Source organism: Micromonospora sp. DT227 (assembly GCF_049841835.1).
GTDB lineage: Bacteria > Actinomycetota > Actinomycetes > Mycobacteriales > Micromonosporaceae > Micromonospora.
Genome location: NZ_JBNCLA010000003.1, coordinates 408902 through 465633 on the forward strand (window position 1 = coordinate 408902; position 56732 = coordinate 465633).

Consider the following 56732-nt stretch of genomic DNA (forward strand, 5'->3'; position numbering starts at 1 on the left):
GCCCTCACCGAGGACGAGGCGCTGGCGCTGTTGCGCGCCGCCGTCGACGGGCGGGCGGACCGGGAGCGCCGCCTGCTGGCCGAGGGCTTCCCGGCGTACACCACGACGCCGGGCTGGCTCGGTTACGACGACGACAAGCTGGCCCGGCTCTGCACGGAGGCGGTCGCGGCCGGGTTCCGGCTGATCAAGCTCAAGGTGGGCGGGGACCTCGCCGACGACGTACGCCGGCTGGGCATCGCCCGGCGGGCCGTCGGTCCGGACGTGCGGATCGCGGTCGACGCGAACCAGGTGTGGGGGGTGCCCGAGGCGATCCGCTGGATGCGCGAACTGGCCCCGTTCGACCCGTACTGGATCGAGGAGCCGACCTCACCCGACGACATCCTCGGGCACGCCGCCGTCCGCTCGGCCGTCGCCCCGACGAAGGTGGCCACCGGCGAGCACGGACACAACGCGGTGATGTTCAAGCAACTGCTCCAGGCCGGCGCCGTCGACGTGGTCCAGATCGACGCCTGCCGGGTCGCCGGGGTCAACGAGAACCTGGCCATCCTGCTGCTCGCGGCGAAGTTCGGCGTGCCGGTCTGCCCGCACGCCGGCGGGGTGGGGCTGTGCGAGCTGGTGCAGCACCTCGCCATGTTCGACTTCGTCGCCCTCACCGGCAGCACCACCGACCGGGCCATCGAGTACGTCGACCACCTGCACGAGCACTTCGCGGATCCGGTCCGGATCCGCGACGGCCGCTACCTCGCGCCCCGCTCCCCCGGCATGAGCGCGGAGATCCTCGCGCCCTCGCTGGCCGACTACCGCTTCCCCGACGGACCCCGGTGGACGGTGGCGACGACCGGAGCCGCACTCACATGATCATCGACGCGCATCACCACCTCTGGCAGCCCGACCGCGGGTACCACTGGCTCGACGACCCGGCGCTGGCGGCGATCCGCCGCCCCTTCACCCCCGCCGACCTGACCGCCGCGCTCACCTCGGCCGGCGTGGACGGCACCGTGCTGGTGGAGGGCGGCCGCTGCCACCCCGACGAAGCCGCCGAGTTCCTCGGTCACGCCGCGGACACGCCGGCGATCCTCGGCGTGGTGGCCTGGGTCGACATCGCCGGGGGCGAGGTCTCCGCCACCGTCCGGCGCTACCGGCACCTGCCCGGCGGGGAGCTGCTGGTCGGGGTGCGGTCGCAGGTCCAGGGCGAGGCGGACCCCGACCACCTCGACCGTCCCGACGTACGGCGCGGGCTCGCCGAGGTGGCCGACGCCGGCCTGGTGTTCGACCTGGTGATCCGCGCCGACCAACTGCCCGCCGCGGCGCGGGCGGCCCGGGCGGTGCCGCAGCTCTCGTTCGTCCTCGACCACCTCGGCAAGCCGCGCATCGACCGGGGCGCCGCCGGGCTGGCCGGTTGGCGCGAGCCGCTCGCCGCGCTGGCCGCCAGTCCCAACGTCACCGGCAAGCTGTCGGGCCTGGTCACGGAGGCGGCACCGGACTGGTCGCCGGCCGACCTGAGCCCGTTCGTCGAGGTCGCCGTCGACGAGTTCGGCCCCGGTCGTCTGATGTTTGGCTCGGATTGGCCGGTGTGCCTGCTCAGGTCGGACTACCCGGGGGTGCGGCGGGCCCTGACGGCCGCGCTGCCGCAGCTGTCGCCCGGGGACCGGCGGGAGATCTTCGCCGGCACCGCCGTGCGCACCTACCGCCTGACACCACCGGTCGAACCGGTCGAACCGACCGCGCCCGGGCCGGTGACATGAGTCGGCCGGTCAGGCGTCCCCCGCCTGGGCCGCGAGCACGGTCCGCAACCACGCCTCGGAGGTGTTGACGTGCATCAGCGCGGTGGCCTGGGCGAGCAACTGGTCGCGCGACCGCAGGGCGAGGTAGATCGCCTGGTGTTCGTCGATCGTCTTGTGTGCCGCGTTGGCCTCGATCAGCCCACGCCAGACCCGGGCCCGCAGCGTACGGCCGGAGAGCCCGTCGAGCAGCGAGGTGAGCGTCTCGTTGCCGGTGGTCGCGACCACGGTGTGGTGGAAGGCGGTGTCGAACTGGATGAGCTTCTCGGCGTCGTCGGCGGCGGCCCGCATGTCCTGCAGGATCCGGTCGAGTTCCGCCAGCTCGGTGTCGGTCATCCGCACCGCGGCGAGACCGGTGGCCACCGGCTCCAGCATCCGCCGGACCTCCATCACCTCCAGCAGCGTGTCGTCGCGCAGCAGCTCCACCGCGACGCCGAGACCCTCCAGCAGCAGCCGCGGGGCGAGGCTGGTCACGTAGGTGCCGTCGCCTCGACGCACGTCGAGCACCCGGGCCGACTCGAGCACCTTGACCGCCTCCCGCACCCCGCTGCGCGACAGGCCCATCTGCGCGGCGAGCTGCTGCTCCGGTGGCAGCCGCGCGCCCGGCGGCAGCTCACCGCTGGAGATCATGCCGCGGATCCGCGCGATCGCGTCGTCGGTCAGTGCCATTGCCGCCCCCTTCGGGCCGGCCCACCGGGTGCCTGGGATGTGGCTCCGTCGCCTGCGGTGGGCAGCGGCCGTTCCCACCACTATAGATTCATCCGACGTCTGCCCGACTCCGGCCGTCGTCGCCAGCCCCGCCGTCCGCGGAAAGGGTCCTGACATGCGATACCGCCCGCTGGGCCGCACCGGCCTGACCGTGTCGATGCTCGGGTACGGCGCCTCCCCGCTCGGCGGCGTCTTCGGCCGGATCGACGAACGGGCCGGCATCGAGGCCGTGCGCGCCACGCTGGAACTCGGCGTGAACATCATCGACGTCTCGCCCTACTACGGCGCCACCACCGCGGAGACGGTGCTCGGACGCGCCCTGCGCGGCGTCGATCGGGCCAGCTACGTCCTGGCCACCAAGGTCGGCCGGTACGGCGAGGCGGCGTTCGACTTCTCCGCGGCCCGCACGGTCCGCAGCGTCGAGGAGAGCCTGGCCCGCCTCGGCACCGACCACCTGGACCTGGTCCAGTGTCACGACATCGAGTTCGGCGACCTCGACCAGATCATCGGCGAGACGTTGCCCGCGCTGGCCCGCCTGCGCGACGCGGGGAAGATCCGCTTCATCGGCGTGACCGGCTACCCGTTGGCCGCGTTGCGTCGGGTCGCGGCGGCGGTCCCGCTGGACACCGTGCTGTCGTACTGCCGCTACACCCTGCTGGACCGCGCGCTGGCCACGGCCGAGCCGGAGTTCACCGCCCGGGGCACCGCGGTGCTGAACGCCTCCCCGCTGGCCATGGGGCTGCTCTCCCGGCGCGGCGCGCCCGACTGGCATCCGGCCCCGCCGGAACTCCGCCGGGCCGCGACCGCCGTGGCCGACCTGTGCGCGCGACGTGGCGTGGACATCGCCCGGGTCGCGCTCGGCTTCGCCGCCGCGCCGACCCGGTTCGCCACCACGTTCGTCGGTTCCGCCGAGGCCGCGAACATGGCCCGCAACGTGCGCTGGGCCCTGTCCGAGCCCGATCCCGACCTGCTCGACGACATCGAGAAGCTGCTGACGCCGGTGCGTGACCTCGCCTGGCCCAGCGGCCGACCGGAGAACACCCCTATCGGAGAGGCATGAGGTGCGACGTTACGGCTGTGTGATCCGGCTGCGGCCGGACCACCGGGAAACCTACCTACGGCTGCACGCCGCCGTCTGGCCCGGCGTCGAGCAGACGCTGCGGGCGGCGCGCATCCGCAACTACAGCATCTTCCTGCACGGGGACCTGCTGTTCGGCTACTACGAGTACGTCGGCGACGACCACGACGCGGACCAGCGTCGGATCGCCGCCGATCCGCAGACCCAGGCGTGGTGGCGGCTGACCGACCCCTGCCAGGAATCGCTCGCCGAGCCCGGCTCCGGCCACTGGTGGGCACCGATGCACGAGGTTTGGCACCTGACCGAGGAGGCTTGGTGAACCGCAGCGCGCACTACGTCGGCGACCAGAGGTTCGTCGTCGAGGACACCCGGGCGGTGCCACCCGGCCCCGGCGAGGTACGCATCGCGGTGACGTACACCGGCATCTGCGGCACGGACCTGCACGTCGCGCACGGCGCGATGGATCACCGGGTCCACGTGCCGGCGGTGATCGGGCACGAGATGTCCGGTCGCATCGCGGAGATCGGCCCGGGCGTCACCGACCGGCGGGTGGGCGAGCCGGTGACGGTGATGCCGCTGGACTGGTGCGGTCGGTGCCCCGCCTGCCGGGCCGGTCATCAGCACATCTGTCACCGGCTGACCTTCATCGGCATCGACTCCCCCGGCGCGATGCAGCGCTCCTGGACGGTGCCGGCCCGGATCGTGGTGCCGCTGCCGGACGACCTGCCCCTGGCCGAGGCGGCCCTGGTCGAGCCCACCGCGGTGGCCGTGCACGACGTGCGGCGTTCCCGCCTGGCGGCGGGCGAACACGCGGTGGTCATCGGCGCGGGTCCGGTCGGCCTGCTCATCGGCGCGGTCGCCCGGGCGGCCGGTGCCACGGTGACCGTGCTGGAGATCGATCCGCGACGCCGCGCGCTCGCCGTCGACCTCGGCCTGTCCGCCGTGGACCCGGTGGCGGCGGACCCGGTGGGCCTCGTCCAGGAGGCGACCGGGGGCGCCGGCGCCGACGTGGTCTTCGAGGCGTCCGGGTCGGCGACCGGGGTACGCCTCGCGACCGACCTGCTCGCCGTGCGCGGGCGGCTGGTGGTGGTGGCGATCCATCCCACGCCGCGGGAGGTGGACCTGCACCGGATCTTCTGGCGCGAGCTGGAGGTGATCGGGGTGCGGGTCTACCAGCGGGAGGACTACGCCGAGGCGGTCCGCCTGGTGCACCGCCGGGAGGTGCCCGCGGCGCGGCTCATCTCCCGGATCGTGCCGCTCGACGACGTGACCGAGGCGTTCCGGGCGCTCGCCGCCGGCGGCGACGTGAAGGTGCTGGTGGACTGTGGAGGTGGGGTGTGAACCCGTTCGACCTGAGCGGCCGGCTCGCCGTGGTCACCGGCTGCCGGCGCGGGATCGGCCTGGCGATGGCGGAGGCGCTGGCAGCGGCGGGCGCGGACGTGATCGGCGTCAGCGCCGCCCTGGAGGAGACCGGCAGCGAGGTCGAGGCGCGGGTGACCGCGCACGGCCGCTCGTTCGTGCCGCACCGGTGCGACCTGGCCGACCGGGCCGCCGTGCGCGCGCTCGCCGGGTGGCTGGGCCGGCGGGAACGGCCGGTGGACATCCTGGTCAACAACGCCGGCACGATCCGCCGCGCCCCGGCCGTCGCGCACCCGGACGAGGACTGGGACCAGGTGCTGGAGGTCGATCTCACCGCCCCGTTCGTCCTCGCCCGCGAGGTCGGCCGGGACATGGTCCGGCGCGGCTCCGGCAAGATCATCTTCACCGCCTCGATGCTGAGTTTCCAGGGCGGCGTGACCGTGCCGTCCTACGCGGCGGCGAAGTCGGGGATCGCCGGGCTGACCCGGGCGCTGGCCAACGAGTGGGCGGGCCACGGCGTCAACGTCAACGCCATCGCGCCCGGCTACATCGCCACCGACAACACCCAGGCGTTGCGGGACCAGCCGGAACGCGACCGGGCGATCGTGGCACGCATCCCGGCCGGACGCTGGGGCCGGCCCGAGGATCTCGCCGGGGCCACCGTGTTCCTGGCCTCGGAGGCTGCCGCGTACGTGCACGGCACGGTGCTCGCGGTCGACGGGGGCTGGCTCGCCCGCTGACTCCCCCGGCACGCGGCCGTCTCACGACGACGCGCCCCGGCCGGACCGGGTGGGCCCGGCCGGGGGCGACGTCGGGTGGACGTACTAGCGCACCGTCCACCGCTGGTTGGCGGCGGCGGTGCAGGTCCACTGGATCACGGTGGTGCCGTTGGCGGTGGCGGCGCCGTTGACGTCCAGGCAGAGGCCGGACTGCTGGTTACGGATGGTGCCGTCGCTGTTACGGGTCCACCGCTGGTTGGTGCCGCCGTTGCAGTCCCAGATCTGCGCCTTCGTGCCCGCGCCGGCGTTGGCCGGCGAATCCAGACACTTGCCCAGCGCCTGGATCGCGTCCCCGCTGAACGTCCACCGCTGGTTGGCGGCGCCGTTGCAGTCCCAGATCACCGGCTGGGTGCCGTTGGCGGTGTTGCTCTGCGGCACGTCCAGGCACCGGCCGGAGGCGGCGCTGACGAGCGCCCCGCCGGTGGTCGGGGGCGGGGTGCCGGTGCCGCCGCCGCTGACCCGGTAGACGACCGTGCCGTGCCCCGGGACGGTGGCCGAGATGGCGCCGGAGGTGGTGCTGGTGGCGTTGGTCCAAGCGTCCAGCAGGGTGAACGACGTGCCGGTCTTGCCGATGGCGGCGGCGGTCGTGGAGATCGTCGTGCTGGCGCTGCCCTGGTTGAACAGGGCGACCGCGACGTCACCGTTGGCCAACCGCTTCGCCAGCACCCGCCGGGTCCCGTCGAACGACACCTGACCCGCCTGCAACGCCAGCGGGTCCTGACTGATGCCGATGAGGTTCGCGTTCTTCAGGATCGTCTGCGTGGCCGCGGTCATGCTCCGCAGATCGTTGCCCGCGATCAGCGGCGAGGCCATCACCGCCCACAACGCGAAGTGACTACGCATCTCCGTGTCGGTCATCCCACCCCGACCGACCTCCAACATGTCCATGTCGTTGAACGCGCCCGGCTTCGCCCGCCCGGCCAGCGGCACCGTCACGTCGACGATGTTCTGGATGCCCATCGGGTAGCCGTTGGTCTGGCCGGTGTTCCACGCGTTGGTGATGTCCTCCGTGGTCCGCCACATGTTCGCCACGTCGCCCCAGTCCCGCTGCGGACCGGTCTTGGAGTGGATGCTGTTGGAGTTGATGCTGTACACGATCGGCCGGCCGGTGGCGGCGAGGGCGTCGCGCATGATGTTGAACACGCGTACCTGATCGTCGATCGTGCCGCTCGGCGAGCACCAGTCGTACTTGAGGTAGTCCACCCCCCAGGCCGCGAACTGACGGGCGTCCTGGGCCTCGTGCCCCTGGGCCCCGGTCGAGCCGGGATAGCTGTTGAAGTACTGCGCGCACGTCTCGGTCAGCGGGCCCTGGTAGATGCCGAACTTCAACCCCCGGCCATGGATGTAGTCACCGAGGGCCTTCATCCCCGACGGGAACCGGCTCGGGTCACCCTGGAGGTTCCCCGCCGAGTCCCGGTTCTGGTTCATCCAACAGTCGTCGACGACGACGTACTGGTAGCCGGCGTCCCGCATCCCGGAACTGACCATCGCGTCGGTCATCTGCCGGATCAACGTCTCGTTGATGTTGCAACCGAACGTGTTCCAACTGTTCCAACCCATCGGCGGCGTCCGCGCCGCGCCGTTCTCCAGCGCCGACGCCGTGGACGGGCGCAGGCCGACCAGGGCGCCGGCCAGCAGCAGTCCGGCCGCCAGGACGGCGGTGGCTCGGCGGCGGGCCGAGGTGAGGTGTCTCATCGGTGATCCTCTCCGCGACGGTGGTACGCCCGCCGCAGGCGTTGTCCGGTGGTGGTCAGGGCAGCGCGCGGGCCGGACGCGCGGATGCGCGCCCGGCCCGCGCCCGTCACGGGGTGGTCAGGTCGAACCGGCGGACGGTGGCCGCGCCGCCGAGCGCCTGGGTCGCGTAGTTGAAGATTCCGAAGCGGTAGCCCATGAAGAACTGCCAGGCGTTGTTCAGCGTCAGCGCGTTGCCCAGCGGGACGAAGTTCGTCCCGTCGGTGCTGTAGGAGAAGGTCGCCTGCCGCCCGCTGCCCGGCCTGATGTCGGCCTTGGCCCGCAGCCAGATCCGACCACCGCTGACCGCCGCGCCGGCGATCTCGGTGCCGGTGTTCGTGGTGCGCCAACCGCTGTCCATGGTCAGGTTGTTGGTCATCACCACCCTGGTCGCGCCGTTGTCCCGGCGTACGCCGATCCAGGCCGACGAGTCCCGCAGCATGGCCAGCCCGGTGCGGTCGCCGTCGCGCATCGTCGAGTAGTCCAGTTCGACGGTCGCCGTCGACGTCGGTCCCTGGATCCGCCGCGTCACCGTGTTGCGCGCGCTGTAGAGGTCGTTGGTGACGGTCGCCGTCTGGAGCCGCAGCCCGTTGCCGACCGACCACCGGGTGTTGTCCGGGTTGTGGTTCCACTCCCACTGGTGGCTCAGCGTGGTGCCGGTGAACGTGTCCGCGCCGGTCATCGGTTGCACCGGGCGGGTCGGCAGCGGCGACGGGTAGGAGCTGCCCCAGCCGCCGTTGACGGTCTGGATCTGGGGCCAGCCGTCGCTGGTCCAGGTGATCGGGGCGAGGGCCGGCACACGACCACCGGGGTACGCGTCCACGAACGCCATGTAGTACCACTGGCCGTTCTGGGTCTGCACCAGGCCACCCTGGTGGGGCACGCCGCCGCCGGCGATCGGGCCGGGCATGTTGAGCAGCACCTGCCGCGTCTCGTACGGCCCCCACGGGCTGGTGGAACGCAGGATGTACTGACCGTTGGCGGGCCGGGTGACGAAGATGTAGTAGTAGCCGTTGCGCTTGTAGAAGCGGGAGCCCTCAAGCGTGCCGATGTTCGACGGCGTGGTGTAGACCTGCTGTGTGCGCACCTGGCTGAGGCCGTCCGCGGACAGTTGCGCGACGCTCAGGGTGCTGTTGCCGTAGGCGACGTACATGGTGTCGTTGTCGTCGATGAGCAGGCCGGCGTCGTAGTAGCAGTTGTTGATCTCGGAGCGCTTCTGCCAGGTGCCGCTGACCGAGGTCGAGGTGTAGACGTACGACTTGTTGAAGTCGATGCACCCGATCCAGTAGAACGTGCCGTTGCTGCTGCGGTAGTTCAACGTCGAGGCCCAGATGCCGTTGACGTACGCGCGGGCGCCGTTGAGGTCGTACTTGGTGCCGAAGTCCAGCCGGGGCACCGAGTGCCCGGCGATCTCCCAGTTGACCAGGTCGTAGGAGCGCAGCACCGGCGCGCCCGGCGAGTAGTGCATGGTCGACGAGGACATGTAGTAGGTGTCGCCGACGCGGATGATGTCGACGTCGGCGAAGTCCTGCCAGACCACCGGGTTGGTGTACGTCGACCCGCCCGGGGTGCCGCTGTCGCCGAGCTTGACCAACTGCCACTGCTGGTTGTTGCCGCCCCAGTCGCTGTACTGCACGACGTTCGCGCCGTCCGCGGTCGAGGCGTTCTGCACCTCGACCGCCTTGCTGGAGTGCCGGGCGATCAGTCGTACGTAGCCGCCGGCGGAGTCGGCCAACTGGAACTGCTGGTTGGTGCCGTTGAGGTCCGACCACTGGACGATTCCGGCGCCGTCGGCGGTCGAGACGCCGGAGACGTCGAGCACCTTGCCGGAGTGACGCGACCGAAGCCGGTAGTAGCCACCGCCGGAGTCGACGAACTGCCACTGCTGCCAGGCGCCGTCGTTGCGGGACCACTGGGTGATCCGGGCCCCGTCGTTCGTCGCCTGGTTGTACACGTCGAGCGCCTTGCCGCTGTTGCGGTTGACCAGCACGTACCACGCGTTGGTGTCCACGGTCGCCGCCGACGCGCCGGACGGCGTGACCGCGACGATGCCGGCGCCGAGCAGCACCGCCAGCGCCGCGGCCACGACGCGTGACCACCGGCCGCCACGTCCCGCCCGGGCCGGGAGTCTATCGATTCGCACCATGCTCCTCCTTCGTTCGGGCCGGCGCGCGGTGCGGGGATCGACGGGCAGCTCAGTCTGTTAGCGCTAACATACGAGCTGCCACGCGAGAGGGGTGCGCGCCCGGGCCGGGCGGGCACTCCGGACCGCCGACGATGCGCCACGATTCCGGAGATGCACACATCGACTGTGAGCGATAACACGACGGACGTCAAGTCGTCACAATCATCGATGCCGCCGGGTGGGCGAATGCGTGGTCGGCCGGCGCGGACCGGCAGGACGCCACGGCCCCGGGGGCGACCCGCCGGCGGGGTGTGTCAATGTAATGTTGACAGGTGACTCCGGAGCTGGCGGGCCTGTCCCAGATCGGTGCCACCCGGGCCCGCCTGGACGAGCGGGAGCTGGAGCTGATCGACCGGGCCCGGCACGACGGCGCGACCTGGGCCGAGATCGCCGGCGCGTTGGGACTGAGCAGCCGGCAGGCCGCCGAGCAACGCCGGCAACGGCTCGTGGCGGCCCGCCGGTCCCGACTCGGACGGCTCGACCGGGCCTGGTCGGCCGAGGTGGTGGCGCTGCGGGCCGCCGTCTCCGACCTGCACCGCTGGATCGCGGCAGACCGGGCGTGGGACAGCCGGTTCCGCCGCGCCGCGCTGGTGCGCGACACCACCGCGTCCGCCCTCGACGCCGAGCCGGGGCCGTTGTACGCGCTGGCCGCGTACCTCGTGGCGGACCTGGCCGACGTCGGACCGCGACTGCCCGCGCCGGCCCGCGGCGCGGCGGACCGCATCGCCGCCGCACTGTCAACAAAGGATTGACGTCGTCGGACAGCATTGCCGTCATCCCACTCAAGAACTGAGGATGTGAGTCATCCCCGCTCAACTCCGGAGGACGACTCATGCGTCGCAATGCCGCGCTGTTCGTGACCATCTCGCTGCTGTCCGGGTTCGGCGGCAGCGCCATGGCCCTGGTCGCCGGCATCTGGGTGCTGGACCTGACCGGCTCCACCGGGCAGGCAGCGCTCGCCGGGCTCTGCGTGTACGTGCCGGTGCTGGCCGGACCGTGGCTCGGCGGGCTGCTGGACCGGGCGCCCCGGCGACCGCTTGTCATCGGCGTCAACCTGGCGCTGGCCGCGACCCTGCTCTGCCTGCTCGCGGTACGCGGGCCGGACCAGACCTGGCTGATCTTCGCGGTCGCCGCCGCCTACGGGGTCAGCTACGTGCTGATCGACGCCGGCGAGACGGCGCTGCTGCCGGCGGCGCTGTCCCCGGCGCAGCTCGCCGACGTCAACGGCTGGCGGTCCAGCGCCCAGGAGGGCATGAAGCTGGTGGCGCCGCTGGCCGGCGCGGGACTCTACGCGTGGCGGGGCGGCCACCCGGTGGCCGTGCTCAGCGCCGCCGCCCCGGTGCTCGTCGCGCTCCTCTACGCCGCGCTGCGGTTACCCGCCACCGGCGGCGTCCCGGCCACTGCCGACCCGCCGGCCTCGCCGCGCAGCCCGGCGGCGGGACGCCCGCCCGGCCTGCGGGCCGCACTCGCCGCCCTCCTCGGCCGGCGCGCGGTACGCGTGCCGGTGACGCTCGCCGCCGTGTCGATAGCGATGTCCGGCTTCACCACCGCCGCGCTCTACACCGTGGTGACCACGGAGCTGGCCCTGCCGTCGACGTTCCTCGGCGTGCTGGCCAGCGCCCAGGGCGGCGGTTCGGTGCTCGCCGGCCTGGCCGTGGGGCGACTCGTCGACAGATGGGGCGCGGTCGCGGTCGGCGTCGCCGGCACCGCGCTGTTCGCCGCCGGCTGCCTGGGTCGCTGCCTGCCCTGGTGGTCGGCGACCGTCGCCGCCTCGGCGGTGATCGGCGTCGGTCTGCCGTGGGCGCTTGTCGCCGCCGTCACCGCGGTCCAGACGCACACGCCGCCGGCGCTGCTCGGCCGGGTGTCCGGCACCGCGAACACGCTGATGTTCGGGCCGATCACGCTGGCCATCCCGCTCGGCTCGGCGGCCGTACGCCTCGGCGGCCGGCCGCCACTCGTCGCCGCCGCCGTGACGTGCCTGGCCGTGGCGCTGCTGGCGGTCGCCGGACGCGGGCGGCGACCCCACGCACCTGACCGTTCCCGCCGGCCCGGTCGGTGGGCGCGGCCCGTCCCCGAGGTGCGGGGACGGGCCGCGCACGGTCAGCGCCAGGTGTCGGTGGCGGTGCGGGTGCCGCCGGCCGGCGTGGTGAAGCTCCGGTTCGCGCCGGACTCCCAGGTCACCGAGCCGTCCGGGTTCTTCTTGACGTACTTGTACTCGACCGCGGTGTTCGGCGGCAGGTCGACAGTGGCCCGCCAGACCGGGTAGGTGGCCGGGGAGAGCGCGACCGCGTTGGCCGGGTTCCACCCGCCCAGCGCCGCCACGTTGCCGACCACGAACACGTTCTGGCCGTAGGCCGTGGTCGCGGTGACCGCGAACGAGGTGGCCACCGCCGTCGAGACGGTGTCGCCGCGGAACGTCTCGGTCACCGCGTACGTGCCGGCGGCCGGCGTGGTGAAGCTCCGGTTCGCGCCGGTCTCCCAGGTCACCGCGCCGGCCGTGGTCACCTTGACGAACTTGTACTCCACCGCGGTCGACCGGGGCAGGTCGACGGTCGCGCGGTAGGTGCCGCCGCCCTGCGCGGTGAGCCGGACCCCGTTGGCCGGCGTCCACGACCCCAGCTCGGGGACGCTGCCGACGACGTACACGTCCTGGCCGGCGCCCGGGGTCGCGCTCACGGTGAACGTGGTGGCGACCCGGTCGGTGGGGCTGGTGGTCGGGCTGGCCGTCGGCGACACGGTCGGGGAGGCGGTCGGGGAGGCGGTCGGCGACGGGCTCGTCCCGGGCCGCGCGCCGACGTGGACCGCGATCGCGCCGTTGGCCGGGACGGTCACGGTGGCCCGGCCGCCGGAGACGGTCACCGTGGCGCCGGTGCAGCCGGCGGCGGTGGCGCCGCCCGTGATGACGTCGCAGTACCGCCCGTCGGCCAGGCCGGTGGTGAACGTGGCGGTGGTGGCGGTGCCGGAGTCGTTGATGCCGATCCACGCGCGGTCGCCCCGGTGGAAGCCGATCACGTTGCTGTTCACGGTGGTGAAGTCCGAGACCGTCTTCACCGGGCGGGCCGCGTTGGCCCAGCCGACCATGCCCTTGATGCCGACGCTGCGGGTCAGGCAGTTCCAGGCCGCGCCGCAGACCGTGTCGGTGACGCGCCCGGTGCCGTCACTCGGCGGCGACTGGTTCCGGTTGGACCAGGTGAAGCTGTCGTAGACCGACGGCTTGCCGTGCGGGTACGCCAGCGCGAAGTAGTTGGCGAGCACGTAGTCGCTGCCGTTCTGGTACGACAGCACCACCCCGTCGCGCTCCAGGTCGTGGTTGGTGACCATGGCGAAGACGTTGGCGCTGGGCGCGTCGAGGTTCCAGTTCGGCACGTTGGCCAGCGAGGAGATGGAACCCAGGAACGCCGAGCGGATGCCCTTGGCGTACCCGAAGTCGAGCACGTCGCCGTTGCCGGTGAACGCCCGGGCCTGCAACGCCGGGTTGCTGGCGCCGTCGAAGATCTCCTGCGCGACGTACGGACGGCGGCCCTCCGCCACGGTGTTGTTCAGCTTGCCGAGGATCGCGGCGAAGTCGTCCTTCCTGACGTGCTTGACCGCGTCCACCCGGAAGCCGTCGACGCCGAGGCCGATCAGGTCGTTCAGGTAGCCGGCGATCTTGCTGCGGACCGCGTCCTTCTCGGTGTAGAGATCCGACAGGGACAGCAGCTCACAGCTCGTCACCTGGGACTCGTTGTTCCAGTCGCTGATGCCGCCGGAGGTCGGGCAGTTGTCCCCCGGCCGGTGGAAGTCCCCGCTGCCGTAGGGCACCGCCGGGTAGCTGTAGCCGCTGAACTCGGTGCCGGCGTACCCGCGCGTGCCGGCCGGGTTGTTGGTCCCGGCCATGTGGTTGACCACCGCGTCCACGTAGACCCGGACGCCGGCGGCGTGGCAGGCGGTGACCATGGCGGCGAACTGCTGCCGGCTGCCGAACCGGCTGTCCAGCTTGTACGACACCGGCTGGTACACCTCGTACCAGGGGTGCACGCCGTCCGGGCTGTTCGGCAGGCTGACCGACTCCTGCGGCGGGGCCACCTGCACCGCGCCGTAGCCGGCGGGGCCGAGGTGGTCGGTGCAGGCGGCGGCGACCGAGGGCCAGTTCCATTCCCAGAGGTTGGCGGTCACCTCGCTGTCGTTGAGGACGGTGGCGGCGCGGGCGGGGGTGGCGGTGGTGGCAGCGGCGACGACCGCCGTCCCGCCGGTCGCGACGAGCGCGGCGGCGAGCAACAGGCGAGCGACGCGACCACGCGGGTGTGGCCTGGGGGATTCCATGGCAGGGGTACCTCTTCCGGGGTGCTCGAAAGGGTGCGCGGGGGTGGACGGCCATCCGGGTAGCGAACACCATGCGGGATTCATGAAAGTCTTTGCAATACCTTGCGGCAAACTTTTCGAAACCGGTCCGCAACATCGACCGCTCCGAAACGCCTATGACCAGGTCAAACGCGTTCCGGACGCGCTCGCGACCGGATGGCAAGAATTCCAACGCTGTGGGACCGCCGGCACGACGGTTGACCGGGGCCGGCATGATCGGGGCAGCCACACCGCCTCCCGCACCCCGAAGGGACCCGTCATGGCACACGCCTCGGCCACGCCCGCCCGCGGACCGGCCCGGCGGCTGCTGCCCGCGCTGGCGGGGCTCGCGCTGCTGGCCGCGGCCACCGGCTGCGGCGGCGCGGCCGAGCCGGTGAGCGGCCCGACGAGCACCGGCGCGACCGGCGCCTCCGCGCCGACGAACCCGTCGACCGGCCCGAGCCAGGGCGGCGGTACGACAGTGGACGGACGCACCGTCCCCGCGGTGGCACCCGGACTCGGCTTTCCCGACGGCAGCAAGGTCGACACCGTGTTCGGCGACCCGTCCTCGGCGACGGTGATCCTGACCGCTCCCCCGCCGGAGCAGGTGCTCACCCACTACCGTCAGACCGGTCCGGCGGCCGGGTACCCGGTGGGCACCGACACCGCCGGGACGCTGCACCTCGCCGGACGCGGCTGGACCGTCGCGGTCATCACCAGTTCCCGGGACACCACCGTCACCTTCGCCCGCGCGCAACCGGCCGGGACGACCGCGCCGCCGCCGCAGGACGACACCGAGGTCGCGCTGACCGGCCGGGACCTGGGCGTGACGAACCTGCCGTTCAACTTCCGCTTCCCGCCGGGCAGCCGGCTGCGCGACCTCTCCGACACCACCGCCGGCGCGCGGCTCACCCTGGTCGAGCCCGCCCCGGAGCGGGTGCTCGCGTTCTACCGCGACCACCTGCCCCGGGGCTTCTTCGACGTCACCGGCGACCGCACCGTCGACGGGACCACCACCATCACGTTCGACAAGGACGACGGCGAGTGGACCGGCACCATCGAGGCGACCGACGACCTGGTCACCGTCACCACCGTCCACCACCGGTAGCCCGGATCCGCCGGGCGCCGGCCACGTTGAGCGCCACGCCCCACAGCAACGCCGCGCTCGCCCACCGCGCCCACCCCGGGCCCCCGGGTGATTCGGCGAGCACCGCCCGCAGGGCCGCGTACGGGGTGAGCCAGTCGCGGACCGCGGCCAGCGGGGTCAGCAGCGCGTACGCGCCGAGCGGCAGCACGATCGTCGCCAGGCAGGCCCACGCCGGCCGCCCGATCAGCAGCCCCAGCCCGGTCCCGACGAGCTGCGCGAGAACCTGCACCAGCACCCCCGCCACCGCGATCGCGCCGACGTGCGCCCACGGGTCCGGCGCGGTGGACCCGGCCGCGGCCAGCGCGGCGACGGAGAGGGCGTCGCCGGCGAGCCCCACCACCACGGCTATCGACACCGCCGCGGCGATCGTGGACAGCACGCCCGCGTCGGGGCGCCGGCGGAGATCGTTCGCGAGCAGCACACCCACGAACGGCAGCGGGACGGAGACGGCCCCGTGCACCAGCTCGCCGACCGTGGCGACGGTGCGCTCGCCGGACGGGAGCCCGGCCGTGAGCGCCGCGGCGGCGAGTCCCACGCCGATCGTCACCACCAGGAGGACCCGCCGGCCCCGTGTCCCGACCGCCCGCCGCAGCGCGTGCGCGACCGCCCCGTCTCCGACCATGTCAACCTCCCGCTCGGGTACTCCGACCGGGATGACGATCGCCGATGGACCCGCCGGGCCGCACGGGCCGGAGGATCCGGCCGCGCCCCTACTTTGGTAGCTACCGCCCACCGCCGGAACGCCTAGGCTGCGGGCATGGCCGCCGCGCTCATCGCACTGCTCGTGCCGGACCCGACAGGGGGTCGGGCGACCGTGCGGGACCGCGTCGCCGACGCCCTGGCGGTCTCCGTGGCGCTCGGGTACGGGCTGACGATGCTGCGGATCGGCGACGCGACCGCGGCCGGCGCGGCGATCCCGTGGCCGGTCGACGTGCTGCTCGGGGTGCTCTGCGCCGTTCCGTTGGCGATGCGGCGACGACACTCGTTGGCGGTGCTGCTCGCCCTGCTCCCGTTCGGAGCGATCTCGGTGACGGCGACCGGACCGATCCTGGTGGCGCTGTTCACCGCGGCGATCCGACACCGGGCCCGGCTGCTGTTCACGTTGGGCGCGGCGCACGTCGGCACCGGCGTGGTCTACTTCCTGCTCCAGGGCGATCCGCCGTATCCGGTCTGGGTGGACGTCGTCCTCCGCGCGGTGACCGGCGCGGCGGCGATCGGCTGGGGCCAGTTCGTGCAGGCCTACCGGCGGCTCACCGCCTCGCTGCGAGCACACGCGGCGCGGTTGCAGGCCGAGCAGCACCTGCGCGTCGAGCAGGCACGGCTCACCGAGCGGGCCCGGATCGCCCGCGAGATGCACGACGTGCTGGCGCACCGGATGTCGCTGATCAGCCTGCACGCGGGCGCCCTGGAGGTGCGCGTCGACGCGCGACCGGACGAGATCGCGGTCGCGGCCGGGGCGATCCGGTCCAGCGCGCACGAGGCTTTGGCGGAGCTGCGGGCCGTCGTCGGCGTGGCGGGCCGGCCCGAGCCGCCGCAACCCGGGCTCACCGACGTGCCCGACCTGGTGGCCAGCGCCCGCGAGGCGGGGATGCACGTCGAGTTCACCGACGAGGTGGCCGGCGACGAGCCACCGACGATGGTGGGACGGACGGTCTACCGGATCGCGCAGGAGGCGCTGACCAACGCGAGCAGGCACGGCAGCGACGCGAGCGCGACGATCCGGCTGACCGGTCGGGTCGGCGAGGGGCTGCGCATCGTCGTGGCCAATCCGCATCCGGGTACCCGCGGGCGTGCCGGCCGGCCCGGCGGGATGGGCCTGGTCGGCATCGACGAGCGGGTGGCGATGGCCGGTGGGCGGGTGCGGTACGGCGCGGAGGGCGGGGAGTACCGGATCGAGGCCTGGCTGCCGTGGCCAGCCTGACCAACGCACCCGGCGGACCGTCCGCCACCGCGTCGGACCCCGGCCGGCGGCCGATCCGGCTGGCTGTCGTGGACGACGATCCGCTGGTCCGCTCCGGGCTGCGCATCCTCGTCGGCGGATCGCCCGACATCGAGGTGGTCGCCGAGGCGGCCGACGGCGCGCAGGCCGTGTCGATGGCGCACGCCCACTGGCCGGACGTCATCCTCATGGACGTCCGGATGCCCCGCGTCGACGGGCTCACCGCCACCCGGCGCATCCGGTCCCGGCCGGGCGCACCGGAGATCATCGTGCTGACCACGTTCAACGCCGACGAGTACGTGCTCGACGCGCTGCGCGGCGGCGCGTGCGGGTTCCTGCTCAAGGACACTCCGCCCCGGGAGATCCTCGCCGCGGTCCGCACCGTCGCCCGGGGTGCGGCGATCCTCTCCCCCGCCGCCGTCCGTCGACTTGTCGACCACATCGCGGACCCGGCCGCGGGAATCCGTCGGGCCCGTGCGCGGGACCGGCTGGCCGCCCTCAGCGACCGGGAACGGGACGTGGTGGTGCTCGTCGGCGAGGGTCGGTCGAACGCGGAGATCGCCGCCGGGCTGGGCATGAGCGTGCCGACCGTGAAGGGCCACGTGTCGCGGCTGCTGGCCAAGCTCGACCTGAACAACCGGGTGCAGCTCGCCCTGCTGGTGCACGACGCCGACCTCGCCTGAGCGTCGGCTGCGCCGCGCCGAGGAGTCACCGGGCGGGATACGTGAGAGCGTGGTGCCGGGAAAAGCTCTGGGCGGCCCGACGCGCTTCCCGCATGATCGACTCGTGCAGACCTACCTGGAGACCGAACGCCTGCTGCTGCGCCGGTTCACCGCCGACGACGCGGACCTGCTGATCGAGTTGGACAGCGACCCGGCGGTGATGCGCCATCTGACCGGTGGCAAGCCGACCGCGCCGGAGACCATCCGCGAGCGCTACCTGCCGAACGTCCTGGCCGGCTACCAGAAGTGGAACGGCGACCTCGGGGTGTTCGCCGCACACGAGAAGGACGGCGGCGCGTTCATCGGCTGGTTCATCCTGCGTCCGGCGCCCCAGGGCCCGCTCGACGACGTGGAACTCGGCTACCGGCTGCGGCGGGCGGCCTGGGGCAACGGCTACGCCACCGAGGGCTCACGGGCGCTGCTGGGCAAGGCGTTCAGGGAGCTCGGGGTGCGCCGGGTCTGGGCGGACACGATGGCGGTGAACCAGGGTTCGCGCCGCATCATGGAGAAGCTCGGCATGACACTCGTGCGGAGCTTCCCCACCCCCGCCGACATCGGGGTGATCGAGGGCGCCGAGCACGGCGGCGTGGTCTACGAGATCACCAGGGAACGGTGGAAGCGGCAGTAGCCGCCTGCCGGAAGACCGGACGAGCCCCGGCCGATCCGTGACGGATCGACCGGGGCTCACCGGTGCGCGCGGATCAGGCCAGGTCGAACCGGTCCAGCTCCATCACCTTGGTCCAGGCGGCGACGAAGTCGGTCACGAACTTCTCGCGGGCGTCCTCGCTGGCGTAGACCTCGGCCAGCGCCCGGAGCTGCGAGTTCGAGCCGAAGACGAGGTCGACCGCGGTGGCGGTCCACTTCACCTGGTCGGTCGCCACGTCCCGGATCTCGTACACGTGCTCCTCGGACTCCGACGCCTTCCACCGGGTGCCCGGGGAGAGCAGGTTGGCGAAGAAGTCGTTGGTGAGCACACCCGGCCGGTCGGTGAGCACACCGTGCGCCGCGCCACCCACGTTGTTGCCGAGGGCGCGCAGACCGCCGACGAGGACGGTCATCTCCGGCGCGGTCAGGCTGAGCATGTACGCGCGGTCGACGAGCAGAACCTCCGGCTCGGTCTTCTCGCCCGGCCGCAGGTAGTTGCGGAACCCGTCGGCACGCGGCTCCATCACCCGGAACGACTCGACGTCGGTCTGCTCCTGGGTGGCGTCGGTGCGACCCGGGTGGAACGGCACCGTCACCTCGACGCCGGCGTCCCGCGCCGCCTTCTCGACCGCGGCCGAGCCGGCCAGCACGATCAGGTCCGCGAGCGAGATCTGGGCGCCGCCGGCGCCGTTGAACTCCCGCTGGATGCCCTCCAGGGTCGCCAGCACGGTCGCGAGCTGCTCGGGCTGGTTGACCTCCCAGTTGCGCTGCGGCTCCAGCCGGATCCGCGCGCCGTTGGCGCCACCGCGCTTGTCGGTCGAGCGGTAGCTCGCGGCCGAGGCCCAGGCGGTGGAGACGAGCTGCGCGGTGGTCAGGCCGGAGTCGAGCACCTTGGCCTTCAGCGCGGCGACGTCGGCGTCACCGACCAGCTCGTGCTCGGCAGCCGGCACCGGGTCCTGCCAGAGCTGAGCCTCCGGCACCCACGGGCCGAGGAAGCGGCTGACCGGGCCCATGTCGCGGTGCAGCAGCTTGTACCAGGCCTTGGCGAACGCCAGCGCGAACTCGTCCGGGTGCTCCAGGAAGCGGCGCGAGATCTTCTCGTACGCCGGGTCGACGCGCAGCGACAGGTCGGTCGTCAGCATCGTCGGCTTGTGCTTCCTGGCCGGGTCGTGGGCGTCCGGGATGATCTCCTCGGCGTCCTTGGCGACCCACTGCTTCGCCCCGCCCGGGCTGGTGGTGAGCTCCCACTCGTAGCCGAACAGGATCTCGAAGAAGCGGTTGCTCCACTCGGTCGGCCGGTCGGTCCACGTCACCTCGAGGCCGCTGGTGATGGTGTCCCCGCCCTTGCCGCTGCCGTACGTGCTCAGCCAGCCCAGGCCCTGGTTCTCCAGCGGGGCGCCCTCGGGCTCCGGACCGACGTGGTCGTCGGCGACGCCGGCGCCGTGGGTCTTGCCGAACGTGTGGCCACCGGCGATGAGCGCGACGGTCTCCTCGTCGTTCATCGCCATCCGGCGGAACGTCTCGCGGATGAAGTGCGCCGCCGCGGCCGGGTCCGCGTTGCCGCGGGGGCCCTCCGGGTTGACGTAGATGAGGCCCATCTCGGTCGCGCCGACGCCGGCCGCCATCTCCTTCTCGGAGGCGTAGCGCTCGTCACCGAGCCAGGTGTCCTCCGGGCCCCAGAAGATCTCCTCGGGCTCCCAGACGTCCTCGCGGCCGAAGCCGAAGCCGAACGTCTTGAAGCCCATCGACTCCAGGGCCACGTTGCCGGCCAGCACCAGCAGGTCGGCCCAGGAGATCTTCTGGCCGTACTTCTGCTTGACCGGCCAGAGCAGCCGGCGGGCCTTGTCCAGGTTGGCGTTGTCCGGCCAGCTGTTCAGCGGGGCGAACCGCTGGCCGCCGTCGCCGGCGCCGCCACGGCCGTCCTCGATGCGGTAGGTGCCCGCCGCGTGCCAGCTCATCCGGATCATCAGGCCGCCGTAGTGGCCGAAGTCGGCCGGCCACCACTCCTGCGAGGTGGTGAGCACCTGGGTGATGTCCCGCTTGAGTGCCTCGACGTCGAGCTTGGCGAACTCCTTGGCGTAGCTGAAGTCGGCCCCGAGCGGGTTGCCCTTCTCCGAGTGGGCGTGCAGCACCGACAGGTCGAGCTGGTTGGGCCACCAGTCCCGGTTGCTGCGCGGGCGACCGCCGGTCTTCGGGGTCGGCGAGTCGATCGCCGGGTTCTCGCTCTCGCTGCCGTGCGCGGTCACGGAGTCGTGCGCGACCGGGCAGCCGGCCGCCTCCTTGGCGTCCACGCCCTGGGCGCTGACGGGCCCGTTGTCCTGGGTCTCGCTCATCTGTTTCCTTCCGAACTGGCGGATCACTGGCCGAACTCGCGGATCACTGGGCGGTGCGGGCGGTCGCGCAGCCGGGGCAGGTGCCCCAGTAGACGACCTCCGCCTCGTCGACCACGAAGCCGTGGTCGTCGGAGGCGGTGAGGCAGGGGGCGTGACCGACGGCGCACTCCACGTCGGCGATCGTGCCGCACGAGCGGCAGACGACGTGGTGGTGGTTGTCCCCCACCCGCGACTCGTAGCGGGCGACGGCGCCGGCCGGCTGGATGCGTCGCACCAGACCGGCGTCGGTGAGCGCGCGGAGCACGTCGTAGACCGCCTGGTGGGAGACGGTCGGCTGGCTGGCCCGGACCAGCGCGATCACGGTGTCGGTGTCGACGTGCGGATGGTCCCGCAACGCGGCGAGCACCGCCAGGCGGGGCCGGGTCACGCGCAACGAGACCGCCCGCAACTGGGTCTCGAAGTCGGGCGTCACCCGAGGAACACTAGTCCAGTGTTTTGGAATGAATCAAGTTTCTGCCCCGGTGTGTCGGCCGGCACACGCGAAGGTGGGGGCGCCGCCAACGCGGCACCCCCACCGGACGGACCGGCTCAGCCGGCCGAGCAACTCGCCGTCGGCGTGTTGCTGTTGCCGTTCTTGTAGAGCGTGATGCCGAAGCTGTTGCCACTGCCGTTGGGGCGCGCGGTGAGCGTACCGCTGGTGCCGCTCACCGAGGCGTTCCAGCTGTTCTGGAGCGTCTGACCACCCTGGGTCTGGATGTTGACCGTCCAGTTGCTGCTACCGCTGACCGAGAACGTCACGTTGAACCGGTCGCTCCACTCCTCGGCCCGGCTGACGCTGACCGTGCAACCGCCGTTGTTCGGCGGCGGGGTGGTCGGAGTGGTGCCGGAGCCGCCGATCGTGATGTTGGAGTTGCCGCTGCTCTGGTAGCCCTCGGTGGCCAGGATCTGGTAGTCGTGGCTACCCAGGTTCATGCCGGCGCGGGACCAGGCGTCGAAGTGGTTGCCGGCGGTGATCGTGCCACCGACCCGCTTCGACTGCCGCACGCTCCAGTACTGGTAGAACGTCCGGGTGCCCTCGATCGAGGGCGCGTTGACGCGCTGGGTCCGGTAGATGTCGTACGTGCCGCCGTCCGAGGTCACCGTGCCCATGAAGCCGCTGCCCGGCGGGCGCCAACTGCCCCAGCTGTCGACGATGTAGTACTCGACGAGCGGGTTGCGGGTCCACCCGTAGAGGGTGAGGTACGCGTTGCCGGACGGGTTGAAGCTGCCGGAGTAGCTGACCGTCCGGCGTCCGCCGGGGTTCCAGCCCTTCCCGGCGACGAAGTTGTTGATGCCGCTCCACTGGGTGCTGTACTGACCGCCGTTCCCCATGGTCATGGAGACGTTGCCGCTGTCCTTCCAGAACGAGTAGAAGTAGCCGTTGTTCGTGCCGGTGGAGTTCGACGTGACGGTCTGGTCGGCGTAGGCGGGGCCGGACAGGACCGCGGTGGCCCCGGCGGTGGCGAGCGCCACGGCGCAGGCGCCGCCGAGAAGCATTCTGAGGCGTCCGCGCCTGCGGCTGCCCGAGCGGACGGGGGCGTCGTTCATGGGCGTGTTCCCTCCCTGTGGTGGCGGGCACGCGGCCGGCGGGTGGCAGCACCACCGCCGACCGACGGACATCGACCGCCATCGAGGCGAGTCGATGGCCACAGTATTGAAGCCGCCCTTCACAGTGTCAACAACTTCCGGAAACATCATGGAAACCGATGGCGGCGCCCGACGCCCCACCGGAACCACACACCACCTGCTCAGCACCACTTTGAAGCGCTTCGACAGCCCGCCTCGAACGACGCCGCCCATGACCCAGCGCGACCCCCCGAAGCCCGAAACCCGAAACTTTCGGAGGCTTTCCGGACCCGCCGACCGCCCTCAACCCCGACACCCGCACCCCGCTGTTTCACGGAAAGAGTGGCCATTCGAGCGCCGATGAGCCCACTTTCCGTGAAACAGCGGGGTGCGGGGGGACGCCTCACCCCCGGTGCATGTTGAACCTTGTGGTTCAGTGTTCTAAGGTGAACCTTGTGGTTCAGCAAGAGACTCTCAATCGGGTGTTCGCCAGCCTGGCCGACCCCACGCGGCGCGACATCCTCATCCGGCTCGGCACCGGTCCGGCCACCATCAGCGAACTCACCGCGCCGACCGGGATGAGCCTGACCGGCATGAAGAAGCACGTCCAGGCGCTGGAGAGCGCCGGGCTCGTGGTGACCCGAAAGGTCGGCCGGTCCCGGCAGTGCCGGCTCGCCGACGCCCCGCTCGACGACGCGATGGCCTGGCTCGCCTTCTACCAACGGCTCTGGGCACGTCGACTGGACGGCCTCGACGCCTACCTCACACTTCGACCCGGCCAGCCGGCCCGACCAGCCGGCTCCACCCGAGCCGACCCGTCGGCCCGAACCGACCCCACCAGCCCGACACGACCCGAAGGACCGTGACACATGACGCTCGACCTGACCGTGACCCGGCAACTCCCCGCCTCACCGGAGGAGGTCTTCGACGCCTACACCGACGCCGAGAAGCAGAAGATCTGGTTCGGCATCCTGGACACCGAACCAGGCATCGTCGAGATCGACGTGGACCTCCGGGTCGGCGGCCGGCAGACCGCGGTGTGGGGCGCCTCCTCGGACGCGCTGTTCCGCGAGACACAGACGTTCCTGGAGATCGACCGGCCGCGCCGGCTGGTCACCGAGTCCACCGGGAGCAGCCCCGACGGCGCCACCATGACCACCCGCATCGAGGTCACCTTCGAGGAGAAGGACGGCGGCACCCTGATGACCGTGGTGCAGTCCGGCTTCCCCACGCCGGAGCTGCGCGACTTCTTCGCCGGGGAGGCGTGGACCGGCGCGTTCGCCCGCATCGAGGCGTACCTGGCCCGGGAGCAGTCGCGCGGCTGACCCGCGTACCGGAGACGGGGCACCGGAGCGCGACCGCGGTCAGGATGCGGAACCGGCTCCGGCCGCCGCCCGCAGGGCGTCGCGCGCGTCGCGCGGCCGACGACCGAGGAGTTCGCCGAGCAGCGGGTCGACCCCGGCGAAGAAGCCGTCCCGCGCGGCCTGGTGGAAGCCCAGCAGGAAACGCGTCCGCCGCTCCGGCACCCCGGCCGCGACCTGCGCGGCGATCCAGTCCGCTTCGTCCGTCGGTTGGCACCGGATGGTCCGCCCCGCCAGCTCGGACGCCATCTCGGCGATCTCGGCGAAGGTCGGCGCCGCGGGCGCGGTCAGGGTCGTCGGGCCGTCGTACGCGCCCTCGGAGGTGAGGATCACGGCGGCTGCCTCGGCGGCGTCCTCGCGGGCGGTCCAGGACACCGGTCCGTCGCCCGGCACGGCGATCACTCCGGTCTCGCGCCACGGGCCGGCGAACCACGGGAGGCTGTGGGCGTAGAACCCGTTGCGCAGCGAGGTCCAGGAAATCCCGGAGGCGGCCAGGATCTGCTCGGTGGCGAAGTGGCTCCGGCCGGGGGTGAACGGGTTGTCCGGCGCGGCAGCCTGGTGGCTGGTGTAGAGGATCCGTTTCACCCCGGCGGCGAGCGCGGCGTCGACCGCCGCGCGGTGCAGGCCGGTCACGTCCGACACCTCGTCGTTGGAGGAGACGAGCAGCAACTGGTCGGCACCGGCGAACGCCGCCGGCAGGGAGGCGGGGTCGGCGTAGTCGCCGCGCCGGACCTCGACGCCCCGCCGCGCGAAGCGCTCCGCCTTCGCGGTGTCGCGCACGGCGACCACGATCTCGCTCGCGGGCAGCCGGTCGAGCAGGTGGTCGACGGTTGCGCCGTTGAGGGCCCCGGTCGCCCCGGTCACGATAATCATTGATTCGCCTTTCGCGTTATCAGTGGCAACACGCCGACCGTATCGCCCGTGACCGCCGATAGCAAGCGAGTGTTATCGTTGATTCATGAGTGACGGGGTCAAGAGCCGGGAGGACACCCGGGCAGCGATCGTCGACGCCGCCGCGTGGCTGTTGCACCGGAGCGGCCCCGGCGCCGTGACGACCCGGGGCGTCGCGGAGCGGGCCGGTGTCCAGGCCCCGACCATCTACCGCCTGTTCGGCGACAAGGACGGCCTGCTGGAGGCGGTCGCCGAGCAGGTGCTGGCCACGTTCGTCGCGGACAAGGCCGCCGCCGTGGCGGCGGCCACGGCGGCGGACGTCGACCCGCTCGACGACCTGCGGGCGAGTTGGCGCCGACAGATCGAGTTCGGGCTCGGCAACCCGGCCGTGTTCCGGCTGCTGAACGACCCGGAACGCGCGTCCGGCTCACCGGCCGCGCGTCTGGGCAGACAGATCCTGGAGACGCGCGTCCACCGGGTGGCGGCGGCCGGCCGACTCCGGGTTCCCGAGCCGCACGCGGTCGACCTCATCCACGCCGCGGGCGTCGGAACCGTCCAGACGCTGCTGGCGACCCCGCCGCAGCGACGGGATCCCGCACTGGCCGACGCGATGATCGACGCCGTCCTGGCCCGCATCCTCACCGACGCCCCGGCCGCGACGTCGGACGGGCCGCGCGCGACGGCCGTCGCCATGCGGGCTCTCGCCCCGCAGCTGCCGATGCTCAGCGACGCCGAGCGTCACCTGCTGGTGGAGTGGCTCGACCGCGTCGCGCGGTCACCCGCCGCGGCCGAGGTGACCGGGAGATAACGCGCGGCCGGCCGCGTACCGGCTCGCTCGTCAGCCCGGCGGCGGGCCGCAGCCGTCCGCGCGCACTCCGGCGAGCATGTCGGCGGTGGTGTGTGCCCGGACGTCGGGCGGCGGCGCGCCGCCGGCGTGCCGCGCCACGACCGCCCGGACGTGCCGCTCGGCCGGGCCGGCGAGGCCGTCGTAGACCGCCGCGAACAGGTCCCGGGCCGCCTGCCGGGGCCAGCCGGCGGGCAGGAGCTCCCGCGGTAGCCGCGGGTCGAGCGTGGGAAAGCGACGGTACGTCTCCATCACCTCCGTGCGGGCCCGCACCGCCGCCGCGCCGTCGATCGGGCCCGCCGCGGACGCCAGTGGGCTCCACCGGCGCAGGAACTCCTCGTACTCTCGGCCGATCGCGTCGACGTCCCAGGCCTCGATGGGGGCCCGCTGACCGGACGCGGCCAGCTCGGCCTGCCGGGCCCGGAAGACCGTGACCGCGCCGAGCGTGAGCTGGGCGAGCCGGGACCGGGCCGGCGGGGTCAGCTCGTCCGGCGAGATCCACAGCCCGTCGTACAGCGGCGCGTAGCCGAGCCAGCGGAGCTGGCCGCGCAGGGCGCGACGCTGGGCGCTGCGGTCCTGCGGCAGCGAGAACGCGACGATCGTCCAGCACCCGTCCCACGGCGTGGCGCCCGCGGTGGAGGTGAGGATCCAGTTCCCGCCGGCGGAGAGTTCGGCTGCCACGGTGGGGCTGAGCCGGTAGGAGCTGTGCCGGCCTTGCCGGCTGCGTTCCAGCACGCCCCGGCGGGCCAGCCGGCTGATCGCGGTCCGGGCGCCGGCGCTGCTCACCCCGGCCTCGGCGAGCAACGCCACGATGGCGGCGGACGGGAGCGCGGCGCGGGTCCGCAGCGTGTAGTCCGCCAGCAGCGTCACCGCGACGCCCTGCGGCGAGGGCCCGATCTGACGCCGGGGCAGGCGTACCGAGGTTTCCCCGTCGTCGGGATAGATCTCCTCGATGTCGAACGCGCTGGCCACGGGCACTCCGGACGCTGGGTCGGGCAGGGAACTCGACTGTAGACGGAGATCCTTCGGACACATGCATCGCCGCACATCGATTGACACTTCTCGGACCGGCGGGAACACTATCTGCTACCCGATGCGGAGCCGGGCAGGGCGCACCACCCACGACCTCAACGTGCACAGGTGATCGAAGGAGTCTCCGTGAGAATCAGAACGAGAGTGCTGCTCGCCGTGGCCACGACGCTGGCGGCGGCCGGACTGGTGGTCCCCACGATCCAGCCCGCGTACGCGGCGTCGCTGACCGAGGTGACCAGCTTCGGCGACAACCCGGGGCGGATGCGCATGCACGTCTACGTCCCGGACGCCCGCCCGACCCGGCCGGCGACCGTGGTGGCCATGCACGGCTGCGGCGGATCCGGCCCCGGGTTCTACTCGAGCAGCGAGTTCGCCTCCCTGGCCGACCGGTACGGGTACATCGTGATCTACCCGACCGCGACCCAGCAGGCCGGCTTCGGCAACTGCTTCGACACCTGGTCCGACGCCGCCAAGCGCCGCGGCGGCGGCAGCGACCCGGTGTCGATCATCTCGATGATCCGCTGGGTGCAGCAGCAGTACGGCGCCGACCCGGACCGGGTCTACGCCACCGGCAGTTCGTCCGGCGGCATGATGACCAACCACATGCTGGCGCTCTACCCCGACGTCTTCAAGGCCGGCGCGGCGTTCATGGGCGTGCCGTACAACTGCTTCGCGGGCGCGGCGGACTACCCGCCCGGCTCCAGCCAGTGCACCGGCGGCACCATGAACCGGACCCCGCAGCAGTGGGGCGACGCGGTCCGCCAGGCGTACCCCGGCTACACCGGCCCGCGCCCCCGGGTGCAGCTCTGGCACGGCACCGCTGACACGCTCGTGCCGTACTCGCTGTTGCAGGAGTCGATCGAGCAGTGGACCAACGTGTTCGGGCTCAGCCAGACGCCCACCTCGACCGACACGCCGCAGGCCAACTGGAACCGGCGCCGCTACGCCGACACCACCGGCACGGTCCAGGTGGAGGCGTACAGCATCCAGGGCGCCGGGCACACGCTGCCGGGCGCCGGCATGGCCGCGGCCGCGATCGCGTTCTTCGGCCTGACCAGCACGCCGAGCCCGACCACGTCGCCCAGCCCGACCACGTCGCCCAGCCCGACGACGTCGCCGACCACGGGCCCGACCACGCCGCCTCCCGGCCCGACCACGCCGCCGCCGGGCGTCGGCGCCTGCCGCGTCGGCGTCGACGTCAACGCCTGGAACTCCGGGCTGACCGAGAACATCACCATCACCAACACCGGCGGCACCGCCGTGACCGGCTGGTCCCTGGCGTTCACGCTGCCCGGTGGGCAGGCGATAACCTCCGGCTGGAACGCGTCCTACTCCCCCGCCACCGGCCAGGTGACGGCCCGGAACGTCGCCTACAACGCCACCATCCCGGCCAACGGGTCGACCACCATCGGGTTCCAGGCCACCCACACCGGCAACACCGGAAAGCCGACGTCGTTCACCCTCAACGGCGCCTCCTGCACGCTCGCCTGACCGGGGTCGCCCCCGGGTTGCGCGCTGTTTCACGGAAAGCGTGGCCATTCGAGCCCGAGTGGCCACGCTTTCCGTGAAAGCGGGCGACGCGCGGGGGGCGGGAGGAGCGCGGGCGGCGGGTCAGGGCAGGGGGGCGCCGCGTGCGATGATCCAGAGGTCGTACCACTCCTCGCGGGTCAGCTCCGGGTCACGGCGGGCGGCGTCCCGACAGGCCCGGATGCGGTCGGGGCGGACGGTGCCGATCACCGGCGCCACCCGCGCCGGGTGCCGCTGGATCCACCACAGCACGATCGCCTCCGGCGTGGTGCCCTTCTCCTCGGCCAGGGCGGCGACCCGCTCGGTCGCCTCCCGGTCGGCCGGCGTCCGGGCGGCGCCGGTGAAACGCCCGCGGGCCAGCGCGCCCCACGCCTGGAGGCCGATCCGGTGCGCCCGGCAGTGCTCCAGGGTGCCGAGCGGAAAGCCGGTCCCGGTGGACTCCGCGGTGTTCACCAGCACGCCGGCCTCGACCCAGTCGCGCCGACCCAGGCTGATCTCCAACTGGTTGGCGACGAGCGGCACGTCGAGGGCGGCCTGGAGGTGGGCGATCTGCGGGGCCGCCATGTTCGACACACCGAACTGCCGCACCAGCCCCTGCCGGTACAGCGAGGTCAACGCGCCGGCCACCTCGTCCGGGTCGGCCAGCGGGTCCGGCCGGTGCAGCAGCAGGACATCGATCACGTCGGTCCGCAGCCGGGTCAGGCTCCGCTCGACGCTGCGCTCGATGTGGGCGGCGCGCAGGTCGTACCGGCCCGGCCCCTCGTCGCCGGGCAGGCGGATACCGCACTTCGTCTGGATCAGCACCCGGCGGCGCAGCTCCGGCGCGCGGGCCAGCACCTCGCCGAAGACCGCCTCCGACTTGCCGTTGCGGTAGATGTCCGCGTGGTCGAAGGCGGTGACGCCGATCTCCAGGGCGGCCTCGACCGCCGCCTCGGCCGCCGCGATCTCCGGCGCGCCGTACGGCTCGGCGTCCCACCCGCCGCCCAGCCCCATGCAGCCGTAGATCAGTCGGTGGTCGCGGATGTCGGCGCTCGCCGGGGAAACGTGCTGCTCGTCGGCCATGACTCGTGGATAGCACAGGAACCGATCATCGGCGCGGCGAGCACCGGGACCGTACTTTCGACCGGTTCGGCGTGGGCCGGGACTTCCTAGCCTGGTGCCATGAGCGACACGCGTCGACCGGCCGGCCTGCTGTGCGACCTGGGCCTCGCCGTGGTGTTCCTCCTCGGCCTGGCGTTCACCGCCGTCATGCTCGCGGACAGTTGGGGTCCCCGGTACGCCGTGCTCGACGGGACGGTCGGCGCGACCGTCTGTCTGCTGGCCCTGCGCCGCCGCCGGGACCCGGTCCGCACGGCGGCGGCCGGGCTCGGCGTGGCGGCCGTCGCCGTCGTGGTCGCCCACGTCGCGGGCCTGCCGCAGGAGCCCGGCCCGATCACCGGGCTGGCGCTGGCCGTGCTGGTCGGCTCCGTGATCCGGGCCCGGCCGGTGCGGACCGCCACCGCCGTCGGCGGCACCGGTCTGCTGGTGATCGTCGGCAGCCTGCTCACGTCGCTGGACAACCGGCACGGCTTCTCCGCGGTGACGGTGTTCGCCGTGCTGTGCTGGCTGGCCGCCGTCGCGGTCGGCGTCGCGCTGCGCCTCACCGACGCCCGCGGCCGGGCCACCACCGAGCGGGTACGCCGGGACGAGCGGCTCGCGCTGGCCCGTGAGCTGCACGACGTGGTCGCCCACCACGTCACCGGCATCGTCGTGCAGGCCCAGGCCGCGCAACTGGTCGCCGCGAAGCGGCCGGCGGAGGTGCCGGCGATGCTGGCCGGGATCGAGCTGTCCGGCGCCGACGCGCTGGCCGCCATGCGCCGGGTGGTCGGGCTGCTCCGGGACACCGATGACGCGGCTCCCGCCCCGCCCGACCCGGAACAGCTCACCGACCTGGTGGCCCGGTTCGACCGGCTCGGCCCGCCGGTGCGGCTCCGGCTGCCCGCCGGTGACCACGGGTGGCCACCCACCGGTGACCTCGCCTGGCCGCCGGAGGTGACCACCACGGTCCACCGGATCGTGCAGGAGTCCCTGACCAACGTGTCCCGGCACGCCCCACACGCCGGGTCGGTGACCGTCACCGTCGACAGGTGCTCCGAAGGGGTGTCCGTCGAGGTGGTGGATGACGCGCCGCCGGCGCCCGCGCGGGTCGGCCACCGTGGCGGCTACGGTCTGGTCGGCATGCGCGAGCGCGTCCGGACACTGGGCGGCACGCTGACCGCCGGCCCCCGCGACGGTCGGGGCTGGGCCGTCCGGGCCACGCTCCCCCTCCCGGCTCGGACTCCACGATGAGCATCCGGGTGCTGGTCGCCGACGACCAGGCGATGATCCGGGGCGGGCTGCGGCTCATCCTGGAGGACCAGCCGGACATCACCGTGGTGGGCGAGGCGTCCGACGGCGTCGGGGCGGTCGCCGAAGCCCGCCGGCTGCGCCCGGACGTCTGCCTGGTCGACATCCGGATGCCCCGCCTCGACGGGATCGAGGTGACCCGGGCGCTGGCCGGCCCGGGGACGCCGAACCCGCTGCGGGTCATCGTGGTGACCACGTTCGATCTGGACGAGTACGTCTACGGCGCGCTGCGCAACGGCGCGGTCGGTTTCCTGCTCAAGGACGCCGGGCCGGCGCTGCTGGTCGAGGCGGTCCGGGCCGCGCACAACGGCGACGCGCTGGTGTCCCCGTCGGTGACGCTGCGGCTGCTCAAGCACGTCGCGGCGGCGACCCGGCCGGCGTCCGGCCGGGCGCTGCCCCGGCTCTCCGCGCGGGAGGTCGAGGTGGTCCGGGCGATCGCACGCGGGCGGACCAACCGGGAGATCGCGGCCGAGCTGTTCATCTCGTTGAGCACCGTGAAGAGCCACCTCTCCGGCATCCAGACCAAGCTGGGCGCCCGCAACCGGGTGGAGATCGCGGCCTGGGCCTGGGAGAACCGGGTGGTCGAAGGCGCCTGACCGGCTCATGCCGGCGGCTCGACGAGCGGCCGGCGGAACGGGCTCCAGCCGAGGAAGCGCTGGTACATCTGCTGCGGGCTCGGACCGTCGTGCGGGTTGAGGTGGTAGAAGTCGCGCATCGCCTCGTAGAGCAGCCCGGCCAGGTAGATGGTCATCGCGGCGAGGTTGCGGTCGTACTCGGCCTTGAGCGCGAGCCGGGCGTGCGGGCAGGGCCACGGCTCACCGTCGGCCCGGCACGCCCACGTCGGGCGCACCGGCGTGTGCGGTACGGCCGCGCCGTAGCCGTGCGGGCGGTCGGGCTCGGTGGAGACCGGCGGACGCGCACCGACCCGGGAGTACATGAGGGCGGTCGACGAGCGGTTCGCGACCGGCGGGCGGTTCGAGCGGATGCTGCGCGCGCTGGCGTCGCTCGACGCCGATCCGGCGTGGCTGCGCGAGTGGATCGAGGTGGAGCGGGAGGCGACCACGTTACGCTGGTTCGAGCTGGCCTACCTGCCCGGCCGGAGAGTGCGACCGCATCGTGGCGGGCCGCGTGGAGCGGCAGGCGATCCTGACCGGGCCGCGACCGCCGCAGCTCATCGCCGTCGTCGACGAGGCGGTGCTCCGCCGGCCGGTGCTCGACGCGCCGGGCCTGATGGCGGAGCAGTTCGACCGGCTGGTGGAGCTGGCCGTGCTGGAGCACGTCCAAATTCACGTGGTGCCGGTCGACGCCGGGATGTACCTGGGTCTGGCCGGGCAGTTCATCATCGCCGAACTGCCCGACGGCTCCCGAGTGATCCACGCCGACAACCAGCTCACCGCGCAGATCGTCGACGCGCCGGCCGACGTTGCTAGGCTCGCCCGGACGTGGGAGATGGTGCGCAACGAAGCGCTCCCCCGCCGCCAGTCCCTCAAGCTGATCAAGGAAGTGGCGAAGGGATAGAACTGACCACCCCTGCGTGGCGGAAGGCGACCCGGTCCGGCGGCAACGGCGGTTCCTGCGTGGAGGTCGCCGACAACCTGCCGGGCGTCGTGCTGGTCCGCGACACCAAGGACCGCGACGGCGGCACCCTGCACGTCGCCGCCGCGTCCTGGCAGTCGTTCGTGGACCTGGCCAAGCGGCTCGGTCCCACCGCCTGACCCACCCGCGACGGGCTCAGTCCGGGGGCGTCACCCGCTCGCCGAGCCACTGCTCGGCGTCCCAGGCGTGGAACCGTTCCCGCTCGGTGGACCCCAGCTTCGCCGCGAGGCGCATCGAGGTGGCGCCAGAGGTAGGCCTTGCCACCTTCCGGGCGTCAACACCCACTACAGGCTACGAACGTGATGGCGTCAACGAGTCACCCGCAACACGCGCGACGAACACGGAAGCCCGACGATCGCCGGGCCCACCCGCCTGACCCATCCTCGCCATCAAGTTTGTAGCGTGCCGGGACCACTTGCCCTCACCGGACTTCGACCAGACGCGTCAGCTCGGACGGCGCTGGACCCGCCGGAACGCGACCGCCGCCAGCAGGCCGGCGAGCACCAGGTAGCAGCCCGACTCCAGCCACTGGACCGACCAGTACCGACCGACCGGCTGGTAGGCGACGTCCACGTGCAGGTCGTGGTCGGCCAGGCAGGTCGCGGTGTCGCCGAACGGCCCCTCCGCCGCGCCGGTCCTCGGCGGGTCGGTCCTCGGCGGGTCGGTCCTCGGCGGGTCGGTCCTCGGCGGGTCGGTGAAACACCTGTCGAAGATCGCCCGGTCCAGCGCCGTGCCATCGCGGGTACGCAGCTCGCTGACGTCGGTGATCCAGGCGTCCGGCAGGGTCAGCCCCTTCACCACCGGCGCCCCGGTGATGCCGCCCAGGCCGCGTGCCTGGTTGATGGCCGAGGCGGTCATCGGCAGCGTGACGTGCTCGGCCGGCAGCAGGTGTGGCCGGACCAGGTTCGGCACCAGGAACTGGACCACCACGAAGACCAGCGCGGTCACCGCCATGGCCGGCACGGTGCGGCGCACCACCAGCCCGATCAGGACCCCGAGGACGACGGCGAACACCGCGTACGCCACCGGGGCGAGGTTGCGGGCACCGAACAGGACGGTGCTGAAGCGGTTGTCCGCGAACCGGTCGACCGGGCTCATCGCCCAGGTCACCAGCGCGGCGGCGACACCGGTCACGGCCATGGCGGCCAGCCCGACCACGGTCAGCTTGACCGCGAGCCAGCGACGGCGGGTCACGCTCTGGTTCCAGACCAGTCGTTGGGTGCCGGCCTCCAGCTCCCGGGCCACCAGCGGCGCGCCCCAGAACATGCCGAGCAGGCCGGGCACCGGCGCGAGCAGCGCCGCCAGATAGAGCGAGGTGTTCTCGTAGTCGACCGCGAGCTGGGCCAGCCGGGGGCAGTCGGACCGGCCGGCGCACTGGGCCCGGTAGGCGTCCTCGGCGTCCCGGACGTCCAGGCCGAGGTGCACGACGTACGCGGTGAACAGCGCCAGCGCGGCCACGCCGACCAGGGCCGGCACGCGGAACTGCCGCCAGGTGAGCCAGCTCATCGGTCCCCCTCCCCCGCCGCCCGGGTCAGATAGCTCAGCACCAGGTCCTCCAGCCCGACCGGCGTCACGCGCCACGGCCCGCACGGCGGCGGGCCGTCGACCCGCACGACGGCGTCGATGTGCGCCCCGGTGTGCCGGGTCGCGACCGCCTCCACCCCGGCCGGCAGCCGGTCCCGCTCATCGCGCGGGCCGACCAGCCGGTGGTGCCGGGTCAGCAGGTCGGCCACGTCGCCGGCGACCTGCACCCGGGACCCACCGAGGACGACGAGGTGGTCGCAGGCCCGGGCCACGTCGCCGAGCAGATGGGAGGAGAGGATGGCGGTGGCGCCCAGTTCGGTGACCACCTCCATCAGGTCGCGCAGGAAACCGTCGCGGGCCAGCGGGTCCAGCGCGGCGGCCGGCTCGTCGAGGATCAGCAGATCGGGACGCTTGGCCACGGCGACGGTGAGCGCCAACTGCGCCCGCTGGCCGCCGGAGAGCCGGCCCGCCCGCTGACCCGGGTCGAGTCCCACCCGGGCGATCCGCCGCGCCGCCAGCGCCGGATCCCAGGTCGGGTTCAGCTTCGCGCCCATCCGCAGGTGGTCGGCGACCGAGAGGGCGGCGTACACCGGGGTGTCCTGGGCGACGAAACCGACCCGGGCCAGGTGCGCGGCGTTCGCCGCGGGCGGCGAGCCGAGCACCCGGAGCGTGCCCGCGGTCGGTGTGGTCAACCCGCAGGCGAGATTCAGCAGCGTGGACTTGCCGGCGCCGTTCGGGCCGACCAGCCCGACCACCCGGCCCCGGGGGACGTCGAGGTCGCAGTCGACGAGCGCGGGCCGACGACCGTACCGTTTCGTCAGGCCCCGGGCGTGGACGGCGAGTTCGGAAAGTGACATGCCCCGATCCTGCGGATCGGGGCCGTCGCCGGCATCGGTCCGGAGAAGGGCCGACCGCCCCGGGCCGTCGTCCTTTCGGCCGGTTTCCGAGCCGGGGCGGCGGGCCTGTCAGCCGGTCAGCACGACAGTGTCCCCTCGTCGCCCGGGTCGACGCCCAGCACCTCGGTGAACCGGCGGTACGCGTCGACCCGGTCCCGCACCTGCCCGGGGTTGCCGCCGCCGCACTCCAGCGCCCCGTTGATGCTGCGGACCGTCCCGCCGAACCCGGCGCCGCCGGTGATCGCCGCGTGCGGCGTGGTGGTGCCCGCGCCGGACTGGGTCATCCAGAACCAGAGCGCGGTCCGCCACGCCACCGCCGGGTCGCTCGCGACCAGGTCCGGGTTGCCGAGCAGGTCGACCCCGAGCGCGTCGCCGGCCGCCTGGTAGTTGTAGTTCCAGCTCAGTTGCAGCGGGCCGCGCCCGTGGTAGGCGGTCCGGCCGGCCGGGCACCCGTAGGGCCGGGAGCCGTCGCAGTAGGTGCCCCACGCCGCCCGGTCGATCTCGTCGACGTGGACCAGGCCCTCGGTCTCGTGGTCGACGTTGGCCAGGAACGCGGCCAGTTCCCGCTTGCGGGTCCGCTCGTCGCCGGTGGTGGCGAACGCGGGGAACGTCGCCATCGCGTCGGTGAGCCCGGCGTACGTGTAGAAGGCGTTGCGGCCGGGGAACATGGCGTCGAACGTCGACCCGGTCAGCACCGTGCCGTCGCCCTCCGGCACCACCCGCTTGTTCGATCCGGCCCGCGGGGGCACCGACGGGGTCGGTGAGGCGGTGGACGTGTCCGTCCCGCCGACCGTGTAGCCGGCGAACAGGCCGCGCACCCGGAACGGGTAGCTGTCCAGCAGGATGACCGGCATGCCGCCCTGGGCCTCGACCGCCGCCGTGCCCTGGTCCCAGGCCATCAGTGTCAGCGTGAGATGGTCACCGACCACCTTCTTGTCGTCGAGCATCCGCTGGGTCTCCTCGGCCAGGTGGCAGAACCACCGGGCGTGGGCGTGGATGGAGTCCTCCGGGTCCAGCGCCGACGCCTCGCCACTGTCGTCGTCGTCCTCGCCGTACTGCGCGAAGACCTCGGGCGTCAACTGGGACAGGCCCTTGCGGCCCTCCTGGCCCTCCTTGTCCGCGTCGAAGTCCGACGCGTACTCGATCTGGGCGGCGAGGATCACGGGGGTGAGCAGGTCGCACTCCCGGGCCGCCGCCTCGATCGGCGCGACCAGGTCGGCGTCGGGCACACCCGAGGAGTCGAACCGGCCGCGACCGTCGCCCCCGGCCAACTGGGTGAGGACGCTGCCCCCGGCGCCGGGGCCGAGCGTGCTCTCCGGATCCGGCGAGTACGAGGTCAGCTGCGACCCGCTGAGCAGGATGATGATCACCAGAACGATCAGGGCCAGCGCCGCCATCGCCGCCAGCGGGAACATGCCGACCATCGAGAGGAGCAGCCAGGTGAGCTGGGTGGCGCCCAACCGGCCCGTCGCCGTCTGCTGCGCCGCCCGCGCCGCCGCCAACTTCGACACCGGCCGTCACCCGGCCCGCTGGTGCCAGGCCGCCGACGCCCGCTCGGTGACCGCCCGCGCCTCGGCCGCCGCCGCCGCCGCGATCGGCGCCGCGTCCGGCTCCTTGTACCAGGGACGCAACCGGATCACCGCCGGCCGCACGCCGGTCGCCAGCAGCAGCGCGGTGCCCTTCGGCAGCGCCCGGATCCGGTCCGCCGGCAGCACCTGCTCCTGCCGGTACGACACCGACCGGCTGCCGCCGTCGCGGGACCGGGAGTAGGTCGGGGTACGCACGTCGTGCTGGCCGACGAGGCGGGCGACCTTGTCCACGAAGTCGGCGTCGTCCAGCCCGGCGCCCAGCAGCTTGACCGTGGCGGCGCTCCACAACGCGTCCATCCCCGCCTCGCCCCAGACCCGCACCCCCTGCCGGTAGCTCTGCAACAGCGTCACCACGCTGACGCCGCGGGAGCCGAGATGGCTGTAGAGGTCGGGCAGGTCGGCGATGCGGCACACGTTCGCCGCCTCGTCCAGCACGGCGGTCATCGGCGGGTCCAACCGGCCGCCCATCCGTTCGGCGGCCACCACACCGGCCCGGACCACGGCGTCCGCCAGCCCGGCGATCACCCCGGCGGCGGACCCGCCGCCGTCCTTGGACAGCAGGTAGAGCGTGTCCCGGCCGAGCACGTGCTCCGCCGGGACGAACTCCGGGCGGTCCGGGTCCGGGCTGACCCAGGCCAGGATCTCCGGGTCGAGCAGGCAGGCCACGCACTGTCGGGCCGTCTCGTAGATGCCGTCGCGGGTCTCCACCGCCCCGCGTACGGTGCCCTGGAGTTGGTCGGCCATGGCGGTCAGCCCGGCGTCGCGGAGCAGGTCGATGGGACTACGGTCGGCCGGGTCGGCGAGCCAGGCCAGCATCTCGACGACCGGCACGCCGCCACGCGCGGCGGCCAGGAGGAGCGCGGTCAGCGTGTTCTGCGCCGCGGCGGTCCAGAAGTCCCGCTTCGACGCGTCGTCGTTGACCGAGCTGACGAAGTGACCGGCGAGCCGCCGCGCGCCCTCCGGGTTGTGGCAGCCGCCGAGCATGTCCCACCACATCGCCCGCTCGGTGTACGCGATGCCCTGCGGGTCGAACGTCCACACCCGGCCGATCCGGGCCCGCTCCTGCCGGGTGACCAGGTAGACGTCCGACTTGTTGGACGTGAGCAGCACCGCGCCGGGCGCGCGCAGCACCCGTGGGATGGCGATCCCGGTGGACTTCCCGGAACGCGGCGCCATCAGGTCGAGTTCCACGTCCTCGTAGGAGGACCGCAGCTCGGGGCCCGACGGCAGCAGGTCGCCGAGCAGGTTGCCGGTGTCGTCGGGGCGCAGTCGGGGCACGTCCCGCAGCGACGGGCGCAGTTCGCGGGCCCGCGCCTCGGCCGCCCGGCCCGTCATGGTCCGCAGGTCGGCCGCACCGGCGAGGTTCGCCGGCCGACCCAGTCGACGGACCACGGCGCGGGTGGCCGCGAACACCGGGACGGCGGCGAACGGGACCAGCCCGGCCGCGCCGCCGTACACCAGGGCCGACGGCACGCCCGGCCACACCGCCCCGGCGTCGCCGCCGAGCAGGCTCAGGTAGACGTCGAGGCGGAACGGCGGCGGGCGCCAGCCGTAGCCGCCCACCGCGGCGGCGAGCGTGCCACCGAGCCAGAGCAGGGCGAAGGCGGTTAGGTTGATCAACGCGAGCACGGGGACCAGCCAGGCCAGGTGGTCCCCGCCGCCGCGCTTCACCGGTGCTCCAGGTCGGGCCGGGAGCCGGCCGTGACGGCCCGCACCACCGCGTCCCGCTCGGCGCGCATCCGCTCCGCGTCGCCGTTGGCGATCCACCGCGTGTTCGTGTCGTGCAGGTGCCGCTCGGCGTCGGTGATCGCGACCCGGATCGGGATGCCGGGCCTCCCACCGACCTTGATCAGGAAGCGGCCCCGGCCGGGCGGTTCCTCGTTGCCGCCGTCCTGGGCCCAGCCGGCCGGCGAGGACCAGGACGAGACCAGCTCGATCTCGCGCCGGGACAGCCCGACCACGCGGGCCAGCTCCTCCATCTCCGCCCTCGGCAGGCCGGCGCAGGCGACCATGCCGGCCCGCTCGACGAACCCGCGCGCCTTGGCCTTGTCCGCCTCGCTGCCCAGCGCCTCGGCGTCCTTCAACGTGTGGGTGATCTTCGCGTCGGCCAGACCGAGCGAGCGGTTCAGCCGGGTGAGCGCGTCGATCCGGTCGACGATGCCGGAGGCCGCCCGCAGCGGGCGCCACAGCTCGTCCAGGACGGTGAAGAACCAGCGCCGGGGCGCCAGACCCGCGTCGGCGAGGGCATGCGACGCGGACACCGTGCCCAGGCCGTCCGACCAGGCGGCGAGCATCGCGGCGGCGGTCAACTGCCCGTCCGCCTCGCCGATGCGGGAGATGTCGATGCAGACCGCGGTGGCGTCCGGGTCGATCCGGGTCGCCGTCTCCGACGCGAACGTGTCACCGAGCGGGCCGTCCACGATGCCGAGCAGCGACCGGTGCAGCGGGTCCACCGCGTCCCGGTACCGGGACTCCTGCCCCCGGTCCAGCGTGACCTGCCGGACCTGCGGCGGCCCGGCCTCCAGCACCGCGAGCAGGTCCGGCAGCCGGTACGTCCGGCCCGGCGCGGTGCGCTCGCGCAGATGTCGCAGGCAGGCCGAGAGCACCGACTGCTCGTGGTCGCTGATCGGCGCGCCCCGCACGATGGTCAGCAGGGCGGCCACCATGTTCAGCACCCGGCCGTGGGACTCGGCGGACAGCGCCTCGCCGGCCTGCCCGCCGATCCGCGCCGCCGCCGCGCCCATCGCGCCCGGGTCGAGCACGTTGAGCCCGCCGACGCCCCGGGCGATGGAGATGACCTGCCCACCGAGCGCGCGGACGGTGTCCGCGTAGTCGGGCTTGAGGTCGCCGAGCACCAGCGGGACGACGCCCTGCCCGGCCAGGCCGATCAGCATCCGGTTGATCAGCGTCGACTTGCCCAGACCCGGCATGCCGAGCATGAACAGCGACGGGTTGGAGATGTACCGCGCCCGGGTGAACCAGTTGAGCGGGTCCCCGCAGACCGTGGCGCCGGTGCTGATGTGCTGGCCGAGCGGGACGCCGGTCATCGGCGCGCCCGAGCCGGAGGCGAACGGCCAGAGCCCGCACGCCTGCACCGTGGTGGCCCGCCACATGGCCGGCGGGTCCAACGTGGCCACCCGGCCGCCACCCAGCTCGGGCGAACCGCGGTGCGGCACCGCGTCGACCCGGTCCATCCGGGCCAGCCGCTGCCGGTACCGGTGCTCGGCCGCCTCCTCCGCGGCCCGCCGCCGGCGCGCCCGCCGCAGCGCCCGCGGAGTCTGCTCGCCGGTCTCGTCGGGCTCCCGGTCCTGCGCCTCGACCGGCGGCACCACCAGGCCGGACATCGCGGTGACCGGCCCGGACGTCCCCCGTGGCCAGCCCGCGCCGAGATCCAGCACCCGCGCGCCGTCCGCGCCCACCCCGGCCGTCACAACGCCTCCTGAAGGTCCTGCGGGACGATCGACTGCTCCCAGGGCAGGATGCCGACCGGAAGCGCGCAGGTGAACGCCGCGGCCTGCAACCGGTCCGCCGGTCGCATCGCGATCCGGGTCGCGCCGAGCAGGTTCCGCATGGTCACGTTCGCGTCGCGCACCTCGGCGACCGAGTCGACGGTCAACGTCACCAGCATCGAGAACTCCACCAGGCCGGCGCCCGAGGCCTCCTCCGCCGCGGTCTGCTCGGCCGCCTGGATCTCCGCGACCGCCCGGGCGCGGACCAGGCCCTTGGTCGAGTTCGCCATGAACTGGGCGGACCGGCGGTCGGACTCGACGATCCGGGCGGAGGTCGCCGGGTCGATCGGGCGGTAGACCAGGGCCACCCGCTTGCGGCGGATGCCGGCGGCCGGGTCGAGCAGGCTGCGCAGGATCCCGGAGCGCACCACGCCGCGCGGCGCCATGGTCAGCAGCCAGCTCCGGGACACCCCGGAGTCGTGCTGGTACGCGGTGACCGTCTCGACCGTGGCGGCCGGCCCGGCGTCGTCCCACTCCAGGCCGGTGCCGCCGTGCTGGGCGCGTACGTCGAGCACCTCGGCCGCGGCGGCCGGGTCGTACGCGACGCGGACGACCTCGGCGATCCGTTCCGCCGACAGCGGCTCCGCCGAGCCCCCGCCGGCGGCCACCAGCCCGTTGAGCACCCCCTGCAACCGCAGCGCCAGGTCGGCGAGCATGGCGTCGTCGTCGCGCCGGCCGCCGCCCGGCGCCGAGTAGGTGAGCGTCAGGTAGGTGTTCATCTCCGAGGACGCGTCCGGGTAGGAGCGGACCACCTCCTCCATCACCGCCCGGGCGGCGGGCGGCGCGTTCGGGGAGAGCCGGCCCAGCACCTCGGTGGCGAGCCGGGTGCCCGGGTCGGGGGCGGTCTCCACCACCACCGACGCGCCGCGCAGCCCTGGCTCGTGCGCCAGCCGGGACAGCCACTCCCCCCACAGCGCCACCCACGTGTCGACCTGGTCCGGGTCGACGAGCGACCCGCCGTCCGGCTCGCAGCTCAGCACGATCGTGTACTGGTGCCGGTTGCGGTGGTGCAGCACGCCGAACGGCCGGTCGTACGGGTCGCGTCCCTCCAGCATGGTCACCCGGCTCAGCAGCCCGGGCGGGCGGAACCGGCCACCGGGCCGGGTGGACAGCGGTCCGGAGACGTAGAGGTGCTGCCGCTTCGACCGGCGGCGCATCCACCCGACCCGGACGCCGGCCATCTGGAAGACGTTGCGGCCGTCCTGGGTGCGGATCGCCAACGGCGCCAGCACCAGCGCGAACGGGAGCCCCACCACCAGGGCCGCGTCCAGCGAGATCATGGACGCGATCAGGACCACCACGAGACCGCCGAAGAGGCCGAAGGTCCCGATCAGGCCCAGCGAGCCCAGGCCGGCCTTGCGGGGACGGCGCCAGTTGCCGTACGTCGGTGTCTTGATCTGTTCGGTTGCCGTGCTCATGCTCGTCCTCCTGGGCCGGCCTACTGTCGGTCGGATTGCGGCAGCGCTCCCCCGGCGATGCCGGCGGCGTGCCGGTGGGTGCCGGCGAGGGCGCCGGCGCTCTTCTGTGCGGTCCAGGCGGCGGCGCCGACCGCGCCGACGACCGCGCCGCCGACGACCCGCCCGGCCGTCGACGCGACGCCGCGTCCGCCGCCACCGGACGAACCGCCGCCGGACGGCGCCGCGTTCTCGGGCGCCGGGGCGCCGCCGCCGGACGCGGGCCGCCCGCCGGACGCCGAACCGCCACCGCCGCTGCCTGACCCGCCACCGCTGCCGGCGGACCCGCCGCCGGACGTCGCGGCCCCGCCGGCCCTGGACGCCCCGCCGGCCTTCGACGCCCCGCCGGACCCCGACCCGCCGCCGCCCCGGGCCGCGCCGGAGGGTGAGCCGCCACCGCCACCGCCCGGCGCCCGGGCCGCGCCGCCGCCGTGACCGCCGCCGGCGATCCGCCTGGCCCCGCTCGCCACGGCGCCCGCCGCCGCCGCGCCGGCGCCGACGCCGGCGCCCACGCCGTCGCCCGAACCCAGTGCCGCCATGGCCGGTACGACCAGCCGCATCAGCGCGGGCAGCGCGACCGCGGCCATCAGCAGGATGGCGGCCCCGGCCAGCTTGTAGTGCTTGGCGTCGCCGTCGACCGAGCCGATCATGGCGGCCCCGGAGTACATGATCAGACCGACCACCGGTTTGAACGCCAGCCAGGCCACCATCCAGGCGATGTGCTTGCGCCACCACCCGCCGCCCGACTCGGTCATCGACGCGGCGGCGGCCAGCGGCAGCGTGCCGGTGAGCAGCACCATCGCGCCGAGCCGCAGATACATCAGGATCACGTGGATGCAGCCGGCGACCAGCAGCAGCAACCCGATGATGATCAGCAGGAACGCGGTCAGCCCGTCGGTCCCGCAGTTGGCGATCAGTTTGAGCTGCGCCTTGATGCCCTGGTCGTAGAGGTGGTCGCTGTAGCGGTCGGCCTCGGTGGCGAGCAGGTTGAGCACGGTCCACGCGGCGCCCACCGTGAGCACCATCCGGACCAGGCCCAGCAGTGCCGTCCAGAGCGCCTGCCCCCGGCGCAGCAACGCCATCCGGAACGCCGCGGCCAGCAACGACGCCACCGCGATGGACACCACGAGCCAGTTGGTCTGCAGATGGATCTGGTTGTTGATCGTCTCGTCGCCGAGCGTCGGCACGTCGCCGAGGTTGGCGAACAACTCCACCGCCGCGCCCAGGATGGCGCCCGCGATGTCACTGAGGATGCCGTCGATCCCGCGCTCGAAGAAGCCGACGACCTGCCCGATCTCCCCGATGTAGACGGCGTCGCCGGTCGCGCACTCAGCCATCGCCGACCCCCCGCCACAGCACGAAGCCGGTCAGCGACACGACCGCGGTGACCGGCCCGTACAGGCCGCCGGAGGTCAACGGGCGCAGCCGCCAGTCGACGTCGTTCCAGTCCGCCGTGTAGTCGACCGAGAAGTACCGCGCGGTCGCCTGCCGGACCAGCACCCGGACCACCGCCGTGCGGGGCGTGTACCGCACCACCAGGAACCCGGCCAGCCGGTTGGTGGTCTGCGGCGGGCCGCCCTCCTCCAGCGACTCGCGCATGGCGTCGAAGTAGTCCCGCCCGAGCCCGGGCACGAGCTGCTGCCGGCTGACCGTACGCCAGTCCGGACCGCTCATCTGGCGGGAGATCGTGTGCACCGCCAGCACCGCCCCCATCGGGGTGTGCGCGAAGCACCAGCGCAGCGGCCCGGTGGTGCGCAGCGGCCCGGCCGAGGCGGAGAACGGCGTCTGCGCCCCGTTGACCGGCCGCCAGGTGACGTCGTCCGGCGCCTCGACCGGGATCTGCTGCGCGGTGTCCGCGGTGCGGCAGCCCTGCGGTCGCGACCCGTCCGGCCCGAGACCGCCGATCACCGGCCCGGTCGCGGGAGCGGCCCGGGTGGCGTCGTCCCCGCCGCCGTAGACCGCCGCGCCGACGCCGGCGCAGAGGGCCAGCACGACGAAGGCCGCCGACACCTGCCACCGGCGTTGCCGCCAGAACGGCCCGCCCTCCACCGGCTCGGACGCGTGTCGTGAGCGCACGGTCAGTTCCCCTCGCCCTGACCGCCGGTGCCGAAGACCCAGCTCACGATCGGGCCCGCGGTGGCGACCAGGATGCAGCCGCCCAGCACCATGCCCAGCCGGCTCATGTGCTCCGAACTCTCGCCCCGCTTGTGCGAGATGGCCATCACCGCGCCGGTGATCAGCACGCCGAGGACGCCGGCGGCGGTGCCCGCCCAGGCGACCAGGCCGAGCGCCTGCTCGACCTTCGTGGCGAGCTGCCCGGGCACCGAGTTGCCGCCGGTGGACGGCTGTGGCACCCCGCCGCCGGACGACTCGGGGTCGGGCTCGAGACGGAAGCGGAACCCGACCGGGATCCGCACCAGCCCGCTGTAGTAGATGTCGGAGAGGGCCATGGGGTGCTCCTTCGATGTCAGGGAGGGGTCGGTCAGCCGGCCGGCGGCCGGTCGGGTCGGGTGGTCACTGGCTGAACCCGAGCGCTTCGACGATCGGTCCGGCGGTGGTCGCGAGCAGGCACGCCGCCATCACGAACGCGATCTGCTTGGTGTACTCGGTCCGCTCCTCCAGCGCGCCGCGCCGCAACTGCGACGCCAACGTCATGCCGGTCAGCAGCAGGCCGACCACGGCGGCGGCGCTCACACACCACGCCATCAGCGTGAGCAGCTGCACGACCGGCGCTTGGGCGTCGTCGACGTCCACCTCGTACGGTGCGATCGACGGGGTGCTGAAGCTCTTCTTGTTGATCGCGTTCTCGCACGTGAACTTGCCCGCGTACAGGGCGCCCTTGAGCGTGCACGAGTGGGATCCGGTGATCTCCACGTTGTCCTTGGTCCGCGAGTGGCCGCTCAGGTCCACGAGCATCTCGACGTCCATCCAGACCGTGTCCCCGTCGGTGTACTCGGCGGTCAGGTCGAACGAGCCGTCGGTCGAGCCCTTCTTGCCCGAGCAGACCCGGTCGCCGTGCCCGGCCGGGTAGGTGTTCACCGTGGTGGTGGTCTTCAGGCAGATCTTGTAGAGGAACGCGGCGCCGCCGCCGTCGACGGTCACCGTGTAGCTGCCCGCGGCCACCGCCGCCGTCGGCGGGGCGAGGGTGAGCAGCGCCAGGACCAGGGCGACCAGGACCGGCCCGGACCGCATCGGCCGGGTCACCGCGTCCCCCGTCCCGGCCGGGCCTCCGCCAGGGCGGCCAGCCGGGCCAGTTGGCGGGGCAACTGCTTCGGCTCCACCCCCACCCGGTACGACGGGATCCACGGCACCCGGTGCACCGGGGCGATCGCGCGCAGCAGCCGGATCCGGCCGAGCAGCGGCGCCGGCAGCCGGCCCGGGGCGTCGGCGATCAGCACCACCCCCACCAGCCACATCCCGGCCGGATGCCGGCCCTCCCGCATCGCGTTCAACGCGCGGGAGACCGCCCGCAGACCGTCCAGGCCGGTCCGGCCGACCACCGCGACCCGGGCCGGTTCGCCGATCGCCGGGTCCGGCCACCGGCACCCGACGTCGGTGCCGCCGAACAGCCGGGTGAGGGTGCTGGCGCCGGCCCCGCCGTGCGCGCCGATCCAGCCGATGCCCTGGTCGGAGAGGACGTCGCGGTGTCGGGCCGGACGCTCGTCGCGCTCGGCTGGTCGCCGCAGCATCACCGGCTGGCTCATCGTCCGTCTCGCCTCCCTCGTTGCTCGCGTCGCGTCTGCCGGCCGCACTACGACGCGACCGCCCACCCGGTTCAGCACGGATCCCAGGTTTTTTCCGGAGCCCGTCCCCGGCCCGGCCCCACCGGTCGGGCGGGCCCGGTGACCGATGCGCACGGCCAACGGCGCGGTGAAGGAACCTCCCGGGCGGCGCTGCGCACGCCGGTGGAACGACGGGCCCGGGCGCCGAAGCACCTGGGCCCGTCCCGGGGCCGGTCGGATCAGCGGGCGGTCTCGCGCCAGTTCTGGTTGCTCTGGCTGGCGGCGCACTCCCAGATCTGCAGCGGCGCGCCGTCGTCGGAGTTCCAGTCGCGCACGTCGAGGCACTTGCCGGAGTGCGGATTGCGCAGCAGCCCGCCCTCGGCCACCCAGACCTGCGCCGGCCCGCCGTTGCACCACGCGAGCTGCACCTTGGCCGCGTTGTCCCGGGACGCCCACGCCACGTCCATGCACTTGTCCAGCACCGTCAACGTGTCACCGGGGCCTCGGGTGAAGCGTTGGGCCGGGGTGCCGTTGCAGTGCCAGAGCTGCAACCGCACCCCGTCGGCCGACTCGCCGCCCGGCACGTCGACGCACTTGTCCGCGTACCCGCGCAGCGCGAAGCCGGAGGCGGGGCGGACGACCGTACGCTTCGGCGCCGGCGCCGGCGAGTCCCCACCACCGCGGAACGTCACCACGACCTCCGCGCAGCCCGGACAGTTGTAGACCGTCTCGTTGCCGGCGACCCGGTCGTGGGTGGACCACAGGTAGGCGCGCGGGCCGAACGGGAGCAGCGCGGCGGTGTACGCGCTCTCCGCGTCCCGGTTCGGGTTGACGCAGTTGATCCGGTCACCCCGGGCCGGGTCCCGGACGGCGTGCGCCTCCGGGCAGGCGGCGAGGAGCTGGCCGGCGGAGCAGTCCCACCGCGCGCAACTGCCCGCCGTCTCCGGCCTCGGGGCGCCGGGCGCGTCGATCGTGATCGTGGTGGAGACCGCGTCGACGTAGCTGACGTTGTACCAGGGCGCGGCGGCGTTGTTCCGGTCGAAGTTGAACTCGGCCAGGCTCACCGGCTCCGCGCCCCGCTCGCACCGGTCGGCGAACGCGCCGCAGTCACCGACCAGGCAGCGGAACGACCCGTTCGGGTCGCCGTCGCAGCGCTGGCGGGCGAAGAACCGGCCCCGCCAGTGGCCCGGCTCGCCGGCGTCCGGGATGACGATGGTGCTCTTCTCGCCCGGACGCAGGGTGGGCAGGCCGGTGATCGGCCGCGAGCCGTCCCCGCTCTCCCCCGCGCCGATCCACAGCGTCTCCGCGGTGCCGTTGACGAACGTCACCCGCTCCCCGGTGGCGGCGGTCGCCGTGCCGCCCGGCACGCCCACGATCAGCCCCGACCCGAGCAACACGACGGCGAGCAGGGCGGACCTCCTGCGCGTCGGCCGCCCGCGGGTCGACGATCCGGTGTTCACTGCCATGTAGCCCTCCCTCGGCCTGACGCGGGGACGCGTCACGTCCCCCGACGAGTGCGGCAGGCGCACGGCCACACGACGGCGCGGGCGGGCTCCCGGTTCAACCGGAGTCGGTGCGGATCGGAGGGGTTGCGGTCAGCGGGAGATCGGCGCGGTCACCACGGAGGTGCCGTCCGGCCGGCTCACGCCGACGAAGGAGAGGTCGTCGACCGACGGCGAAAGCTCCCCGGTCACCTCCTGCGGACCGGCCGAGGCGGTCCAGTCGCGGACCGGGTGGGTGACGCCGTCCCGGGTCACCGCGAAGAGCCGGTAGCGCAGGCCGGGCCGCAGCCCGGTCGCGGTGATCCTGATCGTGGAGCCCTGGCCCTCGTGGGTGGTGATCGACACGGAGAGGCTGACGCCCTGGCCGGGCGCCTCGCCGGTGGCGGTCAGCACCAGGTCGTCGCGGCCCCCGCCGCCGCCGACAGCGGCCACGATCCCACCGGTGAGCACCGCGAGCGCCAGCGCCACCGCCCCACCCCAGAGCAGCAACCGGCGCCGGGCGGACAGCGGCCGGGAACGACCGTCGCCGGGGCGGGAGCGGCGACCGGACGACGGCGCCGGTCCGGTCGTGCCGCCGGGCCCTCGGCCGGGCCGCACGGGCCGCCGGCCCGCCAACACCGGCCCGCCGTCCGGCGCGGTCGGGCCGTCCGGGTCCGGCCCGGAGCGGGGTACGGCGGGCGACGCCGGCCGCGCACCGGCGTCCGACGGGGATTCCGGTACGACGGGTCCACCGGCGACCGGCACGGCCGGCTCCCCGGCGACGGGCGGGGTCGGCTCCCCGGCGACCGGCGCGGCCGATTCCCGGACGACGGGCGCGGCCGGCTCCCCGGCGACGGCCGGGTCGGGGACGGTCGGGTCGGGGACGGTCGGGTCGGGGACAGCCGGCTCGACGACGGCGGCGGACGCCGGGTCGGGGCGCACGGCCGGGACGGCCCGCGGGGGCAGCACGGAGGCCGGCGGCAGGACCGCGGCCGGCGGGAGGTCGAACTCGGCCCAGTCGGCCGCGTCGAGCGCGCCGAGCCCGCTGGTCACGCCACCCAGGTCGGCGGCAGCGGAAAGGCACTCGTCGCAGCCGGCGAGGTGCGCCTCGAAGGCGACACGGTCGGTCTCGTCGAGCGCGCCGAGCAGATAGAGCGCGAGCGCCTCGTGCGCGGACGTGGGGTGTTCACCGCCGGTGCGCATCACGCCCCCCTTCCCGACCCGACGAAGGGTGCGCCGGAACGACGAACCGGGTCACCGCGTCGGTGCCGGGATCGGACGAGGAGCCGCTGGGACGTGACATCAGGCCGACTCGATCGGGCCGATCGCCGCGTGCAGCGCCCGCACCGCGTAGTACGTCCGGGACTTTACCGTACCCTCGGGTATCCCGAGCCGCTCCGCCGCCTCCGCGACCGAGGCGCCCTTGTAGTACATCTCGATCAGGACCGCCCGGTGCTCCGGCTTGATCTGCCGCAGCGCCAGCCGGACGGTGTGGGCGGTGACCACCCGGTCCATCTCGTCGTCGGCCGAGGTGAGCCGGTTGAGGTCCGGCACGGCGACCTCGGGCGGCCGGGCCTGCCGGGCCCGCCCGGCGTCGACGGCCACGTGCCGGGCGACGGTGTAGAGCCAGGGGGCGATCCGGCGCGGCTCCTCGGCCAGCGTGCCGAGGTTGCGCCAGGCCCGCAGGAACGTCTCCTGCACGAGATCCTCGGCCAGCTCCTGCCGGCCGAGCACCAGCCGGGTGACGAAGCGCAGCAGCGGCTCACGGTACTGCTCGTGGATCCACCGCATCAGGCTCTCGGTGGAACCCTGGCCGACGGCCTCGCCCGGAACTCCGGGCTCCACCGCCTCGTTGGGCACCGCCGACACAGAACGCCTCCCCCTGACGTGTCGGGCGTGCCCGCCCGGCCGGCCCGGCGCCACGGCACCGGACCCTTCTGAGGGAGAAGGATAACCGTACTCATCGGACGCCGTCGCCGGCCGGCGGACCGCGACCAGGGTGGCGGTGCTCACCGGACGCGCTCCGACCGACGGACGACGACCCGACGCGGGCCGGCCCCGCCCACGACGACGCTGGTCAGCCCCGCGTCGGGCGAATGGTGGCGAGTCCACATCGAGCACTCCGATCGACGATCCGGCGGTGTCCGGCGGCGGAAATCGGTCCGTCCGGCGCCGTCCACGTTGACGGCCCGGTGCGCCGGTCGGTTCAATGGCGGCCGGACTGGAATCGGAATGATTCCGGTCGGGTGAACCGAGGACGTCGCGCATCCGTCACGCCTGGCGACGTCATCACCGGAAGGGAAGTCCCGTGACACCCGATCTTCCTGGCCTCCGATCCCGACTCGCCCGGATGCCGCGTCGTGTCGTCGCCGCCATCGCGGCCGGCCTCGCGGTGCTGCTCATGGTGGTCGCCTCCGTGAGCTGGGGCATCGCCACGGCCCGCGACGACAAGCTGACCGGCCGCAAGGTCTCCGCCGAGCATCTGACCGCTATCCGGGCCGCGGCCCGCTCCTGCCCCACGCTGACCCCGGCCCGGCTGGCCGGGCAGTTGATGACCGAGTCCGGCCTGGACGGACGCGTCGGCAAGACCACCTCTGGTGGTCGCGGCTTCGCCGGCCTGGACGACGACCGGTGGAAGTCCTGGGCGCCGTGGCCGGGCGCGGACCGCACCGACACCGCCGCCAACATCCTGGCGCTGGCCCACCAGATGTGCGACCTCAGTGGGCAACTGCGCCTGGCCGCCATCCCCGGCGACCCGTGGCGGCTGTCCCTGGCCGCGTTCCACACCGACCTCGACCGGGTACGCGAGGCGAAGGGCGTCCCGTCCGACGCGGTCACGTACGTCGACGACGTCAGCCGCTACGCGGCGTACTACGGCGAGCTGACCGCGTTCGGCGGCTCCGGCACCACCCGACCGGACACCGAGCGCCAGCAGCCGAAGGCGGTGCCGGCGACCTACGTCAAGCTCGTGGTGCGGGCCGGCTCGGTGTGCCCGGAGGTGCCGCCCGCGGCGGTGGCGGCGCAGCTCATGGCGGCGTCGGGTTTCGACCCGAACCTGCTCGGCGACGACGGCCGGCGGGGCATCGCCCAGTTCCTGCCCGAGGTGTGGCAGGCGTACGGGCCGACGGACGCCTCACCGTGGGACCCGCAGGTGGCCGTCCCGGCGGTCGGCGTCGCGCTCTGTGCGCTGCGTCGCGACCTCGCCGGCCTCGACGGCGACCCGGGTCTGCTGGCGCTGGCCGCGTACCGGAACGGGCCGACCGCGGTGCGACAGACCGGCGGTGAGCTGGACGACGACACGCAGGCGTTCCTGCGCCGGGTGAAGGAGTTCACCGACTTCTACGCGCTCGACGGGCGGCTCACGGCGGCGCCGGCCAGCCCGAGCCCTTCACCGTCCGCCACGCCCCGGTCGCCCAGCCCGACGCCGAGCGTCAAGCCGCCCGCGCCACGGCCCAGCGCGTCGCCGTCGACCCGCCCGCCGGCCGAGCCGGAGAAGCCGGCCCCGCCGAAGCGCCCGACCGGCGCGAAGCAGCTCGTCGGCAAGGAGACCGGGCTGTGCGCCAGCGGCGGCGCCGGGGACGGCATCCCGGTGGTCCTGCGGCCGTGCCGGGAGGAGCGGGCGCAGTGGTGGACGTTCCAGTCCGACGGGAGCGTCCGCGCCAACGGTCTCTGCCTGGACGTGGCCTGGGGTGAGAAGCGGGACGGCGCGCCGGTGCAGAGCGCCTTGTGCAGCGGCAACCCGGCCCAGAAGTGGAGATGGACCGAATACAAGGGCATCCGGTCCCTGTTCAACCCGGAGACCGACCGCTGCCTGGACGTGGACGGGCACGGGACGGGTGCGCCGCTGAACGCGTGGACCTGCGTGTTCAACCCGAAGCAGACCTGGTCGCTGCGCTAGCCGGAGGTGTAAGGAGGGGCCCCTTTTTAACAGACGGCTGTTAACAAGGGGCCCCTCCTTCACTACGTGGCGGTCAGCCGGCCCAGCGGCGGCGGCGCAACCGGTAGACCAGGAAGCCGCCCGCGCCGAACAGCAGCGCGAACCCCAGCAGCACGGCGACCAGCGTGCCCCCGCCCCGGCCCGCCTGCGCGGCGGCCGGGGCCTGGGCGTCCACGGACGGGGCCACCGAGGCCGCCGGGTTGATCATGCCGGAGCCGTAGCGCGGATCTCCCTCGGCGACCTGCCCACCCACCGGTTCGGCGGTGGCGCGGATGCGCTCCTCGACCTGCGCGGCGGTGAGGTCGGGCTGGGCGGCCCGGATCAGCGCGGCCTCACCGGCCACGAACGCCACCGCGAACTCGGTGCCGGTGTTGCCGATCACCTTGCCGCCGCCGACACCGAGCGTCGCCACCTCGATGCCGGGCGCGACCACCTCGACCGAGCCGTCGACGTACTTCTCGGCGAGCTGGCCGCCCGCGCCGACGCCGCCGGTGAGCACCAGCGACCCGCCGGATCCGCCCCGCGGCGACGGGAGCGTGGTGGGCTTGACCGGCGCGCCCGCCACCACCAGCACGTCGTGCTCCAGCGCGGTGGTCAGCGACGCCGCCACCGCCGGGTCGGCCAGGTCGACCCGGGAACCGAGCGCCACCACCGAGGCGCCGGTGCTGACCGCCACCTCGATGGCCGTCGCGGCGTCGGCCGGGCGCGCGTCGCCGGAGGACCGGACCATCCGCACCGGCACGATGGTGGCGTCCGGCGCCAACCCCACCGGGCGGTTCTCGACGCTGTCGTCCGCGGCGATGATGCCCGCCATCGCCGTGCCGGAGCCGAGGCAGTCCTCGTCCCCGCGTCCATTACCGACGGTGACGTCCGCGCCCACCGCGACCCGGCCGCTGAGCTGCTGGAGGCCGGCGTCGACGCCGGTGTCGACGACCGCCACCTTGACGCCGTTGCCGCGGGTCAGGGTCCACGCGCTGTCCGCCGCCATGCGTAGCTGCGCCCACTCCGACCGGCCGCTGGACGCGGCGGTGGCGGTGCACTTCACGTTCCGGCCGGGGCCGGTGGGCGTACCGGAGGGCGTGGGACTCGCGCCCGGTGACGGGCTGCCGTCCGGCCGCGGGCCCGGCGACCGGGTCGGCGTGGGGCGGGCCGACGGCCGACGGGGGGCCGGCAACTGTCCGTACTCGACCCCCTCACCGGCGGCGTCCCACGGCAGCACCAGGTGCCACCCGGCCCGCAGCGTGCCCGGGTCGGTCAGCCGGGCCCCGTCCGGCTGGACCCGACCGGTGTTGAGCTGGTAGATCTCGGCGGCCCGCGCGCCGCTGCCCAGGAACCGCCGGGCGATCTCGGTGAGATTCTCCGGCTGGCCCTGGTACTGCGCCGCGACCACGTAGTACTTCACGTACGGCTCGGTGTCCGGCTCGGTGTCCGGCCCGGACCGGGCGGCCGAGGGCCGTGGCACGGCCAGGATCGCGCAGCCGACCATCACCACCACGAGCAGTCTTGCAAGGATGGAGTGCTTCGCCAGCACCTCGGGTCCCCTTCCGTCACCGCGGCCCAGACCGATCGGCCGTCACCGTCTATTGCGGATCAGCGCCGACTTCGTTCAAATCAATCTGAACCAGATTTCCATGGCGTCCGTCATGGAGACCGCCGAGGGTACCGGCCCTCGATGTCGAACGGCTCCGGCCGACGGCGGGACGACTGTGTGACGAAGGCGGGGCGGCGGTGACAGGGCTGGCACGGACCGCCCCCGTGGACGGCCGGGGGATCGACCGGATGCCGACCACCCGCCGCTTCGACCCGCGCCGGCACCGGCGGGTGCCCGGCCTGCTCGATCTGTGGCTGGTGTGCGGCCCGCGCGGGAAGCCGGCGCTGCCCACCGCGCCGGACCGCCCGCTGGACGCGCCCGCGCTGGCGGACCTGGTCCGGCGGACCGGGGACGCCGCCGACGACGTCCGGATCCTCACCGACGACGGGGCCCGCCACGCCGAGCTGTTCACCGAGGTGGCCGGCCTGCTCGGGCACGACGTGCTGGTCAGCCCGGACGGCGCGGACATCCGGCAGGTGCTGCCCGGCCGGGTGCCCGACGCCGACGACGGGCCGCTGCACGCGTTGCCGCTGGACCGCGTGACCCGGCAGCCGATGGACTGGCTGGTGCTGCAACCGCCGGACCTCGCCACCCCGCTGCCCGGCTGGTTCGCGGTGGAGGACGGTCTGGTCCGGCCCCGCACCGGCGTGGTCAACCTGCCGCTGCCCACCGGTGTGGCGTTGGCCACCCGGGCCGACTTCGTGGCCCGCCGGGCCACCGCCCACCGGCTCGGCGCCACCGCGACGGAACTGGTCACGGTCTCCGTCACGGCCCGCTCCGGCGGCTTCCTGATCGGCGACTACAGCGGCACCCAGCAGGTCCGCGACGCCGGGCACCTGGCCGCGCTCCTCGGTGAGCTGCCGCTCTACGGCGCCGACCTGCGGCTCTGGCTCACCTGGCCGTCCGAGGCGGACGAGCAGGCGAAGCTCGCGGCCCAGGCCGCCGAGCTGGCCGAGACCACCGGCGCCACGGTCTGGACCCCGCCGCCGGGCGGACGCGCCGAACTCGTCGCCGACCATCGCCACCTGCGCGCGCTCGACGCGGCCGGCGGCGTCGCGCCGTGGCAGGCCCACCGCCCCCGGTACGCCGAGGGCCCGCCGGGCGTCGACGCGACAGCGGACGGCCTCCTGGTGCCGCGCCCGTCGCGGCAGCGCATCGTGGTGACCGACACCGACACCGACGCCGACACCGACGGGGAGCGGGCGGTCGAGCCGCCCTCCGCCGACGTGCCCGACGACCACGACGTCAGCGTCCCGGAGTCCTCGCCCCGCCCGCCGCTGGCCGCCGAGCAACGCCGCGCCGCCCGCTACGGGCCGCCCTGGCTGCGCCCCGGCCAGCAGGTCACGATCGAGGCGTTCGAGGCGTACGTGCCGGTCACCGGCGACCTGGAGCGGGCCGCCGCCGACGGCGTACCCAGCGCCGAGCTGTTCCTGGTCGGCTACCTGGACCCGCGGTCCGCGCCGGACCGGGCCGACCTGCTGCGGGTACGGGTCGAGCCGGGCGGCGCGATCCCGGTGCAGGTGCTGCGCTCGCACGTCCCGGCCCGACTCCAGTACCTGCTCGGCGCCCCGGACACCTACCTGCTGCCGGCCGGCCGGCTGGACCGGGCGCGGGTGCGGGGCGCGTTCCGGGCCACCGACGACGGCCGGCTGCGCCCCGTCGACGGGCTCGACGGCGGGGCGCTGCGCATCCGCCCCGCGCCGACGAACGCGTCGAGCGCCGGGCTGCCGCACGACGTCAGCCGCTGGCCGGCACACGGCACCCGGCGGGCGTACGCGCTGCTGCCGGCACACTCGCGCGGCCTGGCGCCGGGTTGGCTGCCGCTGTCCCGGCGGCGACCGGCGGCCCGGGCCGGCCGGCTGCTCGTGGAGGTACGGGTGCCGCGCGGCCGTACGCTCGACGTCGTCGCCACCGCCGACGCCCTGGCCGCGCTGCCGCTGGCCCGTGGCCGCGCGGAGCGGCTGCGGCAGGCCGGCGTCGAGCTGATCCTCACCAGCCGCTCCTACGACCGGGTCCAGGTGGACCGCGTCCACCGGGCGCGGGACGGGGCGTGGGAGGCGGTGCCCGGCGTGGCGGCCGGCCCGCTGCCCGTGGTGGCGCGCGGCGTTCAGTCCGCCCCGACCGGCCCGGCGGCCACCTCGAACTGAAGCGACCAGCGGCCGGCCGGGACCGGCCCCAGCACCACCGGCACGCACCGTCCGTCGGTGGCGGCGGCGAGGCCGCGCGCCCCGGCCGGGGACGGGCCCGCGGTGAACACCACTGACGGCGCCGGCAGGTCCTCCCCCGGCCGCGGCGGCTCGGGCAGGCCGGCCAGTCGGTGGTAGCCGTCCGGCGGCTCGGCGCCCAGCGCCTCCCCCACCACGGCGACGCCGACCCCGGCGGCCGACAGCCGGCCGGCGAGGGTCGCGGCGGCGCGGCCACACACCGCCGCCGGCCCGACCAGCGTGAACACGTCGGGCACCCGGGCCAGGTCCACGTGCAGCCGCCACGGTCCGCGACGCCCCAGCACCAGCGGCAGCACGGCCGGCGGGGCCGTCTCCCCCGGGCCCAGCCAGGCGTACGGCGGCACGCCCCGCCCGGCCGCCACTCCGACCAGCCGCACCCGGGCCGGACCGACGTCGGTCTCCAGGTCGGCGGTGAGGTACGGCGCCTCGTCCGCGGCGGGCAGCGGCGGGCGCGGCACGTCCGGCGTCGTCCCGGCGGCAGCGAGACCGGTCCCGGTGCCGGCCGCAGGGCCGGCGGGGCCGGTCCCGATCGCGGTCCCGATCGAGGTGTCGGTCGAGCCGGCCCCGGTCGCGGTGTCGCTGCTGGTGGGGCCGACCTTGGTGTCGGTGGGGCCGACCTTGGTGTCGGTGTCGGCGGGGCCGGTCTTGGTGTCGGTGGGGCTGGTCCCGGTGTCGGTCGCGTTCTCCGGCGACGCGGCGGGACGGGGGGCCGGGGACGCCGTCGAGGGCGCCGGACGCGGCTTCGACGCGTCCGCCAAGCCCGCGACCGGCCCTCGGCGTGTGGCCGGCGCGGCGGACCCGGCGGCGGGCGGCCCGGCCGGCGGCGGGGCCGGTGACGGCGCGGGTCGGGAGTGGACGGCGTCGGCCTTGGTCGCGTTCCGCGCCGACGACGCCGACGAGTTCGTCGTGGTGCTCCCCGAGCGGACGGCCGGCGGGTCCGGCGCCACCGCCGGGGACGATCCGGGCGGGCCGCCGACGGGCCGGCGGACCGCCCTCGCGGCGTCGTCCGCTGCCGCTGCCCCTCCCGCTGCCGCCGGCGCCGACTCGGTCGCGACGCGGTCACCGGCCGTCGACGTGACGCCGTCACCGGACGCGGACGCGGACGTGTCACCGGACGCGGGCGTGACGCGATCACCCGGTGCGGGAGTGTGGTGCCGCTCGGGCGGCCACGGCCCGTCGTCACCGGCCAGGGACACGCCACGAGCGGCGCGACGCGGGCGCAGCAGCACGATCGCCACCGCCGCGAGCAGCACCGACAGCACGCCCGCGCCGACGCGGATCACCATCGGGTCCACCCCGCCGTCCGAGGTCCGGCGTCCCACCGGCGGCGGGGCGGCCACCTCCGTGGCGACCGGGGGACGCGTCGCCGCCTTCGTGGTGGCGGGCGCCCGGGTCGACGGCGGTACGCGGCTCGGCGGCGCCGTGGTGCGGGCGGGCGTGGACGGGGCAGGGTCCGGCGACCGGGTCGCCGGCGGGGCGGACCGGGTCCGGGTCCGGGGCAGCGGACCGATGCGTACCCCCTGGCCCTTGGCGTCCCGGGGCAGCACGAGCACCCAGCCCGGGTTCAGCACCAGCCCGTCGGTGAACGTCTCCCCGTCCGGCTGGGCGCGACCGGTGTTCAGGTCGACGATCTCCCGATAGCGGTTACCGTTACCGAGCGTGCGCAACGCGATGGCGTACAGGTATTCCCGCTGTCCGTCGACCGGCGGACCGACCACGTAGTACCGGCCGGTCTCCGCCGGCGCGGCGTGCGCCGGACCGGTCGGCACCAGCCAGATCCCGACCAGCACCAGCACCGCCTGCACGGCCCACCGCATCCGCACGCGTCGCCCTCCCTCTCCTGTGCCACCGCCACCCTGCCGTCGGGCTCACTACGGACCGGACCGCCGGCGGTTCAACGGTGATCGTGGTCGGATCACGGAGCGGGCCGGCGGAACGGTCACGGGGAGGTGGAGAAGACGCCCATCAGCGCGAGCCCTCCGCAGCAGAGCGGCACGACGACGACCAGCGCGGCCAGCGCGACGCTGTAGTTCGACCACAGGCCGAACCGCGTCACGTCGGTGCCGTAGGCGTCGTGGACGCGGTTGCGCCAGCCGCCGAACCGGAACGACAGGTGATGCGCGGCCCCCGGCTGGGCCAGCACCGACGTGGTGATGATCGGGATGCCCATGAAGTCGGTGTAGCGGACGTCGCGCGGACCGGCCGGGACCGCGATGTGCCAGGTTCCCTCACCGGGAATCGGCACCGACCGCCCGTCCACCTTGAAGCGGCTGGTCGTCGGCGCGGGAACCAGGTAGGGCCCCCGGTTCACCGAGACGACGAGCACCGCGAAGCCCGGCGGCGGCGCGATCGGATGAGGGTAGGCGACCAGGGGCGTGACCGCGCCGGGCATCGGCGGGTACGGCTGCGAGGGGAGGTAGGACACGGCTGACGATTCTGGCACGGCGGCGCACCCCCGCGCCCGCGCGCCCACCTCCGGCCACCGGTGGTCCGGTCAGCGCAGCTCGACGACCGGGCGGGTGAGGACCTCGTCGGCGTAGCCGTCGTCGGAGGCGAGCCAGCGACCGAAGTCGTCATCCCGGTAGGCGGTCGCCAGGGTGAGCCAGCCCAGGAAGAATCCGCTGCCACCGCAGGTCGCGCCGCCGCCGTCGCCGCCGCACACCACGGTCCGCTCGGTCGTCGCCTCGTGCCGGTACGGGTCCTGCCCGATCGCCAGGCCCCACCGGTTCTCCTCCCGGTGCGGACCGGTGCGGTGGTCGAAGGGGTATCCGTCGGCAGGGTGGTGGTCACCCCAACGGAAGAGCGTCGTCGCGCCGGCCCCGCACGCCCACTCCCA

General features: G+C 73.9%; 52 protein-coding genes and 1 pseudogene (2 of these 53 running past the window's edge). 22 read left to right on the forward strand and 31 right to left on the reverse strand.

Going from position 1 to position 56732, the window contains the following annotated elements; translation table 11 throughout:
* Both ACLQ2W_RS14075 and ACLQ2W_RS14080 read left to right on the forward strand, forming a co-directional pair.
* Positions 1–858: the 3' portion of an enolase C-terminal domain-like protein gene (locus ACLQ2W_RS14075; RefSeq protein WP_425786778.1), read on the forward strand. Its footprint begins 462 nt before the window's first position; only the last 858 of its 1320 coding nucleotides appear in the window; its start codon lies beyond the left edge, outside the window; the stop codon is at positions 856–858.
* Positions 855–1745 carry an amidohydrolase family protein gene (locus tag ACLQ2W_RS14080; protein WP_425786779.1) on the forward strand — a complete coding sequence of 297 codons (891 nt, stop codon included), beginning with the start codon at positions 855–857 and terminating at the stop codon, positions 1743–1745. The genes ACLQ2W_RS14075 and ACLQ2W_RS14080 overlap by 4 nt, the downstream gene beginning before the upstream one ends.
* Before the next feature lie 9 nt (positions 1746–1754).
* On the opposite strand, the gene ACLQ2W_RS14085 is transcribed toward ACLQ2W_RS14080, so the two are convergent.
* Positions 1755–2450 (reverse strand): FadR/GntR family transcriptional regulator, encoded by a 696-nt coding sequence (locus tag ACLQ2W_RS14085; RefSeq protein ID WP_405089913.1) that lies wholly within the window; start codon positions 2448–2450, stop codon positions 1755–1757.
* Positions 2451–2604: 154 nt separating this feature from the next.
* Between ACLQ2W_RS14085 and ACLQ2W_RS14090 the strand changes: the two genes are divergently transcribed.
* From ACLQ2W_RS14090 to ACLQ2W_RS14105, 4 genes are read left to right on the forward strand one after another with little or no spacing between them, the layout of a single operon-like run.
* Entirely contained in the window at positions 2605–3549 is a 945-nt protein-coding gene (locus tag ACLQ2W_RS14090; RefSeq protein ID WP_425786780.1) for an aldo/keto reductase, read from the forward strand.
* A 19-nt stretch (positions 3550–3568) separates the two neighbouring features.
* Positions 3569–3886, forward strand: a complete 318-nt coding sequence (locus ACLQ2W_RS14095) for an L-rhamnose mutarotase (protein ID WP_425786781.1) — start codon at positions 3569–3571, stop codon at positions 3884–3886.
* Positions 3883–4908 carry a zinc-dependent alcohol dehydrogenase gene (locus ACLQ2W_RS14100; protein WP_425786782.1) on the forward strand — a complete coding sequence of 342 codons (1026 nt, stop codon included), beginning with the start codon at positions 3883–3885 and terminating at the stop codon, positions 4906–4908. The genes ACLQ2W_RS14095 and ACLQ2W_RS14100 overlap by 4 nt, the downstream gene beginning before the upstream one ends.
* Positions 4905–5666 (forward strand): SDR family oxidoreductase, encoded by a 762-nt coding sequence (locus ACLQ2W_RS14105; RefSeq protein WP_425786783.1) that lies wholly within the window; start codon positions 4905–4907, stop codon positions 5664–5666. Before ACLQ2W_RS14100 ends, ACLQ2W_RS14105 begins: the two co-directional genes overlap by 4 nt.
* A gap of 84 nt (positions 5667–5750) precedes the next feature.
* Here ACLQ2W_RS14105 and ACLQ2W_RS14110 read toward each other — a convergent pair whose 3' ends face one another.
* The gene (locus ACLQ2W_RS14110; RefSeq protein ID WP_425786784.1) at positions 5751–7400 is read right to left on the reverse strand and encodes a glycoside hydrolase family 27 protein; all 1650 of its coding nucleotides are present in this window, start codon (positions 7398–7400) and stop codon (positions 5751–5753) included.
* A 106-nt stretch (positions 7401–7506) separates the two neighbouring features.
* Positions 7507–9582 (reverse strand): family 43 glycosylhydrolase, encoded by a 2076-nt coding sequence (locus ACLQ2W_RS14115; protein ID WP_425786785.1) that lies wholly within the window; start codon positions 9580–9582, stop codon positions 7507–7509.
* A 311-nt stretch (positions 9583–9893) separates the two neighbouring features.
* On the opposite strand from ACLQ2W_RS14115, the gene ACLQ2W_RS14120 reads away from it, so the two are divergent.
* Both ACLQ2W_RS14120 and ACLQ2W_RS14125 read left to right on the forward strand, forming a co-directional pair.
* Positions 9894–10373 carry a hypothetical protein gene (locus ACLQ2W_RS14120; RefSeq protein WP_425786786.1) on the forward strand — a complete coding sequence of 160 codons (480 nt, stop codon included), beginning with the start codon at positions 9894–9896 and terminating at the stop codon, positions 10371–10373.
* A gap of 80 nt (positions 10374–10453) precedes the next feature.
* A pseudogene (locus ACLQ2W_RS14125) lies at positions 10454–11695 on the forward strand (MFS transporter); the annotation flags it as partial.
* A gap of 26 nt (positions 11696–11721) precedes the next feature.
* Here ACLQ2W_RS14125 and ACLQ2W_RS14130 read toward each other — a convergent pair.
* Positions 11722–13923, reverse strand: coding sequence for a carbohydrate-binding module family 20 domain-containing protein (locus ACLQ2W_RS14130; protein WP_425786787.1), 2202 nt, complete (start codon positions 13921–13923; stop codon positions 11722–11724).
* Between the two features lie 298 nt (positions 13924–14221).
* Here ACLQ2W_RS14130 and ACLQ2W_RS14135 point away from each other — a divergent pair, with 298 nt between their 5' ends.
* Positions 14222–15049: a hypothetical protein gene (locus tag ACLQ2W_RS14135; protein WP_425786788.1), complete on the forward strand. Its 828-nt coding sequence runs from the start codon at positions 14222–14224 to the stop codon at positions 15047–15049.
* Here the strand turns inward: ACLQ2W_RS14135 and ACLQ2W_RS14140 are convergent.
* Complete coding sequence (locus ACLQ2W_RS14140; RefSeq protein ID WP_425786789.1) at positions 15027–15710, reverse strand: hypothetical protein; 684 nt, start codon at positions 15708–15710, stop codon at positions 15027–15029. The genes ACLQ2W_RS14135 and ACLQ2W_RS14140 overlap by 23 nt on opposite strands.
* Positions 15711–15845: 135 nt before the next feature.
* Here ACLQ2W_RS14140 and ACLQ2W_RS14145 point away from each other — a divergent pair, with 135 nt between their 5' ends.
* The 3 genes from ACLQ2W_RS14145 (at position 15846) to ACLQ2W_RS14155 (ending at position 18377) form a co-directional block, all read left to right on the forward strand.
* Positions 15846–17009 carry a sensor histidine kinase gene (locus ACLQ2W_RS14145; protein WP_425786790.1) on the forward strand — a complete coding sequence of 388 codons (1164 nt, stop codon included), beginning with the start codon at positions 15846–15848 and terminating at the stop codon, positions 17007–17009.
* Positions 16988–17710, forward strand: a complete 723-nt coding sequence (locus tag ACLQ2W_RS14150) for a response regulator (RefSeq protein WP_425786967.1) — start codon at positions 16988–16990, stop codon at positions 17708–17710. The genes ACLQ2W_RS14145 and ACLQ2W_RS14150 overlap by 22 nt, the downstream gene beginning before the upstream one ends.
* Before the next feature lie 103 nt (positions 17711–17813).
* Complete coding sequence (locus ACLQ2W_RS14155) at positions 17814–18377, forward strand: GNAT family N-acetyltransferase (protein WP_425786791.1); 564 nt, start codon at positions 17814–17816, stop codon at positions 18375–18377.
* Positions 18378–18450: 73 nt separating this feature from the next.
* On the opposite strand, the gene katG is transcribed toward ACLQ2W_RS14155, so the two are convergent.
* The 3 genes from katG to ACLQ2W_RS14170 all read right to left on the reverse strand — a co-directional run bounded on the left by katG (position 18451) and on the right by ACLQ2W_RS14170 (position 22314).
* On the reverse strand, positions 18451–20727 hold the full coding sequence (gene katG / locus ACLQ2W_RS14160; RefSeq protein ID WP_425786792.1) for a catalase/peroxidase HPI: 2277 nt from the start codon (positions 20725–20727) through the stop codon (positions 18451–18453).
* 43 nt (positions 20728–20770) lie between these two features.
* Entirely contained in the window at positions 20771–21199 is a 429-nt protein-coding gene (locus ACLQ2W_RS14165; RefSeq protein WP_405089928.1) for a Fur family transcriptional regulator, read from the reverse strand.
* A 116-nt stretch (positions 21200–21315) separates the two neighbouring features.
* Positions 21316–22314 (reverse strand): glycoside hydrolase family 11 protein, encoded by a 999-nt coding sequence (locus ACLQ2W_RS14170; protein ID WP_425786793.1) that lies wholly within the window; start codon positions 22312–22314, stop codon positions 21316–21318.
* Between the two features lie 473 nt (positions 22315–22787).
* On the opposite strand from ACLQ2W_RS14170, the gene ACLQ2W_RS14175 reads away from it, so the two are divergent.
* Positions 22788–23198, forward strand: a complete 411-nt coding sequence (locus ACLQ2W_RS14175; protein ID WP_425786794.1) for an ArsR/SmtB family transcription factor — start codon at positions 22788–22790, stop codon at positions 23196–23198.
* A 3-nt stretch (positions 23199–23201) separates the two neighbouring features.
* Positions 23202–23657, forward strand: a complete 456-nt coding sequence (locus tag ACLQ2W_RS14180) for an SRPBCC family protein (RefSeq protein WP_405089931.1) — start codon at positions 23202–23204, stop codon at positions 23655–23657.
* A gap of 39 nt (positions 23658–23696) precedes the next feature.
* On the opposite strand, the gene ACLQ2W_RS14185 is transcribed toward ACLQ2W_RS14180, so the two are convergent.
* Positions 23697–24566 carry an NmrA family NAD(P)-binding protein gene (locus ACLQ2W_RS14185; protein ID WP_425786795.1) on the reverse strand — a complete coding sequence of 290 codons (870 nt, stop codon included), beginning with the start codon at positions 24564–24566 and terminating at the stop codon, positions 23697–23699.
* A gap of 85 nt (positions 24567–24651) precedes the next feature.
* Between ACLQ2W_RS14185 and ACLQ2W_RS14190 the strand changes: the two genes are divergently transcribed.
* Positions 24652–25392 carry a TetR/AcrR family transcriptional regulator gene (locus ACLQ2W_RS14190; protein ID WP_425786796.1) on the forward strand — a complete coding sequence of 247 codons (741 nt, stop codon included), beginning with the start codon at positions 24652–24654 and terminating at the stop codon, positions 25390–25392.
* 30 nt (positions 25393–25422) lie between these two features.
* Here the strand turns inward: ACLQ2W_RS14190 and ACLQ2W_RS14195 are convergent, their stop codons facing one another.
* Positions 25423–26400, reverse strand: coding sequence for a PaaX family transcriptional regulator C-terminal domain-containing protein (locus ACLQ2W_RS14195; protein WP_425786797.1), 978 nt, complete (start codon positions 26398–26400; stop codon positions 25423–25425).
* Between the two features lie 186 nt (positions 26401–26586).
* Here ACLQ2W_RS14195 and ACLQ2W_RS14200 point away from each other — a divergent pair, with 186 nt between their 5' ends.
* On the forward strand, positions 26587–27951 hold the full coding sequence (locus ACLQ2W_RS14200) for an extracellular catalytic domain type 1 short-chain-length polyhydroxyalkanoate depolymerase (protein ID WP_425786798.1): 1365 nt from the start codon (positions 26587–26589) through the stop codon (positions 27949–27951).
* A 120-nt stretch (positions 27952–28071) separates the two neighbouring features.
* Here ACLQ2W_RS14200 and ACLQ2W_RS14205 read toward each other — a convergent pair whose 3' ends face one another.
* Positions 28072–29049: an aldo/keto reductase gene (locus tag ACLQ2W_RS14205; RefSeq protein WP_425786799.1), complete on the reverse strand. Its 978-nt coding sequence runs from the start codon at positions 29047–29049 to the stop codon at positions 28072–28074.
* Between the two features lie 99 nt (positions 29050–29148).
* On the opposite strand from ACLQ2W_RS14205, the gene ACLQ2W_RS14210 reads away from it, so the two are divergent.
* Positions 29149–30315, forward strand: coding sequence for a sensor histidine kinase (locus tag ACLQ2W_RS14210; protein ID WP_425786800.1), 1167 nt, complete (start codon positions 29149–29151; stop codon positions 30313–30315).
* On the forward strand, positions 30312–30968 hold the full coding sequence (locus tag ACLQ2W_RS14215; protein WP_405089938.1) for a response regulator: 657 nt from the start codon (positions 30312–30314) through the stop codon (positions 30966–30968). Before ACLQ2W_RS14210 ends, ACLQ2W_RS14215 begins: the two co-directional genes overlap by 4 nt.
* 5 nt (positions 30969–30973) lie before the next feature.
* Here ACLQ2W_RS14215 and ACLQ2W_RS14220 read toward each other — a convergent pair whose 3' ends face one another.
* Positions 30974–31435 carry a hypothetical protein gene (locus tag ACLQ2W_RS14220; protein ID WP_425786801.1) on the reverse strand — a complete coding sequence of 154 codons (462 nt, stop codon included), beginning with the start codon at positions 31433–31435 and terminating at the stop codon, positions 30974–30976.
* On the opposite strand from ACLQ2W_RS14220, the gene ACLQ2W_RS14225 reads away from it, so the two are divergent.
* Together ACLQ2W_RS14225 and ACLQ2W_RS14230 are read left to right on the forward strand one after the other, a co-directional pair.
* Entirely contained in the window at positions 31387–31890 is a 504-nt protein-coding gene (locus tag ACLQ2W_RS14225) for a DUF5753 domain-containing protein (RefSeq protein WP_425786968.1), read from the forward strand. The two genes, ACLQ2W_RS14220 and ACLQ2W_RS14225, sit on opposite strands and share 49 nt — an antisense overlap.
* 2 nt (positions 31891–31892) lie before the next feature.
* Entirely contained in the window at positions 31893–32087 is a 195-nt protein-coding gene (locus ACLQ2W_RS14230; RefSeq protein ID WP_425786969.1) for a DUF397 domain-containing protein, read from the forward strand.
* A gap of 16 nt (positions 32088–32103) precedes the next feature.
* Here ACLQ2W_RS14230 and ACLQ2W_RS14235 read toward each other — a convergent pair whose 3' ends face one another.
* From ACLQ2W_RS14235 to ACLQ2W_RS14305, 15 genes are all read right to left on the reverse strand, one after another.
* Complete coding sequence (locus ACLQ2W_RS14235; RefSeq protein WP_405089939.1) at positions 32104–32232, reverse strand: hypothetical protein; 129 nt, start codon at positions 32230–32232, stop codon at positions 32104–32106.
* Positions 32233–32412: 180 nt separating this feature from the next.
* Positions 32413–33474 carry an ABC transporter permease subunit gene (locus ACLQ2W_RS14240; protein ID WP_425786802.1) on the reverse strand — a complete coding sequence of 354 codons (1062 nt, stop codon included), beginning with the start codon at positions 33472–33474 and terminating at the stop codon, positions 32413–32415.
* On the reverse strand, positions 33471–34349 hold the full coding sequence (locus tag ACLQ2W_RS14245; RefSeq protein ID WP_425786803.1) for an ABC transporter ATP-binding protein: 879 nt from the start codon (positions 34347–34349) through the stop codon (positions 33471–33473). The genes ACLQ2W_RS14240 and ACLQ2W_RS14245 overlap by 4 nt, the downstream gene beginning before the upstream one ends.
* Before the next feature lie 116 nt (positions 34350–34465).
* On the reverse strand, positions 34466–35899 hold the full coding sequence (locus ACLQ2W_RS14250; RefSeq protein WP_425786804.1) for a glycoside hydrolase family 19 protein: 1434 nt from the start codon (positions 35897–35899) through the stop codon (positions 34466–34468).
* Between the two features lie 6 nt (positions 35900–35905).
* Positions 35906–37648, reverse strand: a complete 1743-nt coding sequence (locus ACLQ2W_RS14255; RefSeq protein WP_425786805.1) for a type IV secretory system conjugative DNA transfer family protein — start codon at positions 37646–37648, stop codon at positions 35906–35908.
* Positions 37645–39408 (reverse strand): ATP/GTP-binding protein, encoded by a 1764-nt coding sequence (locus ACLQ2W_RS14260; protein ID WP_425786806.1) that lies wholly within the window; start codon positions 39406–39408, stop codon positions 37645–37647. The genes ACLQ2W_RS14255 and ACLQ2W_RS14260 overlap by 4 nt, the downstream gene beginning before the upstream one ends.
* A complete protein-coding gene (locus ACLQ2W_RS14265; protein ID WP_405089945.1) occupies positions 39405–40904 on the reverse strand; it encodes an SCO6880 family protein in 1500 nt (499 codons plus the stop codon). The genes ACLQ2W_RS14260 and ACLQ2W_RS14265 overlap by 4 nt, the downstream gene beginning before the upstream one ends.
* A gap of 20 nt (positions 40905–40924) precedes the next feature.
* Positions 40925–42277 carry a hypothetical protein gene (locus tag ACLQ2W_RS14270; protein WP_425786807.1) on the reverse strand — a complete coding sequence of 451 codons (1353 nt, stop codon included), beginning with the start codon at positions 42275–42277 and terminating at the stop codon, positions 40925–40927.
* The gene (locus ACLQ2W_RS14275; protein WP_425786808.1) at positions 42270–43016 is read right to left on the reverse strand and encodes a hypothetical protein; all 747 of its coding nucleotides are present in this window, start codon (positions 43014–43016) and stop codon (positions 42270–42272) included. Before ACLQ2W_RS14275 ends, ACLQ2W_RS14270 begins: the two co-directional genes overlap by 8 nt.
* Before the next feature lie 2 nt (positions 43017–43018).
* Positions 43019–43390 (reverse strand): hypothetical protein, encoded by a 372-nt coding sequence (locus ACLQ2W_RS14280; RefSeq protein ID WP_405089948.1) that lies wholly within the window; start codon positions 43388–43390, stop codon positions 43019–43021.
* A gap of 64 nt (positions 43391–43454) precedes the next feature.
* The gene (locus ACLQ2W_RS14285; protein ID WP_425786809.1) at positions 43455–44144 is read right to left on the reverse strand and encodes a hypothetical protein; all 690 of its coding nucleotides are present in this window, start codon (positions 44142–44144) and stop codon (positions 43455–43457) included.
* Positions 44141–44644, reverse strand: a complete 504-nt coding sequence (locus ACLQ2W_RS14290; protein ID WP_425786810.1) for a hypothetical protein — start codon at positions 44642–44644, stop codon at positions 44141–44143. The genes ACLQ2W_RS14285 and ACLQ2W_RS14290 overlap by 4 nt, the downstream gene beginning before the upstream one ends.
* A 257-nt stretch (positions 44645–44901) precedes the next feature.
* Positions 44902–46128, reverse strand: a complete 1227-nt coding sequence (locus ACLQ2W_RS14295) for a ricin-type beta-trefoil lectin domain protein (protein ID WP_425786811.1) — start codon at positions 46126–46128, stop codon at positions 44902–44904.
* A 129-nt stretch (positions 46129–46257) separates the two neighbouring features.
* On the reverse strand, positions 46258–47346 hold the full coding sequence (locus tag ACLQ2W_RS14300; RefSeq protein WP_425786812.1) for a zf-HC2 domain-containing protein: 1089 nt from the start codon (positions 47344–47346) through the stop codon (positions 46258–46260).
* A 99-nt stretch (positions 47347–47445) separates the two neighbouring features.
* Positions 47446–48012, reverse strand: a complete 567-nt coding sequence (locus ACLQ2W_RS14305) for a sigma-70 family RNA polymerase sigma factor (protein WP_425786814.1) — start codon at positions 48010–48012, stop codon at positions 47446–47448.
* Positions 48013–48493: 481 nt separating this feature from the next.
* Here ACLQ2W_RS14305 and ACLQ2W_RS14310 point away from each other — a divergent pair, with 481 nt between their 5' ends.
* Complete coding sequence (locus ACLQ2W_RS14310; RefSeq protein ID WP_425786815.1) at positions 48494–50041, forward strand: ricin-type beta-trefoil lectin domain protein; 1548 nt, start codon at positions 48494–48496, stop codon at positions 50039–50041.
* A 73-nt stretch (positions 50042–50114) separates the two neighbouring features.
* On the opposite strand, the gene ACLQ2W_RS14315 is transcribed toward ACLQ2W_RS14310, so the two are convergent.
* Complete coding sequence (locus tag ACLQ2W_RS14315) at positions 50115–51611, reverse strand: S8 family serine peptidase (protein ID WP_425786816.1); 1497 nt, start codon at positions 51609–51611, stop codon at positions 50115–50117.
* Positions 51612–51859: 248 nt separating this feature from the next.
* Between ACLQ2W_RS14315 and ACLQ2W_RS14320 the strand changes: the two genes are divergently transcribed.
* Positions 51860–53818 (forward strand): hypothetical protein, encoded by a 1959-nt coding sequence (locus ACLQ2W_RS14320; protein ID WP_425786817.1) that lies wholly within the window; start codon positions 51860–51862, stop codon positions 53816–53818.
* Here ACLQ2W_RS14320 and ACLQ2W_RS14325 read toward each other — a convergent pair.
* The 3 genes from ACLQ2W_RS14325 to ACLQ2W_RS14335 all read right to left on the reverse strand — a co-directional run.
* Complete coding sequence (locus tag ACLQ2W_RS14325; protein ID WP_425786818.1) at positions 53779–55719, reverse strand: hypothetical protein; 1941 nt, start codon at positions 55717–55719, stop codon at positions 53779–53781. The genes ACLQ2W_RS14320 and ACLQ2W_RS14325 overlap by 40 nt on opposite strands.
* A gap of 116 nt (positions 55720–55835) precedes the next feature.
* Positions 55836–56321, reverse strand: coding sequence for a hypothetical protein (locus ACLQ2W_RS14330; RefSeq protein WP_281942285.1), 486 nt, complete (start codon positions 56319–56321; stop codon positions 55836–55838).
* Between the two features lie 69 nt (positions 56322–56390).
* On the reverse strand, positions 56391–56732 hold the end of the coding sequence (locus tag ACLQ2W_RS14335; RefSeq protein WP_425786819.1) for a hypothetical protein. 603 nt of this gene lie beyond the right edge of the window; 342 of the gene's 945 nt are visible here — the last part of the coding sequence; the start codon falls outside the window, past its right edge; the stop codon is at positions 56391–56393.

Bases quoted from the DNA above. Each gene is read 5' to 3' on its own strand.
- ACLQ2W_RS14080 (WP_425786779.1), top strand. From the start codon at position 855: ATGATCATCGACGCGCATCACCACCTCTGGCAGCCCGACCGCGGGTAC.
- ACLQ2W_RS14085 (WP_405089913.1), bottom strand. From the start codon at position 2,450: ATGGCACTGACCGACGACGCGATCGCGCGGATCCGCGGCATGATCTCC.
- ACLQ2W_RS14090 (WP_425786780.1), top strand. From the start codon at position 2,605: ATGCGATACCGCCCGCTGGGCCGCACCGGCCTGACCGTGTCGATGCTC.
- ACLQ2W_RS14110 (WP_425786784.1), bottom strand. From the start codon at position 7,400: ATGAGACACCTCACCTCGGCCCGCCGCCGAGCCACCGCCGTCCTGGCG.
- ACLQ2W_RS14115 (WP_425786785.1), bottom strand. From the start codon at position 9,582: ATGGTGCGAATCGATAGACTCCCGGCCCGGGCGGGACGTGGCGGCCGG.
- ACLQ2W_RS14130 (WP_425786787.1), bottom strand. From the start codon at position 13,923: ATGGAATCCCCCAGGCCACACCCGCGTGGTCGCGTCGCTCGCCTGTTG.
- ACLQ2W_RS14135 (WP_425786788.1), top strand. From the start codon at position 14,222: ATGGCACACGCCTCGGCCACGCCCGCCCGCGGACCGGCCCGGCGGCTG.
- ACLQ2W_RS14140 (WP_425786789.1), bottom strand. From the start codon at position 15,710: ATGGTCGGAGACGGGGCGGTCGCGCACGCGCTGCGGCGGGCGGTCGGG.
- ACLQ2W_RS14145 (WP_425786790.1), top strand. From the start codon at position 15,846: ATGGCCGCCGCGCTCATCGCACTGCTCGTGCCGGACCCGACAGGGGGT.
- katG (WP_425786792.1), bottom strand. From the start codon at position 20,727: ATGAGCGAGACCCAGGACAACGGGCCCGTCAGCGCCCAGGGCGTGGAC.
- ACLQ2W_RS14170 (WP_425786793.1), bottom strand. From the start codon at position 22,314: ATGAACGACGCCCCCGTCCGCTCGGGCAGCCGCAGGCGCGGACGCCTC.
- ACLQ2W_RS14180 (WP_405089931.1), top strand. From the start codon at position 23,202: ATGACGCTCGACCTGACCGTGACCCGGCAACTCCCCGCCTCACCGGAG.
- ACLQ2W_RS14185 (WP_425786795.1), bottom strand. From the start codon at position 24,566: ATGATTATCGTGACCGGGGCGACCGGGGCCCTCAACGGCGCAACCGTC.
- ACLQ2W_RS14190 (WP_425786796.1), top strand. From the start codon at position 24,652: ATGAGTGACGGGGTCAAGAGCCGGGAGGACACCCGGGCAGCGATCGTC.
- ACLQ2W_RS14205 (WP_425786799.1), bottom strand. From the start codon at position 29,049: ATGGCCGACGAGCAGCACGTTTCCCCGGCGAGCGCCGACATCCGCGAC.
- ACLQ2W_RS14210 (WP_425786800.1), top strand. From the start codon at position 29,149: ATGAGCGACACGCGTCGACCGGCCGGCCTGCTGTGCGACCTGGGCCTC.
- ACLQ2W_RS14215 (WP_405089938.1), top strand. From the start codon at position 30,312: ATGAGCATCCGGGTGCTGGTCGCCGACGACCAGGCGATGATCCGGGGC.
- ACLQ2W_RS14240 (WP_425786802.1), bottom strand. From the start codon at position 33,474: ATGAGCTGGCTCACCTGGCGGCAGTTCCGCGTGCCGGCCCTGGTCGGC.
- ACLQ2W_RS14245 (WP_425786803.1), bottom strand. From the start codon at position 34,349: ATGTCACTTTCCGAACTCGCCGTCCACGCCCGGGGCCTGACGAAACGG.
- ACLQ2W_RS14265 (WP_405089945.1), bottom strand. From the start codon at position 40,904: ATGAGCACGGCAACCGAACAGATCAAGACACCGACGTACGGCAACTGG.
- ACLQ2W_RS14270 (WP_425786807.1), bottom strand. From the start codon at position 42,277: ATGGCTGAGTGCGCGACCGGCGACGCCGTCTACATCGGGGAGATCGGG.
- ACLQ2W_RS14280 (WP_405089948.1), bottom strand. From the start codon at position 43,390: ATGGCCCTCTCCGACATCTACTACAGCGGGCTGGTGCGGATCCCGGTC.
- ACLQ2W_RS14290 (WP_425786810.1), bottom strand. From the start codon at position 44,644: ATGAGCCAGCCGGTGATGCTGCGGCGACCAGCCGAGCGCGACGAGCGT.
- ACLQ2W_RS14295 (WP_425786811.1), bottom strand. From the start codon at position 46,128: ATGGCAGTGAACACCGGATCGTCGACCCGCGGGCGGCCGACGCGCAGG.
- ACLQ2W_RS14300 (WP_425786812.1), bottom strand. From the start codon at position 47,346: ATGCGCACCGGCGGTGAACACCCCACGTCCGCGCACGAGGCGCTCGCG.
- ACLQ2W_RS14310 (WP_425786815.1), top strand. From the start codon at position 48,494: ATGCCGCGTCGTGTCGTCGCCGCCATCGCGGCCGGCCTCGCGGTGCTG.
- ACLQ2W_RS14320 (WP_425786817.1), top strand. From the start codon at position 51,860: ATGCCGACCACCCGCCGCTTCGACCCGCGCCGGCACCGGCGGGTGCCC.